The following is a 45554-nucleotide window of genomic DNA, read 5'->3' as shown; positions in this document are numbered from 1 at the left end:
AGCTCAACGTCATGCCTCAACCTCTACTCGTGCGCTGCAGACCTGGCTGAGATGTGCGTTTACGTCTGCACCAGACTGCGTCGTTGGGTCCATTCCGGCAAATTCAATTTTGCAGGCCAGACTACTTAGGATCGGCAAGCGGCTTTCTTTGGTTACTTTCTTTGCCGCCGCAAAGAAAGTAACCCCACCGCCGGGGAGGCGGTTACTGAACAAAAAATCGCGACAAAAGAACCCGAAGCAATCAAAAAACAAAAACTACGAGCACATGAATGAGCACCCCAACCGCGCCCCCAACCAACGTCCCATTAACACGAATAAACTGTAAATCCCGCCCAATATTAAGCTCAACATCCCGCACCAAAGTAGCATCGTCCCACTGCTTGACAGTAGCCGCGATGTGCTTAGCAATGCCCTCCCGCAATTCAGGCGCAAGCGCCTTGAGCGCATCCCGCATATGCTCGTTGATGGAATCACGCAGAACAGGATCCCCGCCAAGCGCCTGAGCAAACCCGCCAGCCACCTCAACAACCTTGGCGTGCAACGCAGAATCCGGCCGCCTGAGATCGGCCTCGAGCCACGCAGTGAATTCGTCCCAAAGCCCGTTCACATATCCGCGCAACTCCGGACGCTCGAGCCATTGCCGCTTATGCGCAGCGATATGCTCCTTGAACGCCGGATCGCTCTTCAGCCGTTCGACGAACCGCTCCACCGCCGCATCGAATGCCTTGCGCCGCTCATGCTCGGGATCGCCGCTGATATCGTGCAGCCACTGATTCGCCCCGCGCACGAGGCCCGCCGCGAACTCCGCGCCGAGTTCCTCGGCATTCAGCCCGACGAAACCCAGCATGCCGACGAGCTTCGGATACTCCTCGCCCGCCACCGCGACGACCCGCGCCGCGAGCATTTCCTGCGTCTCCGGCTTGTCGAGCCAGCCGGCCATCTGCCTCAGACCTTCGTCGAGCAGCAACTGATGACGACGATCCTCAGTCAGCGTCGACAGCACGCCGCCCGCCGCGCCCGCGAGATCGAACTGTTCCGCGCGACGGCGGATCGCATCGTAGAGCACGTCCTTGATGCGCTGATCGTCGACGAAGGACACCAGTTGCCCCACCGCCGTCACCGCCTTTTTGCCGAGCAGATCGGCATTCTTCGGCTCGGCCAGCCATGCCGACAGACGGCTCGCCGGATCGAACGCGTTCACGCGCGCGACCAGCGCATCGGTGCCGAGAAAGCGATCGCGCACGAACACCGCGAGGTTATCCGCGACACGCGCCTTGTTGGCCGGAAGAATCGCCGTGTGCGGAATCGGCACGCCGAGCGGATGGCGAAACAATGCGACGACCGCGAACCAGTCAGCAAGCGCGCCGACCATCGCGGCTTCCGCGAACGATGACACCCACGCCCACACGCCCACGTCGTGCTGGCTCTTGGCGAGCGCGAACAGCGCCGCCGCGGCCACCAGCAACGCGGCGGCAAACCACTTCATTCTTCTGAGCGATGAGGCTTTGTCCTGCGTTTCCATCTTTATCGATCTTATGGTTTCGGAGAGGGCGCCAGCATAGCAGAATGACGCTGCAATGTGATCAAGGTGTCGATGGCGCGCAGCCCGTCTTCCACCGGCACGAAGATATGATCGTGATACGCGGCCGCCAGCACATTGCAGCTGATGTTCGCCTCGCCCAACGCGCGCGCGAACGCGGCAGTCAGGCCAACCGCGTGCAGGTCCGAATGAACCGTCAGCGTGATCCACGCCGCGCGAAACAACGGCGCGATGCCCGTCGCCGGCGCCGCGCCCTCTTCCATCACGACCAGCGTATCGAGATCGGAGATCGGCTTCGACATGATCGTCACGCCGCGTTTTCAGCGGAACGCGTGCGCCCCAGCACCGGGCGCAATGCCGCGCCCGTATGACTGCGCGGATGCGCGGCCAAGGTATCCGGGTCCGCCGCCGCGACGATCGTGCCGCCGTTCACGCCGCCTTCCGGACCGAGATCGAGCACCCAGTCCGCTTCGGCGATCACGTCGAGATCGTGCTCGATAACGATCACGCTATGCCCGCCATCCACCAGTCGATGCAGCACGCGAATCAGCTTCGCGACGTCCGCCATATGCAGGCCGACAGTCGGTTCGTCGAGGACGTATAGCGTATGCGGCGGCTTCTGGCCGCGTCGCGTGACGTCGTCGCGCACCTTCGACAGTTCGGTGACGAGCTTGATACGCTGCGCCTCGCCACCCGATAACGTCAGCGAAGGCTGACCGAGCGTGAGATAACCGAGGCCCACATCGCGCAACAATTGCAGCGGATGCGCGATGCTCGGCATCGTGCCGAAGAATTCGACGGCTTCGTCGATCTCCATCGTCAGCACTTCACCGATGTTCTTGCCGCGCCATGTCACCGCGAGCGTTTCAGGATTGAAGCGCTGACCGTGGCAGACATCGCACGGCACTTTTACGTCCGGCAGAAAGCTCATCGCGATGGTGCGCACGCCCTGACCTTCGCAAGCGGGGCATCGGCCGTCGCCGGTGTTGAACGAGAAGCGCGACGGCGTGTAACCGCGCGCGCGGGCTTCGAGCGTATCGGCGAACAGCTTGCGGATGGTGTCCCACATGCCGATATACGTCGCCGGACACGAACGCGGCGTCTTGCCGATCGGCGTCTGATCGACTTCGAGCACGCGATCGATCGCCTCGTATCCGGTCACGCCCGCGCAGCCCTGCCATGCATGCGTGACATCGAACTTCGGACGCGGCGCTTCACGCGCCAACACGCTGGCACGCGATTTCGTCGCGGGCGCATCGGCTTGCGCGGCCTTGCGCGCGCGTCGCACCGCAGGCGATGACAACACCGAACGGCCCACTGCATCGAGCAGGTTCGTCATCAGCACGTCGCGCGCGAGCGTGGACTTGCCGGAGCCCGACACGCCCGTGATCGCGACGAGACGATTCAGCGGCATGGTCGCCGTCACGTTGCGCAGGTTATGCAGCGTCGCGCCTTCGACCGTGAGCCATTGCTCGGGCACGGCCGCGCGCTTGGCCGTGCCGGTCCGCACTTCACGACGCGGCTGCAACGGGTGCACGATCGGATTCGCGAGGAACTGTCCCGTCAACGACGCCTTATGCGCCGCGAGATCGGTGACGTTGCCTTGCGCGACGACCGTGCCACCGCGCTTGCCCGCACCCGGCCCGATATCGATGATGTGATCCGCGCGGCGAATCGTGTCCTCGTCATGTTCGACGACGACGAGCGTATTGCCCTTGTCGTTCAGCTTGCGCAATGCGCTCAGCAGAATCAGGTTGTCGCGCGGATGCAGACCGATGGTCGGTTCGTCGAGTACATAGCACACGCCTTGCAGATTGCTGCCGAGCTGCGCCGCGAGTCGAATACGCTGCGCTTCACCGCCCGACAACGTAGGTGCCGCGCGATCGAGACTCAGATAGCCGAGCCCGACCTCTTCGAGAAACTGCAGGCGCCCTTCGATTTCGCTGACGACATCGCGCACGATATCCGCATCGCGTCCCTTGAGCTTGAGCTTCGAGATCCACTGACGCGTATCGCCGACGGTCCAGCGTCCGACTTCCGTGATCGGATAATCGCCGAACGTCACCGCGCGCGCGACATCGTTCAGACGCGTGCCTTCGCAATCCGGGCAGGGTTGATCGACGATATCGTCCGGTTCCTGATCCACCGAACCGATGCTTTGTTCGCGTCCGCGGTCGTCTTGCGCAAACAGCGTGTCGTCGAAGGCGGCGCGTTGTTCGCGCGTGAGCTTCACGCCCGTGCCGACGCAGGTATTGCACCAGCCATGTTTGCTGTTGTACGAGAACATGCGCGGATCGAGTTCGGGATAACTCGTACCGCATACCGGGCACGCGCGCTTGGTCGAGAACACGCGCGTTTCTTCCGTGCCGCGCCGATTGCCGCTTTGCCACGAGCCATACAGATCGTCGAGCGGCGCGATCAGATGCATCACACCCTTGCCGAGTTCGAGCGTATCGTCGAGCACGCGGCGCAGTTCGGCTTCGTTTTCAGCGGAGACGATCAGATCGGCCACCGGCAGTTCGATCGTATGTTCGCGGAAGCGATCGAGCTTCGGCCACGGACTGACCGGCAGAAATTCGCCATCCACGCGCAGATGCGTATTGCCACGCGTCTTCGCCCACTTCGCGAGATCCGTATACACGCCCTTACGATTGACGACCAGCGGCGCGAGCAGGCCGACATGCTGACCCTTGAAATCGCGCATGATCTGCGCGGCGATCGATTCCGAGCTTTGCGCCTGCACCGGCGTGCCATCGTGGATGCAATGCTGGATGCCGAGCTTCACGTAAAGCAGTCGAAGGAAGTGCCAGACTTCCGATGTCGTCGCAACGGTCGACTTGCGTCCGCCGCGCGACAGACGCTGTTCAATTGCGACCGTCGGCGGAATGCCGTAAACCGCATCGACTTCGGGACGGCCCGCCGGCTGCACGATGGAACGCGCATACGCGTTGAGCGATTCGAGGTAACGGCGCTGTCCTTCGTGAAAGAGAATATCGAACGCGAGCGTCGACTTGCCCGAACCCGATACGCCCGTCACGACGTTGAACTTGTTGTGCGGAATATCGACATCGAGCGACTTGAGATTGTGCTCGCGTGCATTGACGATACGCACCACGTCCTCGCCTTGCAGCGCCTTGCGCGCGCTCGCCACTTCGGCGGCGAGTTGCAGCGGCACGCCCGCGCGCTTCTCCGCCGCGCCCGGTTGCATCGCTTCTTCGTATTCGACCAGCGCGCGGCCCGTATGCGAATGCTCGCAAGCGGCCACGTCATCCGGCGTACCGACACACACCACTTCGCCGCCCGCATCGCCGCCTTCGGGACCGAGATCGATGATCCAGTCCGCCGCGCGAATCACATCGAGATTGTGTTCGATGACGATCAGCGAATGCCCGCGCTCGAGCAAGCGGCGCAGCGCCTGCATCAGCTTGGCTATATCATCGAAATGCAGGCCCGTGGTCGGCTCGTCGAACATGAAGAGACGGCTTTCGCTTTTCTTCGCCTGCGATGTTTCGGCGAGAAAGCCCGCGAGTTTCAGACGTTGCGCTTCGCCGCCGGAAAGCGTCGGCACCGGCTGGCCGAGCTTCACGTATTCGAGACCGACATCGACGATCGGCTGGAGCACGCGCAATACTTCGGCATCCTTTGCAAATAGATCGACTGCTTCGCTGACGGTCAGTTCGAGCACATCGGCGACGCTCAGTTCGCGCCCGCCGCGTTCGATCTTCACATCGAGAATTTCCGCGCGATAGCGGCGTCCATCGCAATCGGGGCAACGCAGATACACATCGCTCAGGAACTGCATTTCGACGTGCTCGAAGCCCGAGCCGCCGCATGTCGGGCAGCGTCCGTCGCCCGAGTTGAAGCTGAACATGCTCGCGCTATAACCGCGTTGCAGCGCGAGCGGCGCCTTTGCATAGAGCTTGCGGATTTCATCGAACGCGCCGACATAGCTCGCCGGATTCGAACGCGCCGTGCGTCCGATCGGCGATTGATCGACGAACACCACATCGCTCAGATGCTCCGCGCCCTTCAACGCACGAAACGCGCCGGGCGCTTCCGTCGCCTTGCCGAAATGACGCATCAACGCGGGTGCGAGCACGTCCTGAATCAGCGTCGATTTGCCGGAGCCGGATACGCCCGTCACGCAGACGAGACGTTGCAGCGGGATATCCACCGTGACGTCGCGCAGATTGTGATCGCTCGCGCCTTCGAGCGTGAGACGCGGCGTTTTCTTGTCGACCGCGCGGCGATTCCAATTCGATGCATGCGCCACATGCTTGCGGCCGCCGAGATACGCGCCGGTCAGCGTGTCGGTGGATTGAATCGCGTCCGGCGAGCCGTCGTAGACGATCTGGCCACCGCGTTCGCCCGGTCCCGGTCCCATGTCGATGAGACGATCCGCCGCGAGCATCACCGAAGGATCGTGCTCGACGACGACCAGCGTATTGCCCGCATCGCGCAAACGATGCATGGCCTCGACAATGCGATTCAGATCGCGCGGATGCAAGCCGATGCTCGGTTCATCGAGCACGAACAGCGTGTTCACGAGCGACGTGCCGAGCGCCGTCGTCAGGTTGATACGTTGCACCTCACCGCCCGACAGGGTGCGCGATTGCCGGTCGAGCGTGAGATAGCCGAGGCCGACATCGCAGAGATACTTCAGACGCGTGCGGACTTCGGCATGCAGCAGTTTCAGCGCTTCGTCGAGCAAGGTCGAAGGCAGCGTCAGCGAATCGAAGAAGCGACGGATACGTTCGATCGGCATCAGCATCAGATCGTGCACGGTCAGGCCGGGCAGCGCTTCGAGTTGCTCGCGCGACCAGTCGACGCCCATCGGCATGAAGCGATTGGCGGGCGACAGCACCGCATCGGCCTGCTCTTTCGTGCCGAGACGCCACAACAGCGATTCGGTCTTCAGGCGCGCGCCTTCGCAGACAGGACACGTCGTGTAGCTGCGATACTTCGACAGCAGCACGCGAATGTGCATCTTGTATGCTTTGGACTCCAGATAATCGAAGAATCGCTTCACGCCGTACCACTGGTTCTGCCACTTGCCGTCCCAGTCGGGCGATCCTTTGATGACCCAGTCGCGCTCCTTCTGCGTGAGGTCCTTCCAGGGCACGCCGAGGCGAATGCCGGCCTTTGAGCCGTATCGCACGAGGTCGTCCTGATTTTCCTTCCACGCAGGCGTTTGCAGCGTCTTGATCGCGCCTTCCTTGAGCGTCTTTTTATCGTCGGGAATCACGAGGCCGTAATCGACGCCGATCACGCGACCGAAACCGCGACACGTCTCGCACGCGCCATATGCCGAGTTGAACGAGAACAACGCGGGCTGCGGATCGGCATAACGCAGATCGCTTTCCGGGCTATGCAACCCGGTCGAGAAGCGCCAGATTTCCGGCTCGCTTTCTTCCTTCAGCACATAGACGTTGACGCGCCCGGTGCCGCGCAGCAACGCGCTTTCGATCGCTTCCAATGCGCGCGAACGCTCGGTGTTCTGCAAGCGAAACCGGTCGGCGACCACATCCAGCAACTGCCGCGCGCCCGATTCCGTCTCCACATGCCGCTTGGCCTGCACGCGCGTATAACCGCTCGCGGACAGCCATTGCGCGACTTCCTCGTCGCTCGCCGTATCCGGCAATTCGACCGGAAAAGTGATCGCGAGACGCGGATCGTCGGCGCGCGTGCGTTCGAGCAGTTCGGCGTAGATCGTCTCGGGCGTATCGTGACGCACGCGCAGCGCGGTCTTCTTGTCGAACAACTCGGCGGCGCGCGCGTAGAACAGTTTCAGGTGATCGTTGAGCTCGGTCATCGTGCCAACGGTCGAGCGCGAACTGCGCACCGGGTTCGTCTGGTCGATGGCGATGGCGGGCGGCACGCCGTCCACGCGATCCACCTGCGGGCGATCCATCCGGTCGAGAAACTGCCGCGCATAAGCGCTGAAGGTTTCGACATAGCGACGCTGACCTTCCGCGTACAACGTGTCGAACACCAGACTCGATTTCCCCGATCCCGACGGACCGGTGACGACCGTCATCTGGCCGGTGTGCAAGTCGAGATCGAGATTCTTGAGATTGTGCTGCCGGGCGCCGCGAATGCGGATTGCGTTGTTGGATGCCAATTTCTTAACCGATTCAATGAGTTGGACGGCTACCTGAAGCCGTGGGCGAACGCGGACCGGACCGGCCGGCGCGTACTCGCCGCTGCGAACAGTACTGTACACGCATACAGTATTGGCCGCAAAAAGTGTCAGAGGTGTTTCAGAGCATTCAGCTTGCGTTCCAGACAGTTGCGCAAGGTTCTCGCCAGCATCGCTGGTTCAGTTCTCGGACAAGAAGGCGACGAGCGCATCGGCGACGGCGTCAGACGCTTCGCGCTGCGGAAAATGCCCGACGCCGTCGAGCACCATGCGCCGATATCCGCCCGTGAAATAACCCGCCTGCCCGTCCGATGTCGACGGATCGGTGCAGGAATCCGCGCTGCCGTGAATCGTCAGCGTGCGCGTGCCGAGTTTCTCGACTGCGGCGAGTTTTTCGTAGAGCGATGCCAGCGCCGGATCGGACGCCTCGCCTTTGCACCAGCGACGCCGGTATGAATTGAGCGTGATCGGCACCCAGTCGGGATTTTCGAACGCGCGCGCGGTCGCGGCAAACTCCGCTTCGTCGTACCAGCCCGATGGCGCCCACGTATCCCACTGAATGCGCGCGAAGCCTTTCGGATCGGCGGCGACGGCATCGGGACCGGCATCGAGCGACATGAACCATTGGTACCACCAGCGCCGCGACTGCGCGAAATCCGGCACGTCGAAGGCACCCGCCGGCTGATAACCCACCGACAACGCGGCGATGCGGCGCACGCGCTCCGGATAAAGCGCCGCGAGCGTGTAAGCGGCGCGCGCCCCCCAGTCGTGGCCGACGAAATCGAAGCTTTCGATCTTCAGCGCATCGGCGAGATCGATCGCGTCTTGCATCAGCGCGACGGCCGAACCATCGCGCACCGCATCGGCCTTCAGAAAGCGCGTGCCGCCCGCGCCGCGCAATTCCGGCACGACGGTTCGATATCCCGCCGCGTTCAGCCGCGCAGCCACCGCGCTCCAGCCGCGCGCGGCGTCGGGCCAGCCGTGCATCAGGAAGACGACCGGGCCTTCGGCGGGTCCGCTGTCCGCGTAAGCAATCTCAAGCGTCGGCGTGGCGATATGTCGATCGAAATCCAGCATGGCGGCGCTCCGGAGAAAGGGAGCATCAATTCTAGTGCGAGTCGGAAAACGCGGTTTGAGCGCGCTTTTCCGTAGGACGTCGTATGACATTCTGTCGACTTAAGGGAAAGTACCGAGCGCCTTCGCTTGACGGCGATAGGCCGAGTTGGCTATCGTCAGGCAGCGAAAACGATTTCCTGATTTACTGACTGTCTCGCCACCAAAGCCCGACAAAAGCAGGTTAATCGTTGTACGACATCGTTTATATCAGCCATTACAACAACCCGGCAGGAGACAGACATGAAGCATTCGAAACACCCGCCTTCGCTGGCGCGCCGTTCCTTCGTCAAGTTCGCAGGCGTGTCGGCAAGCGCGCCGCTTTTCGGCGGCATGGGCGCATTGAGCTTACTCGGCGGCTGCGGCAGCAGCGACGACTCGCCCGATCCGATCTGGGGACGCTCAGGCGCCGCGACCCAGATCGTCAACGCGCTGCAAGGCGTATCGTCGGCGATGTTTCCGAGCCGCCAGTTCCTCGTCACCGATTACGGCGCGAAGCCCTGCACAGTCATCGCCGCGACGAATCCGTACACCGACCCGAGCAAGTCGCCGCTCTCGGTCGGCGCGGACCAGACGCAAACGCCCGATTCGTTCGATTCGCGGCCCGCGTTTCTCGCCGCGATCGCCGCCTGCAGCGCGGCGGGCGGCGGTCAGGTCGTGGTGCCGGCAGGCAGTTGGTATTGCGCGGGACCGCTCGTGTTGCAGTCGAACGTGAACTTCCATCTGACCGCGAACTGCGAAATTTTCTTTAGCCCGAATCCCGCCGATTACGCGAAAGACGGCCCGATCGATTGCGGCGCGAACGGCAAGCTGTTCTATAGCTGCTGGCAGGCAAACGATTGCCTCAATTACGGCACGCCGATCTACGCGCGCAACGCGACCAATATCGCGATCACCGGCGAAGGCGACACGTCCGTCTTCAACGGTCAGGCGATGACGCCGTTCGCCGGCAGCGGCAACACGGCCACATGCTGGTGGACGTGGAAAGGCAATAGCGGCGTGTATGGCTGCGTGAATTCGTCGACGCCGTCGCAGGCTTCGTCGAATCCGAACAACGTCGATCTGAAAACCGCCGTGCCCGGCATCTCCGACGCGCTTTACACCGAACTCACCAATCCGGCGACGCCGTGGCAGCAGGACCAGAACTATCTGCCCGCGCTGTCAGAAGCAGGCGTCGCGATTGAGAAGCGCATCTTCGGCATCGGCCATTATCTGCGGCCGTGCATGGTGGAATTCATCGGTTGTACGAACGTTCTGATGCAAGGCTATCGCACCATCAATACGCCGTTCTGGCAGCATCATCCGACCGATTGCAAGAATGTCGTGATACGCAGCGTGACGGTGGACAGTATCGGCTCGAACAACGACGGTTTCGATCCCGATGCCTGCAACATGGTGCTGTGCGAGAACGTCACGTTCAACACCGGCGACGATTGCATCGCCATTAAATCCGGCAAGGATCTCGACACGCAATACGGCCCGGCGCAGAACCACGTTATCCAGAATTGCACGATGAACAGCGGGCACAGCGGCATCACGCTCGGCAGCGAAATGGGCGGCGGCGTGCAGAAGATTTACGCGCGCAATCTGCAAATGCTGAATCAGTTCTGGGCGACCAATTCGCTGAACATCGCGATCCGCATCAAGACGAACATGAATCGCGGCGGCTACGTGAAAGACTTCTATGTCGATAACGTCACGCTGCCGAACGGCGTGAGTCTGACGCCGTCCGGTTACGGCAGCAGCCTACTGGCGGGCAGTCCGATCAACGCCACCGTGCCGCTCGGCGTGGTGACGGCGAGCGCGGCGAATCCGTCGGCGTCGCAGGGCGGCATCATCACGTTCGATTGCGATTATCAGCCGGCGAAAGACGCGATCCGCACGCGGCCCGCGCTCGTGCAAAACGTCAACATCACGAATCTGAAGGCGAGCAATGTCACGCTGAACGGCGTGATGGCGTCATGCTTTCAGGCGATCGTCGCGCAAGGGCCCGTCGCGTTCGATTACAACGGTCCCGCGCCTACGCCAGCGGTTCCCGCGATCACCGGCGTCACCATCACCAATTGCGATTTCGGCACGCCGAGCGCCGCCGGTCCCGCGACCGCCACGACGCCCGGGCCGATCTACGCGTACAACGTGCACGACATCAAACTGGTGAATACGTTGATCGCGGGGACGGCGTTGAATCAGACGGTGACGGACGCGCGATAAGCGAAGTTCACGCGCCGATGAGCACGCCGGTTCTAAAGGCTTTTTCGTCGGTCACCCTGCCCATCGGCGCGCCCGCGATCACGAAGCGAATCGCGCGGCGCATATAAAACACGCCGTCGTTTTTCGTCGTGACGGTCACGACTTCGTCGGTCAGCGGATCGACGATATCGAACACGGCATCGCCTGCTTTCAGCGCGGCCCCGATCTTCGCCCGATACACGACGATGCCGCTCACCGGCGCCGTCAACTGCTCGCTGCCCGCGAGCGGCGTCGCGGCTTGCGCGAGCGGCGGCAAGTCGCGCGCGTCGCCTTCGATCACACCGCGCGCGATCAGAAAATCGACGATGGCATCCGCGTCGTGTTGCGCGCTGTCGTAGTCCACGTCACGCTGCCCGCGATGCTCCAGCGTCGCCGCGATATTCGGCGCGGCGAGCGGCAAACCCTCGCCCATCAACGCGCGCAACTGATTCCACAACAACGCGTGCACTTCATCGAACGACTGGCCGCCCGAATCGGTTGCGAGCAGCACGCCGTTCGCGCCGATATAACGCGCGAGCAGTTCCAGCGCGGGCCAGCTCGCGGGACTCGTGTAAAGATGCATCGTCGCTTCGAGCGAGCAATGCAGATCGAGCACGATATCCGCCGCCGATGCCAATCGCAGCAGCGTCAAGCGCAGTGATTCGAACTCGTTTTTCGCGGTCGTTTCGTCGAGCATATCGCACAGCACGGCCCGCAGCAAGCGCGCGTTGTGCGCCGCATCGTCGCGCGATAACTGCGTGCCGGCGCGGTCGATCATCGCGGCGGCGGACGGCATCGGAAAGCCGCGATTGAAGTTGTGTCCGCTGTTCGTCTCGAAGCGCCCGACGAACTGCCCGAGCACATGCTGCGACAAGCCGATCGGATTCGCGACCGGCACCAGCACGATCTCGCCGCGCACGCGCCATTCGGCTTCGAGGGTCGCGAGGCGCTTTTTGAGCGCCCAGGCGGTAAGCATCGCGGGCGTTTCGTCGGCGTGAAGCGAGGCTTGCACGTAGACCTTTTCGCGCGCGGCGTGAGCGTCGCCGAAATGAAAGCTGACAAGTTCGCGCGATATGCCGAGCGTGGTCGTGACGAGCGGATGACGTCGTGTCTGCATGCTGGCTCCTTACTCGCCGTAGACGTCGAAATCGAAATACTTTCGGGCGATTTTCTGATACGTGCCGTCCGCGCGCATGTCCGCGATCGCCTTGTCGATCTTCGCCTTCAACGCCGGATCGTCCTGCCGCAAACCCATGCCGACGCCGTGATCGCCCATCGACAGCGGTTCGCCGACGAACGCAAAACCCTTGCCGCGCGGCGTCTTCAGAAAGCCCTGTTCCGCCTCGACCGAGCCGAGCAGCGCGGCGTCGAGCCGGTCTGACGCGAGATCGTCGAATACGCCTTCCTGACTTTGATACGGCACGACCTCGACGCCCGCCGGTTGCCAGTTTTTCATCGCGTAGGTTTCGAACTGGCTGCCGCTCTGCACGCCGACGCGCTTGCCACGCAAGCCTTGCGCCGTGGCCGCGAGCGGCGCGCCGTTCTTCGCGATCAGCCGCGAGCGGAACTGGAACAGCTTGGTCGAAAACGCGATCTGCTTCATGCGCTTTTCGGTGATCGCCATCGACGACATGATCCCGTCGATCTTGCGCGCCTGCAGCGCCGGAATCATCCCGGAGAATTCGAGTTCGACCCACTGGCAGCTCATCGCGATGCGGCGGCAGATTTCATCGCCGAGATCGACGTCGAAGCCCGCGACGTGGCCATCGGGCGCTTTCACGTCCATCGGCGGATAGCCGGGATCGATGCCCAGTCGCAAGGTGTCGTTCGCATGAGTGGGCAACGCGACGGCGAGCGCCGCCGACAGCAGGAAAGCGTGAAGTTTGGACATGAGCGCGTGCGAGATCATTTTCGGGATTCGGAGCGTCGATGGTATGCGGGCAAAACGCTTCAAAAAAGGGGCAGTTTGCTTATCATGATCACTTTTCGAGATCACCCTCGATCTCGATCGGAGCGACCGTGGACCTGACTCTCACGCAATTGCGGATGTTCGTGGCCGTCGCCGAAGCTGGCAGCCTGCGCGCCGCCGCGCGACGGCTCGATGTCGCGCAAAGCGGCATCACCCAGCAACTGCGCAAGCTGGAAGCGCTGGCGGGCGGCCCGTTGTTCGAACGCGACGTGCGCGGCGCGCGGCTGACGCCCGTCGGCGAACGGCTGCGCGTGCGCGCGGATCTGATTCTCGGAGAATGCCGCAAGACGGAGGACGAGTTGCAGCAATTGCGCGGCGAGTTGACCGGGAACGTCACGCTCGGCCTCGCGGCGGAAGCGACGCTGCGGCTGTTTCCGGCTTTGCTCGAAAGCTATCGGGAGCGATGTCCGCGCATCGCCGTGCATCTGACGAGTGCGACGTCGCGCGTGCTGACATCGTGGGTGCGCGACGGCAGCCTCGATTTCGCGCTTGCGCTGACCGCACCCGATGTCGATATCCACGACATGCAGGCCACGCGCCTGTTCGATTCGGAAGTCGCCGTGATCGCACGGCGCGGGCATCCGCTCGCGCGATCGCGCAAGCTGGCGAGTATCGCGACCGCACAGTGGGTCAGCACGCGGCAGCCGGGAAGCGGCGCGAGCGGGAATCGCCTGTTCGCGTTATTCGCCGATGCGCGGCTCGATCCACCGCGCATCGCCGCCACGACCGAAGCCGTGTTCGACACGCTCCATTGCGTCGCGGCAAGCGATTATCTGGCGCTTGAACCGGCCAGCGTCGCCGCGCATCCGTTCTTCCGCGATCACGTGACGATCGCCGAGCGCGCGGCCGGCACGCCGGTGTGCCTGCTGCGACGCGGCGGCGTGCCGCTCACGCCCGCCGCCGCCGAACTCGCGGCGATGGCCGTATCGTATGCGCGGATGCTGCCGGTTCAGCGCGATGCGTGACGCGTGGCCGTCGAACGCTTCGGCGCGGCCGATGCCGCACGCGCCCGGCGCGTCGCCCATCCCTTCTTCGCCGCCGCCGATCGATCCGCGGCCGAGCGACGGCTCGCGGCGGCATGCGTCTGCCGCGACAACGCCTTGGGCGATGCAGCCTTAGTGCTTTCGCGCTTCAGCACGCGCGTGGCGACGGCCGAACGCTTCGCCTTCGATTCGGTGCTGGGGCTCTTTTTCGTGCGATGCGCGGCCTTGGTGTCTTGCGCGGCCTTCTTGCGGGTCGCCTCGGTGGCGGCGCCCTTCTTCGGGGCTTTCAGCTTGACGCCCGCGCGACGCGCCTCGGACAGCCCGATCGCGATGGCCTGTTTCGCCGATTTCGCGCCGTGCTTGCCCTCGCGGATGTGATCGACCTGTTCCTTCACGAAAGCACCCGCCTGGGTGCTCGCTGACTTGCCGGCGCGCTTCGCCTTGGAGGCGCGCTCAACGGTTTTCTTTTCGGGCATGTCGGTACTCCTTGTGAAGTTGAACTGCGTCGTCACAGGGAGCATCGCGCGTGCCCGCCGTCGATCAGAACACGCCCGCGATCAACCGATAGCGCACGCGCTGCGTATAGTCGCGATACATCTCGTCGTTCGACAGCAGCCGTTCCTCGCGCACGATGCGCCCGATCTGCAGCGTCCAGTGGAACGCCAGCACGAGCACGTTCTGCAAGCCGAAGTTCGGCAGCAGGAAACCCATGTCGTTGACGAGATAGCCGAAGTACATCGGATGGCGAATCAGCCGATACGGACCGTGCACCACCACGCCGCGATTGGCCGGAAGAATGCCGAAGGAGCGGCGCAGCGACAGCTTCGCGCTGATCTGGATCGCGAGACCGGCGATCTGCAAGGCCGCCGCGAGCCATTCCGGCACCAGATGGATGCCCGGTTCGAGCCGGAACGCGAGGAAGTAGAACGTCGCGCCGGTCGACATCAGCACCGACAGCAGCCGCCAGTCGCGCGCGCGGCACGCGGGAAAACAGCGACACGGAGATCGTCACCATTTCGGAGATGACCATCAGCAGCAGCGTGATGCGCGACGGATTGCGCAGATATTCCGTCAGCGAGTTGTAGAGAAACATGCCGAGCATGGCGACCGTCAGGACGCGCACGATCGCATCGAGATAAATCTGTCCGCGCGTCTCGATGAACCAGCTCACGCCTTCGCGCAGCGTGTGGGGCGCGGCCGCGCCTGACGGGTTGGGTTCCATGTGCGTCACCTTCGGTCGAAATCGTTGGGTTGTCTCTTATTGCACCAGGCGCAGCACGCCCAGATTGCCGGCGATCTGCTGGAAGATCTGGTTGAGCGTCGCGTTGTCCGGCGCGTGGTAATAATTGCCCGCCGTCGCGCAAGCGGCCATCGCTTTCTGCGCCGTCGAACTCGACGAACCGGAGCCGAAGGTGATCGCGTAAATGATGATCCCGTCGTTCTTCATCGCCGTGCAGACGCCCGACTGGAACGTGTTCATGTCCGTCGTGCTGGACACATTGCCGTCGAGCCAGGTGCCGTCAGATTTCACCACCGTCGGCGCCTGCAGCGCGAGGCTGCCCACGCCCGAAAGCTGGTTGAAATAAGGCGGCGGCATCATGCCCGAGGTCGAGCCCGGCGCGTTTTCGCCGTCGGTCAGGATGATCGCCACGCGTTGCAGGCCCTGCGTCGTTTCGGGGCGAGGGGCAGCGTCGTGTCGGTGGCTTTCCAGCCGTTGTTGACACCCGCGACATCCTGCGACCAGTCCGACTTCAGCATCCGCCAGCCCCACAGCAGACCGGTCGGAATCAGCGTCGAACCGTTCGCCTGCATGTTGTTGATCGCGACCTTCAGCTTGTCGGTGTCCTGCGTGAAGAACACGGCCGGCTGGATCGAACACGGACGATTGCCTCCCGCGTCGCTGCCGTTCTGATCCCACGAATACGTGCTGGTGCTCTTGGTCGTCACCTGACCCATGTAGCTCTGCGGCTGCGTCGCGGCCGCGCTCGGGCAGACCGATGCCGACGCGTTGGTCTGATACGTGAGCGGCACGCCGTAGAACGTCTTCGAACCCTGCAAGGTACAGCTCTTGGTGTTGTCGAAGGTCGATACCGTGAAGCCCGACTGCGGCACGTTGTAGTACATCGGCGTGAAGCCCGGCGCGTTCTTCGGCGCGTAGGCTGGATAGACGTAGCCGTTGGCGTCGTGCGGCTCGACCGTGCAACCGCCCCACTGCGTCATCGACATGCCGTTGGTGTTGTACGCGAACTGCTTGCTGAACACCTGCGACATCCAGCTGCCGCTCGAATTGAGCGCGCTGCCGACGTTCACCATCGTCGTGAACGGCACGAGGCCGATATACGAATCGTTGCCGGCGACGCCGAGGATGTTCGTCACCAGCGACGCGGCCGCGGTCTTCAGGCCGTCCATCTTGCTGGTGGAACCGCCGCTCACGGCGGCATCGGCCATCGAGCCGGTGTTGTCGAGGATCAGCGCGAGTTCGAGCGTGCTCTTCGGCACGCGCAACGCCGTGTTGCTCGCCGAGATGGTCTGCGATGTCGGCGTGCCGGAGCCCGAGCCGCCGCTGCCGCCGCCGGAACCCGAGCCGTCGGACGAGTTGTTGCCCCAAATCACCGGCGCGTACAGCGGCACCGAGCCCGACGCCGACAGCTTGATGGTCTGCCCCGTCGCGGGCGAGCCGGTCACTGTCGCGGAAAAATTGGCGTTCGCCATCGTCAGCGCCATGTAGCCGGTCGGCATGTTGGCGTCGTAGTAGGCGCGCGCGTCGGCTTGCCAGGTCGCGAGGTCCGAACCCGTGTTGGTCTTGAAGTGCGAGAGATCCGCGCCCGCCGACAGCGTCGCCACGTCGAGCGCCATCTGCATGCGCGCCTGCGTCTGTGCGAAATCGATCGTGTCGATCGCGGTGCAGAGCGTGCCGATCATCAGGCTCGCCGTCACCGCGAACAGCACGGTCACCGCGCCTTCTTCGCCCGCGAGCAGCGTGCCGGCCGTGCGCGGCGACGACGGTCCGCCGAAGTTGGCGAAAAACGGCACGCGCGAGTGCGCCCGCGCGGGAGCGGCACGGCGTTGCAGATGGAATCCCCGTTTCATGATGTCTTCTTTTTTTAGCTGACCAGATCGAGCGGATAGCCCGTGCGTGATCGCACATACACGCGTTGATAGATCGTCTGCGTGCCCGGCGCGTCGGGCCAGAACGCGGCCGTCATCGCGAACGGATTGAACTTGTAGAACACTTCGACGACGATCGCCGAATCGCCGACGCGGAACGGCCAGCCCGACGGCGTCGGCGCACCGCTCGTCACCTTCGAGACGAACGCGCCGTCGTTCCACGGCACGCTGCGCTGCCAGTGGATGACCGGCGTGCCGCCCGCCAGCGACGGCGAGCTCGGTGGTTGCACGCAGGCTGAAGGCGAGCCGTCGCAGATCGAGGTGATCATCACGCCGCCGCCCGTTTGCAGATCGTTGGGCGAGGCCAGCAGCGTCGCCGCCGAGTACAGCGAGCCGAGATTGCTCGCGTTGCTGGTCGAATTGTTGTCGATCACCTGCGGCAGCTGACCGAGCGAATCCGCCAGCGTGAGCGCGGTATGTTCCAGCACGCTCACCGCGCGCAGATAACAGTAGGTTTCGGCGAAGCCCGTCAGCACCAGCAGCATCAGCGGCACGATGATGACGAACTCGATCGCCGCGCTGCCGCGATCGGAACGCAGCAGGCGCCTGACAAGACCCGGGCGGCGCGGCTTCGCGCGACGCGATGCGAATGAGCAGGCGAGTTTCATTTTTCGTTCTGCACAAGATAGTTGCGCTGGAACACCAGCTGGTTGATGCCGAACAGCTTCGGAATGCCCGAGAACGGCGGCATCGTCACAGTGATGTTGTACGAGACCACGTCGCCGAATCCGCCCATGCCCTTGGTGCTGGTGTTGGAGCTGACGTTGCTGTAGGTGCCGTAGGTCAGCGTGCTGATCGCCACCGTCGCGCCGATGTTGGTCCAGCCGCCGAGAATGTCGTTGACGATCTGCTGCGCCTGATCCGCGCGCGTGCCCGAAGACGGATTGGTGGTCGTCAGCCCGGCGCGCGACGCGGCCTGCGCGGCGAGCTGGACGGTGGCGTCGACCATCATGTCGAGCGCCATCTCCACCGTGCCCAGCACGAGGATGAACACCAGCGGCGCGAGGATCGCGAACTCGATGACCGTGCTGCCGCCGTCATCGCGCAGAAGCGAACGCTTGCGCCGGCTTGCGGGCGCGTGGCGGACGGCGCTCATCTGAGGCTCACCGAGGTCGTCGATGCAGGCGTCGCCGCCGATGCCGCCGAACCCACGCGCTGACGCTGCAGGTCGTAGTAGCGCAGATTGTCCTGAACCGACGTCTTCGGCAGATCGCGGCCGAGGATTTCGGTGGCGGCATCGTCGTTGCCGAGCATGCCGTAGGCGAGCGCCAGATCCTGACGCGCCTGCGGCGGCGCGGCCGGGAAGCGCGTCACGTCGAGCAGCACGTTCGCGCCGTCGCGCGGCTTGCCCGCCAGAATCAGCGAGAGGCCGAGGTTGATCGACAGCGACGTGTCGCCGGGATTGCGCTTGAGGCCGTCACGCAACACGGCTTGCGCCTGATCGTGATCGCCCTTCATGTCGAGCGCCGCGCCCAGGCCCGCCGCCGCGAGCGGATCGTCCGGGCTTTCGGCGAGCAGACGCTTGTACGTGGTCACGGCATCGTCGAAGCGGCGCTGGTGGATCGCGACGCGCGCGAGGCCGATCATCGGCGCGGGCGCGGCCTTGTCGATCTCGTTGGCCTTGCCGTAGTAGACGCCGGCGCGCGTGTAGTCGCCGACCGAATACAGTGTGTTGCCGAGACCCGTCAGGCCTTCGACCGAACGCGGATTCGCTTGGAGAATCTTCTGATACAGCGTGGTCGCCATATCCATGTTGCCCGACTCGAGCGCCGACTCGGCGATGCGCAGTTCGCTCATCGAGGTGGGCTTGGCGTTGCTCATCACCGGGCGCACGTTGGAGGCCTGCGATTGCACGGTCGTCGTGCAGCCGCTGGCGGTCAGCGCGATGACGACGGCGCCGGCGAGCGCGGGAATGAAGCGATAAAAAGAGGCGAGAGTCTTCATTTCGATTTGTCGATAAAGTCCAGCAACTGGATCACGGCAGGTCCTGCGGCGATCGCGATGATCGCGGGAAGAATGAACAGCATCATCGGGACGACCATCTTTGGCGCGAGCTTCGCGGCCTTCTCTTCCAGCGAGACGATGTGTTGCAGACGCTCCGTGCGCGACAGCGTGCGCAGCGCCTGCGTGATCGGCGTGCCGTAGCGAATCGACTGCGTGAGCGTCGAGATGAGTGCGCGGATCGACGGCAGGTCGATACGTTCGGCGAGTCCGTTCAGCGCGCGCGTGCTGTCGCCCGAGAGCTTCAGTTCGTCGGCGGTGAACGAGAATTCGTCGGACAGCGGCGGGCAGATCGTCGCGAGTTCGTCCGCCACGCGGCAGATCGACACACCGAGACTGTTGCCCGCGTTGGTGCAGATCACCAGCAGGTCGAGCGCGTCGGGCAGACAGCCCGCCATCGCGGTGCGGCGGCGCGTCGCCAGCATGCCGATGATGAATTCCGGAATGATCATGCCGACGATGAACACCAGCAGCATCGCCACGCCGCGCACCGCCGGATACGTGCCGATGAACGGCAGATCGGAGCCGACGATCACGGTCAAAATCGCGCCGATCAGCCCGACGCAGAACTTCGCCGCGAGCAGGATCGATACCGCGTGGTTGCTGCGATAGCCGCTGCGCACCAGTTCCTGTTGCAGCTTCAGCCGATACTTCGCGTCGAACAGCGGCAGCTTGTCGCCGATGCGCGCGAACCGGCGCAGCGTGCGCTCGCGGAAGCTGAGCGTCTCGTCGTCGTCGGTTGTCGTCAGATCGATTCGCTGCTGCGAGGTCGCGGCCATCCGCACGCGCTCCGCGATGCGTCCGCGCAGGCCGCCGTGCTTGGTCATCCACCAGATCGCGAGCCCGGCGAACAGCGCGAGCAGCAGCACGAGATTGGTGAGCGTCTGAATCTGGTCCGGTCTGAATCTGGTCCTGGTTCATCGCGAGGTATCCAGCTTCGAAATCTTGTTGATCACCATGAGCCCGATCGCGATCGAGATCACGCCGAAGGTCATCAGCTTCTGGCCGGCTTCGGTGTTGAACAGGACCATCAGGTAATCGTGATTCAGGAAGTACATGCTGCCGACGATACAAATCGGCACCGCCGTCAGAATCTTGGTCGTGATGCGCGCCTCGCCGGTCAGCGCCTTGGTCTTCGAGCGGATTTCACGGCGCGTCCGCACGATGTTCGACAGGTTCTCGAGCGTCTCGCCGAGCTGGCCGCCGGTTTCGCGTTGCAGCAGCAGACACACGCAGAAGAACGAAAAGTCCGCGATCTCGATACGGCGCACCGCCACCGCGAGGACTTCCTCCAGATCCAGACCGACCTGCAGCGAATCGCTCATCAGCTTGAATTCGGACTTGAGCGGCTCGGGACATTCGTCGGCGGCCGTGCTCAGCACATGCGTGACCGGCACGCCCGCGCGCACCGCCCGCACGATCAAATCGATCAGGTCGGGAAAGCCGTCCAGAAAGCGTCGGCGAAAGCGGTTGACCAGAAAATTGTAGGCCTTCACCAGCGTGAAGATCGGCAATCCCATCACGATCAGCGGCTTGCTGAACTGCGGCAAGGGCATGATGTCCACCATGCCGATGGCGAGAAACTCGCCCAGAATCGCCGCCGCCACCACGATGCGCAGACCGTTCGCGCCGGCGACCGTGCGCAGGCGCGAAATCTTCGGGCCGAAGTAGCGCGTGAAGATGCTGTCGCGCTTGTTCACCTTGAAGAGATCGGTGTCGAACTTGCCCGCGCCCTTGTCCTGCAAGACGCGCAACTCGAACGACTCGCGCATGCGCGTACGGATGCGCGCGTGCGGCTGGTTCTTGCGCATGTCCTGCACGGTGAGCACCATCACGCCGCCGAGAATGGCGACGCCGAACGCGCAGATCGTGATGAGATTGATGAGCGTCATGGCTGCATCGCCTCGAGCAACGCGTCTTCGAGACCGTAGTACTGCGCGCGCGCCGAGAAGGCCGGACGCACCGCAGCGGACTCGTAAGTGCCCTTCACTTCCTCGCTGTACGCGGTCGCGTCGTAGCGGAACGTGAACAGATCCTGCGTGATGATCACGTCGCCTTCCATGCCGACCAGTTCGGTGACGCGCGTGACGCGGCGCATGCCGTCGCGCATCCGTTCGATCTGCACGATCATGTGCACGGCGGAAGCGATCTGGCGGCGGATCGACAGCAGCGGCAGATTGCCGTTGGCCATCGTCACCATCGATTCGAGACGCGTGATGCCGTCGCGCGGCATGTTCGCGTGGATCGTGGTCATCGAGCCGTCGTGGCCGGTGTTCATCGCCTGCAACACGTCGAAGGCTTCGGGACCGCGCGTTTCGCCGAGGATGATGCGATCGGGACGCATACGCAGCGCGTTGCGCACGAGATCGCGCTGCGTCACCGCGCCGAGACCTTCGGCGTTTTCCGGACGCGTTTCCAGACTCACGACGTGCGGCTGCACCAGTTGCAGTTCGGCCGCGTCTTCGATCGTCACCGTGCGTTCGCCGTGGCCGATAAAGTGCGACAGCGCGTTGAGCAGCGTCGTCTTACCGGAACCCGTACCGCCCGACACGATCACGTTCAGACGGCAGGTGCTCGCGAGCTTGAGCACGGTCGCCATCGCGTTGGACATGTTGCCCTGCTGCGCCATGCGATGCAGCGTGATGTTGCGCTTGGAAAACTTACGAATCGAGATCGACGCGCCGTGAATCGCGAGCGGCGGCAGCACGACGTTGACCCGGCTGCCGTCGGCGAGACGCGCATCGACCATCGGGCTGCTTTCGTCGACGCGACGTCCGACGCCCGCGGCGATCCGCTGCGCGACGTTGGTCACGTGCGTGTTGTCGCGGAACTTGCAGTTGGTGAGTTCGAGCCGGCCGTGACGTTCCACGTAAACCTGATCGGGACCGTTCACCAGAATATCGGTGATGGTTTCATCGACGAGCAGCGGTTCGATCGGACCGAGACCAACATGTCGTTCAGCAGTTCGCCGACGATCTGCGACTGCTCGGACATCGTCACGTTGAGGCCCTGGCGCTCGGCTATTTCCGTCACCAGTTGCTCGATGCCCGGCTTCATCTGCTCGCGCGACTTGCCCACCACTGCCGATGCGTTCATCGACGCGAACACGCCGGTGCGGATCATGCGGAACAGGTCGGAGCGCACCAGCGAGTCGTTGGCGTCGGCCGTGACCTGCACGCGCGCCGGCAGCGGCGCGGGCGTCGAGGGTTCGACCGGCGCGGCCGCGGCCGACGTCGTGTTCTGGCTCTGACGCACCACCGGCTCGCTTGCCGGGGACGTCGCGCGGGCAGCCTGTTTCTGGCCGAACATCAGCCTCTCCTCAAGCGGAATTTACTGAGCAGCGAACGCTCCGGCTGGGCTTGCTGACCCGTCAGATCGTTGGCGATGCGCGAAATCGACTGCGTGAAGCCGTTCTGCGCCTTCTCCGTCGGTGCTTCGCCGAGGTTTTCGGCGGTCGCGAGCGCCTTCTGCTCGAACTGGATTTCGTGCAGGATCGAGCGGCCGACCGCCGACATGAAGTCCGACGGCTGCACCTTGCCGGCGATCGCCGCGTTCGGGTTGTTCAGCAGGATCGAGCTCGGCGGATTGTTGTCGCGATCCTCGATGTGACGCAGCAGACGGATCGTTTCGCGCGTCGAATGCACCGAGCGGTCGGTGACCACGTACACGCGCGCGGCGTGATCGAAGGCTTGCTGCGCGAGCGGATCGCTCGGATCGGCGATATCGACGAACACGTAGTGGAAACTGTCGCCGAGAATCTCCATCACGCGAGCCAGCGCCTCGGGCGAATGATTGCGTTCCGCGCCGTAATCGAGATCGGCGGTCAGCATGAACAGACGCGTGCCCTTGGCGACCAGCGTGCGCTCCACATACTGCGGATCGAGACGGTGCGAGTTCTGCAGCACTTCGGCGAGGCCGTTATTGCTGACCGTGCCGAGCATGCTGTTGGCCGCGCCGCCGGTCAGGTTCAGATCGACGTAGGCGACCCGGCGATGCGTATCGTCCGCGAGGTGGCGCGCCAGATTCAGCGCGACCGTCGTCACGCCCACGCCGCCGCGCGTGCCCGTGAAGGCGATGGTCTTGCCGGTACGCGCGATCGTCACCGGCGCGACCTTGCCGTCGGCGGTGTTGACGGTGCGCTTGAGCAGCTCGACCGTGAGCGGCTTGACGAGGTAATCGTGCACGCCCAGCTTGAGCAGGCTGCGGAACAGGCCGACGTCGTTGCGCTCGCCGATGCCGATCACCTGCACCGACTGCTCGCACACTTCCGCGAGGCGGCCGAGATCGAACAGCGGCATGACGGAGTCGTGCAGGTCGACCAGCAGGAATTGCGGCGCGCGGTCGATTTTCGACACATAGGCGATCGCCTCGTCGATATTGCCGACCGCGATGTGCGCGTGCGGCATCGCCTGTTCCAGAACGAAGGACTTGAGAACCTGTTCGGTCTGGCGATCGGCGACGAAGGCGATGAAGTCCGCGGCCCGGACTCCGGATTTGCCCTTGATAAGCGTGAAGTCTGTTGTGCTCATGGCGTTCGGTATCGGGGTGGCGGGCTTACTTGCTGTTGCGCGAAGTCGCGGCGTCCAGCGGAATCAGCTGGCCGGTCTCGTATCGATGCACGGCGCTCGCGGCGACCGCGGCATCGGCGGGGCCGAGCGTGCGCGGCGTCACGAGGTCTTCCGGCTGCGCGACCTGCGCGGCCAGATTCGTGTACGTGGCGCAACCCCACTGCATCGACGGGCGGCGCACGCCGGCATCGAGCAGCAGCGAGTCGCGCGTCAGGCGTTCGCAGTCGGGCGGCACGGCGGACTTGCCGTCGTAGCCGACGATGCGCGCGTCGGACATGCTGACCGGCGGCTTCAGGAAACAGCCGGCGAGCGGCAATCCGAGGGCGCAGGCGGCGAGAAGCGGAATAAGGCGTGCGTGGTTCATGGCATCAGGCTCAATAAACGTATCCGGCCGCGCCGACGAAACGGGGGCTGCCCGGCGACGCCGCGGCGCCGCCCAGAATGCGGTCGAAGTAATACTCGACGTCGCTGGAAGGCGACACCAGCGATTCGATCGGCGAACGCAGCTTGGCCGGATCGGTCGGCTCGACGATGTACGGCGTCACCATGATCACGAGCTCGGTCTTGTTGTTCTGGTAGTTGCTCGACGAGAACAGCTTGCCGAGAATCGGCAGCGAGCCGATGCCAGGAACCTGCGACACGACGTCCTGCGTATTGCTCTGGAGCAAACCGCCGATCGCGAAGCTCTGACCGCTCGCGAGTTCGACGGTCGTATCGGCGCGGCGCACCGACAGGCCCGGCACGGTCACGCCGCCGGTCGTCACGCTGGCCGTGGTATCGATCTGGCTGACTTCCGGGCGCACTTTCAGGCTGATGCGGTGATCGGTCAGCACGGTCGGCGTGAAATCGAGCTTGACGCCGAACTGCTTGAATTCGACGGTGATCGCGCCGTTGGTCTGCGAAACCGGAATCGGAAATTCGCCGCCCGCGAGGAAGCTCGCCGTCTGGCCCGAAAGCGCGACGAGATTCGGCTCGGCGAGCACGGTCAAAAGGCCTTCCTGATTGAGCGCATCGACCAGCACGCGAATGTCGGCGTTGTTCGTCTTGAAGCCGCCGAACAGCGAATACGCGTTGTTGGTCGGCATGTTGACCGGATAGCTGACCGCGCCCGAGGCGCTGGTGAGCGGCTGGTTGTAGTTATAGATACTGCGGCCGCTGAAAATACCGCTATACCAGTTGCCCGCCGCGCTGCCGATCGCCTGCCAGTTGATGCCCCACTGCTGCGTCACGTTGCGATCCACTTCGGTGATGCGCACGCGCAGCTGCACTTGCAGCGGACGATCGATCGTCATCCGGTTCACCAGCACTTCCTTCTCGGCGAGCATCCATCGGCATGACGGCCTGCACGACGGTATCCGCGTCCAGCGGCGTCGGCGCCTGACCCGTGAGGATCAGCGAGCCCTGCGTGCCTTGCACGTCGACGTTCATGTTCGGGAAGCGCGCCTTCAGCATCGCGCGCAGGCCCAGCATGTCGCGCGCGACCACGATGGTCTTCTGGAAGATCGGCTTGTTGTTGGCGCCCAGCGCGTACAGCGTGGTCGAGCCGGCCTTCTTGCCGAGCACGAACACCGCGCGCGGCGACGGCACCTACACGTCGGCGACGGCCGGATCGGCGACGAACACCGAGGCCGCATCTTCGGGCAGATGCAGCATCGAGCCCTTGCCGGCGTCGAGCGTGAGCGCGCCCTGGCTGGAATCGGTCGTGACGCCGGCATTGTTCGCCGAGCCGGACTTCGGCGTGGCGACGATGCCCGCGCCGGTACGCGGCGGCGGAACGTCGACCACCGGCGGCGCATCGGCGGCGACGGCGAAATTCGCGCCGCCGAGACCCGCGCACACGATTGCGAGCACGGCCGCCGCAAGCGGCAGGGTCGGCTTCAATCTCGAAAAGAACTGCGTATTCATGACATTCGTTTCCTGGAGCGCCGGATCACCGCCGGCTTGGCATTAGCGCTGAGCGGGGACCGTCGGCAGCGGCGGCGCGTTGTCGGGCGCGGCGCCGGCCTGGGCGATGCTTTGACCGTCGTTCTTGTCTGAGCCGCGATAGATCTGCACGGTGTGCGGGATCGGCGGCGCGGACGGACCGGTCGACACGACCTGCGGCGCATGCACGCGCGGCAGCGCGCGCACGGCCCGCGAGATGTCGCCCGCCCAGATCGGCGGACACTCGGTCGTGGTGGCGCTCGCTCCCGATGCGACATCCGGCGTGCGGCTGGCCGTCGCGAAGGAACGCAGCGCCAGCGACAGGCTGCCCAGACGCGCGGCCACGGCCACGACTTCGCCCATGCGCGGCGTGACTTCGAGCGTCACGGTGCGGGCGCGGATGCCGTTGTCGGGTGCATCGCTATTGGCTTTCGGGCGCTTGATTTCCGAGCCGACGGCCAGCACGCGAACGTGCTCGACCACCGTTTCGCTCGACACCGCCAGGTCCGGCGAGTTGGTGCGCTGCTCCATCTGTTGCGTGAGCAGCAGGTCGACGTAATCGCCCGGCTGAATCAGACCGGCGTTGCCCGATACATCGTCGACGACGACCGACACCGCGCGCATTTCGGGCTTGAGTGTCGCGGCGAGGAAGCCCGGCGCGCTCGGCAGAATGACGTCGTCGGCGGAGAGCATTTCGCCGGAATCGACCGGATGACGCAGCAGCGCGCCCTTCAGATCGGGCGCGTTCGGTGCGCCGGAAACGATTGCGGTCGGCGGCACGTCGGTCGCGGGAATCGCTTTCCAGGTGATGTCGTCATCGCGCAGCAACAGGCCTTGCGGCAACGCGGCCGCGCTGACCAGCACCTTTTCGGTGGTGACCACGGGCACGGCCGCCGGCTTCGATGCGCTGGCAACCACCACGCGCACGATCAGGGCAATGAGCAAAGCGCCGACGAGCAGAACGGCGAACTTGATGATGTTGGACATGACAGCGCCGTCCTAATGCGTCGAGAACAGAGGCAACAACAGTGGCAACGCGGCCGGCAGCACGATCACAAGACCGCCGCCGAGCGCGAGCGCCACACCGTACGGCACGCCGCGCGCGCCGGAGAACATTGCCAGCGCGCGCATGGGCGACGACTTTTGGTCGGCGTTCATGTTGCGCGTGACGAGGTTGACCAGGGACACGACGGTCCCGATCACCGAAATCAGCGTGAGGGCGGACAGCGACAAACCGAGACCCGACCACAGGAAAATCACCGCCGCGAGCTTCGCATCGCCCCCGCCGAGCATCTTCGCGGCGAAAAGCGCGGCGCAGACCGCGAACACGACACAGGCGATCATCAGGTGAGAGATGATCTGATCGAGCGACATCTTGTTGATCAAGGCGTCGACGAAGAACAGCGCACCGATCGCCACCACGATTCCGGTCGGCAGGCGACGTGCACGAACGTCGATGACCGCGAGCACGAGAAGCGCGCACAGCACGACGAGACGGATGGCAAGAGATGCGAACTGCACGATGGACCGGTATCGAAAGAGTGAGGGAAGGAAAAGAGATCCGCGCAATGCACTCAGGCACTCGACGCGGACCTCGCGAAAATCATTACGCCTTGTTCTGAGCGGCGGTGACCTTCGAGTTGATGCCCGTGAACCAGCCTTGGATGCTGGTGCTGAACGTGGCAGCCATTGCGCCCAGCGCGACAGCGATGATGCCGGCGAGGATCGCGTATTCCATGGCGCTGACGCCACGTTCGTCACGAACGAAAGCTTTGATGAACTTGGTCATTTCTGTTCCCCTAAAACGAATGAGAGAGGTAGGTGTGTGTGTTTTGCGCCCAACGAACGTTTCACCGGGCACGGACACATCCTAGCGATTAGCAACAGAAATAACTTTGCCATTTAGAGGCAGAAAACGGCCTCAATTCGGCGTTTTAAAGGAGGGGTTTTTCGCCGCAGTCGGCAGCGGAGTGAAAAACTTTAGGGAGAGAGATTTTGCTTTTTGCGTGCCACGCGCAATTTGCGGGCAGCTTTTGGCCGTTTTCCGCGCCTCGAAGAGGCATTTGGAGAACGTTTGCGGCGGTTTATAGACCTGCAACCGGAGAGAACGGCCGTTTCGGCGTGGTTTTTTATCCACTCGGCCCGATACCACGTTTGCTAAACCGTTTTTGATGCACGCATGAAACATCGCGCACCGTTTGGAGGACTCAAGCTTACCTTTAGCAATAGCCGTTTGTCACGTACTTTGCGACGCTTGCAAAGACTTTGTTTAGGAAGTGTCGCTTTTGCCTTGCCATGCAAGTTTCGCTTGACGGAATTGCGCGGTACGGGAATTCATGTATCAAGTTGATCGCTTTTGTTTGACTTCGGTATTGCCGGTGCGAGAGACGTCGGGCAAATCGATATCGCCTTGGGTCGAATCGGGCGCGCGTAATTCACCTCGCGCTTCTTCAGCGAGTTTCTCGTAGCGTTTGCGGAATACCGCCAACTCCTTTTCATCGAGCTCTTCGAGATCCAGCAAGGCGTTATGCGCGCGGTCCATTGCGCGGATCAGTTCGTCGAGCTTGATCTGCATGGCGGCGGTATCGCGGTTCTGCGTGTTCTGAATAAGAAAGACCATCAGGAACGTGACGATGGTCGTCGACGTGTTGATAACGAGTTGCCATGTATCGCTGAAGTGAAAGAGCGGCCCCGACACGGCCCACGCGATCACCAGCACGACGGCGATCACGAACGTCGATGCATGACCCGCGACTTGCGCAAGCGCATTCGAAAACTTGAGGAACCACGACCGTTTCATCGCATGTCTCCTTGAGTGGGCAACGATCAGGAAAGTGTCTGTTTAGAATAGCGTCATGAGTGCAAAAGCCATTCCCATCGATTTTCATGCCGCGTCCGAACGCGTCGCGCGTGCGCTGATCGGCGCGATCGTCACCGTCGATGGCGTGGGCGGACGCATCGTCGAAACCGAAGCCTACGATCGAGAAGATCCCGCGTCGCATAGTTACTCGGGACCGACGCCGCGCAATGCCGCGATGTTCGGGCCGCCCGCGCATGCGTATGTGTATCGCTCGTATGGGATTCACTGGTGCCTGAACTTCGTGTGCCGTGAAGCGGGCCACGGCGCGGGCGTCTTGATACGCGCGATCGAACCGTTGACCGGCATCGATGCGATGCGTCAGCGGCGTGGACTCGAACCGCTCAAGTTATTGTGTTCGGGTCCGGGCCGCGTCGCGCAAGCGCTCGATGTCACGCACAAGAACAATCGCATGTCGCTGCTCGAAGCGCCCTTTCATATCAAGCCGCCCGAACAGGCTTTCGATATCGTGTGCGGACCGCGCATCGGCATTACCAAGGCAATGGATGTGCCCTGGCGTTTCGGGCTTGCCGGATCGAAATTCTTTAGCAAGCCCTTTTCTAAAGCTTAAGGATTATTTAGTCGGCGGGACGCAATTTTTTGACTTCGTCGTCTGTCGGTTGAACGCTTGCGCCATCGACATAACGGAACGATGTCATCACGCCCTTGCCGTCCTTTAGCGCGGTCACGCCGACATACGCGCCCATCGTCGATTGATTATCCTGCTTGCGATAAACGATCGGCCCAAACGGCGTATCGACAGGCAAGCCTTTAAAGGCAGCGGCAAGCTTGTCGGGATCGGTCGTGCCGGCTTTCTTCAAGCCATTGGCAAGCGACATCATCGCACTATAGCCGACCACCGAGCCTAAGCGCGGATAGTCGTGATACTTCGCTTCATACGCGGCGACGAATTGCTTGTTGGCGAGCGTGTCGATCGAATACCACGGATAGCCCGTGACGATCCAACCCGTCGGCGCTTCGGCGCCGAGCGGATCGAGATAATCGGGCTCGCCGGTCAGCAACGACACGACCTTGCGATCCTTGAACAAGCCGCGCGTATTGCCCTCGCGCACGAACTTGCCGAGATCGGAGCTGAACAGCACGTTGAAGATCGCGTCGGGCTTGGCATCGGCGAGTGTCTGCGTGACTGCGCCTGCATCGATGTTGTTGAGCGGCGTCGCCTGTTCGGTGACGAACTCGACATCGGGCTGCGCGGCCTTGAGCAGACGCTTGAACGTCGCCACCGCCGACTGACCGTACTCGTAGTTCGGATAGACCAGCGCCCAGCGCTTCTTCTTGAGCTTCGCGGCTTCGGGCACGAGCATCGCGACCTGCATGTACGTCGACGGACGCAGACGATACGTGTACTTGTTGCCGTCCTGCCAGACGATCTTGTCGGTGAGCGGTTCGGCGGCCAGGAAGAAGATGCGCCGCTGCTTGGCATAGTCCGCGAGCGCGAGACCCGTGTTCGACAGATAGCCGCCGAACAGCAGCTTCACCTGTTCGCACGTCACGAGCTCTTGCGCGACGCGCACGGTATCGCCGGGATTGCCGTTGTCGTCGCGTGACACGACTTCGAGCTTGTTGCCGTTGACGCCGCCCGCCGCGTTGATTTGATCGAGCGCCAGATTCCAGCCGTTGCGATACGGCATGAGAAACGCCGGCACGACCTTGTAGCTGTTGATCTCGCCGATCTTGATGGTGTCCGCATGCGCCGCGAAGCTGACGCTCGCGGCGATAGCGCAAAGGGTCAGGCGCATCGTCGTGCCTGCACGGTGGGTTATGAATCACGCTCCCTGATAGTTGAATGAGTTAAAACTCACACGCCGAGATACGCGCGACGCGCGGCATCATCAGCGACGAAATCGTGCATAGCGCCTGCGTGGCGCACTTATCCTTTCTCCAGCACATAGACGCGATCGCTCACCAGTCCGGCAAAATGCAGATTCTGCTCGGACAAAAGGATCGACAAGCCTTCGCGCTTCAGTTCCAGAATCATATCGGCCATCTGCTCGACGATCACGGGCGCAACGCCTTCCGACGGTTCGTCGAGCAGCACGACGCGCGGATTGCCCATCAGCGTGCGCGATACCGTCAGCATCTGCTGCTCGCCGCCGCTCATGCGCGACCCGCGACGTTCTCGCGCATTTCGCCGAGATTCGGGAACACACGAAACAGCTTGTTCGGCGTCCATGATGGCGCGCCATCGCGCGGCGGCTGACGGCCCGTGTCGAGATTTTCCATCACCGTGAGATCGCCGAACACGCGACGATCCTCGGGCACATAACCCAGCCCCGCGCGCGCGATGCGATGCGTCGGCCACGCGTCGATACGCTCGCCCATGAACGCGATATCGCCCGACTTGCGCGGCATCATGTTCATGATGGCCTTCATCGTCGTGGACTTGCCCGCGCCGTTGCGACCCATCAGCGCGACCACTTCGCCGCGCCCTACTTCGAAGCTCACATCGAACAGGATCTGCGCGCGGCCATAGTACGCGTTGAGCCTTTCGACTTTCAGCAGCGGCGTCATGATGCGTCTCCGTCGTTCAGCATCGCGCGCGGCGCGAACGATGCGCCCGTGCCGAGATAGACCTCGCGCACGCGTGCATCGTTGCGGATGGTGTTCGCGTCGCCTTGCGCGATCAGACGTCCGCGCGCGAGCACGATCAGGCGGTCCGCGTATTCGAACACCACGTCCATGCTGTGCTCCGTAAACAACACGCCGATGTTGCGCTGTTTCGCGAGCCGCGCGGTCAGCGCCATGAGTTCGTTGCGCTCTTGCGGCGCCATGCCCGCGGTGGGTTCGTCCATCAACAGCAGCTTCGGCGCATTGGCGAGCGCGATGGCGAGTTCCACGCGCTTGACATCGCCATACGCGAGCACCGCGCAACTGCGCTTCGCGTGCGATGCTATGCCGACGAGATCGAGCAAGGCGAGCGCATCGTCGGCACGCCATGACGCGACGCGGCCGAAGAGACTGAACACGCGCCGTTCGTGCGAGAGCAGCGCCATCTGCACGTTTTCGAGGACCGTCATCGAATTGAAGGTCGCGGCGATTTGAAACGTTCGGCCGACGCCGAGCCGCCATATGTCGCGCGGACGCTTGCCCGCCAGTTCGTGTCCGTCGAAACGGATCGAGCCTGAAGTCGGCGTCAGTTGTCCGTTGATCATGTTGAAGCAGGTCGATTTTCCCGCGCCGTTCGGGCCGATCAGCGCGAGCAACTGCCCTGCTTCGAGATCGAACGATACGCCGTCGACCGCCTTCACGCCGTCGAAGGACTTCGACAGGGATTCGATACGCAGGAGACTCATTCGGCCTCCGCGAAACGGCTACGCACGAAGCCCACGATGCCTTGCGGAAACGCGATCACGAGCAGCAAAATGGCCGCGCCGAGCAGCGCCTGCCAGTAATCGGTCTGACGCGCGACGGTATCTTGCAGCCACGTAAAAACGGCCGCGCCGGCCAGCGGTCCGACGAGCGTCTGAATGCCGCCGAGCAGCACCATCACGAGACCGTCGACGGAACGCGCCACGCTGATCACATCGGGCGAGATATTGCCTTTCGAGAACGCGTACAAAGATCCGGCGAGCCCGCATATGAGCGCGGCGACGACGAACGCAACCCATTGCACGCGCGCCACGTCGATACCGATGGCTTCGGCGCGCAAGGGCGAATCGCGGCCCGCGCGCATCGCGAGGCCGAGCGGCGCGAACAGCATGCGCCGCAACAGCAGCACGCCGACGATGCCCATCGCCAGCGTCACGTAGTAATACGCGACCGGCGACGACAGCCACGGCGCAGGCCATAGACCGAGGATGCCGTTGCTGCCGCCCGTCACCGCATCCCACTGATAGATGACGGACCAGACGATCTGCGCGAACGCGAGCGTGAGCATCGCGAGATAGACGCCCGATAGCCGCACGCAGAACCAGCCGAACACCAGCGCGCCCACACCCGCGATCAGCGGACCGAGCACGAGCGCGGCTTCCATCGGCAAGGCGAAGACCTTCAGAAACAAGGCCGCGCCGTAAGCGCCGAGCCCGAAATACGCGGCGTGCCCGAACGAATGCATGCCGCCCGGTCCCATGATGAAATGCAGGCTCGCGGCGAACAGCGCGGCGATCATGATCTCGACCATCAGCACGGGCATGTAGGGAAACGCATCGGCGAACAACGGCGCGAGCGCGAGCAGCAACACGACGATGCTCGCGGCGAGCTTGCCGCGTCGCGTGAAGGGACGCAAAGGTGTATCGGCGGGCGCGGCTGAACGGGCGATCGCTTGCGGCCTGCCGAACAGGTCCCACGGACGCAACACGAGCACCACGGCCACCACGACGAATTCGGCGACCAGCGTGAACTTCGACAACGAGAAGTCGATGCCGAACATCGATACATGTCCGATGCCGATACACAGCGCCTTGATCTCGGCGATCAGCAAGGCGGCGACGAACGCGCCCGGAATCGAGCCCATGCCGCCGACCACAACAACCACGAACGCGTTGCCGATGGTATCGAGATCGAGCGACAGATTCGCGGACATGCGCGGCATCTGCAACGCGCCGCCCAAACCCGCGAGAAACGCGCCGACGAAGAAGACGCCGGTAAAGAGCCACGCCTGATTTACGCCGAGCGCGCCGAGCATGTCGCGGTCGATGCTCGCGGCGCGCACGAGCGTGCCCCATCGCGTGCGCGTCAACGCATACCAGAGCGACGCGAGCACCAGCGGACCGATTGCGATCAACGCAAGATCGTAGGTCGGCAACGCGTGACCGAGCCATTGCACCGCGCCCGCGAGATGCGGCGCACGCGGACCGAATCGGTCTTCCGGTCCCCAGATGTAGAGCGCGGCATCGCGGAAAATCAGCACGAGCGCGAATGTTGCCAGCAGATGAAACAACTCGGGCGCGCGATAGATGCGCCTCAGCACGCCCACTTCGATCACCGCGCCCAACACGCCGATCACCGCCGCCGCACCGACGATCGACGCCCAAAAGCCCGCGACGCTTCCACCGAAGCGGCTCGTCAGGCTGGTCGCGACATACATGCCGAGCATATAGAGCGAGCCGTGCGCGAAATTCACGATGCGCGTGACGCCGAAGATCAGCGACAGGCCGGAGGCGACCAGAAAGAGCGCGCAGGCATCGGCGAGACCGTTGACGAGCTGGACGAGAAGGTTGGCGAACATCGGCTAAAGCGCGGTGCGGGTGCGAAAGAGCCGACATTATCGGTTAAATGCGCTTGCCGTCCCGATGCGTCTAAAAAAGCCCTAAGGAAAACGCGTCTTGACGCATCTGATGACTCGTATATCCTGTTCGCAGGGCGATTGTCAGAAACGACGTCCCCATCCGCAGTCCAATCTCGCCAAACGAGTGCAATCGTGAGAGTCCAAGGCCCTCTGGTCAAGCGGAGCGCACGCTCCAGCACCAATCGCCGCGGCATGCATCCCGACCAAAGCCGCGTAACGTCGAATTTCATCATCCTGTCACGCCGCAGCGTGCGTCGTCGCAATGTTGCCGCGCGCGCGTTCATCGCCGTGCATTGCGTCGGTGCGGCTTCGCTGCTGCCGTAGCGCCTCCTCCCGTTTCGTTTATTCCCCTGACTGACACGTCCGTGCGCTCGCGCGCGTGACGACGTTCGTCCTCATTTTCGCGCCTTCGCATTGCTTGCGAAGGCCGTGGGCGCGTTCGCCCTTTCGAAACCCAGGAAACGAGAGACACACATGGAACGCATCGACGAATTCCTGCGAAAACATCACATCACCGAAATCGAGGCCATCATTCCCGATATGGCCGGCACCGCCCGCGGCAAGATCATTCCGCGCAGTAAGTTCGAATCGGGCGAAGCGATGCGTTTGTCGCAAGCCGTGATGATGCAGACCGTCACCGGCGATTACCCCGACGACGGCACCTTCAGCGGCATCACCGATCCCGACATGATCTGCGTGCCCGATGCGAGCACGATCCGCCTGATTCCCTGGGCCACCGATCCGACCGCGCAAGTGATCCACGATTGCGTGCATTTCGACGGCACGCCGGTCGCGATTTCTCCGCGCCGCGTGTTGCGCGACGTGCTGCAAAAATTCGCTGCAAAAGGCTGGCGTCCCGTCGTCGCGCCCGAGCTCGAGTTCTTTCTCGTCGATGTCAATCGCGATCCCGATCTGCCTCTGCAGCCGCCGGTCGGGCGCACGGGCCGCGCGGAAACGGGACGTCAGGCGTATTCGATCGATGCCGTGAACGAGTTCGATACGCTCTTCGAAGACATTTATGAATACTGCGAGATGCAGGAGCTCGAAGTCGATACGCTGATTCACGAAGTCGGCGCGGCGCAGATGGAAATCAACTTTCTGCATGGCGATCCGCTCAATCTCGCCGATCGCGTGTTCCTCTTCAAGCGCACCGTGCGCGAAGCCGCACTGCGTCACAAGATGTACGCGACCTTCATGGCCAAGCCGATGGAGAACGAACCCGGTTCGGCCATGCATGTGCATCAAAGCGTGGTCGATGCCGAGTCCGGCCGCAATCTCTTCAGCGACCGCGATGGACAAGCAAGCGGCCTCTTCTACAGCTATATCGCCGGATTGCAGAAATACACGCCCGCGCTGATGCCGATCTTCGCGCCGTACATCAACTCGTATCGTCGATTGACGCGCTTCATGGCCGCGCCGATCAACGTGCAATGGGGTTACGACAATCGCACGGTCGGCTTTCGCGTGCCGCATGCATCGCCTGCCGCGCGACGGATCGAAAATCGCATTCCCGGCGTGGATTGCAATCCGTATCTCGCGATTGCCGCGACGCTCGCCGCAGGCTATCTCGGCATGACGCAACATCTCGAACCGAGCGCGCCGCTCGCAAGCGATGGCTATCGTCTGCCGTTTCAGTTGCCGCGCAATCTCGAAGAAGGCCTGACGTTGATGGGCGCGTGCGAACCGCTCGCCGAGATGTTCGGCGAGCAATTCGTGCGCGCGTATCTGACGCTCAAGGAGACCGAATACGAAGCGTTCTTCCGCGTGATCAGTTCGTGGGAACGCAAGCATTTGCTGCTGCACGTTTAACGCTATCAGAGACGACGACATGAATGACCGATTCGATTCGACATCGCATTACCGCGCGCTCGACGCCGCGCATCATATTCATCCGTTCTCGGACATGGGCACGCTCAATCGCGCGGGAAGCCGCGTCATCGTGAAGGCCGAAGGCGTGCATCTGTGGGACTCGGACGGCGCGCGCCTGATTGACGGCATGGCGGGACTCTGGTGCGTGAACGTCGGTTACGGACGACGCGAACTCGCCGATGCCGCTTACGCGCAACTGTGCGAATTGCCCTACTACAAGGCGTTTTTCAAGACCACGCATCCACCGGTGATCGAGTTATCGGCCTTGCTGGCGGAGATCGCGTCGCCGTTCGAACGCTTCGTCTATTGCAATAGCGGATCGGAGGCGAACGATATGGCGCTGCGCATCGTGCATCGCTATTGGGCTTTGCAAGGGCAATCGTCGAAGCGATATGTGATCGCGCGGAACAACGCCTATCATGGCTCCACGATCGCTGGCGCGACGCTCGGCGGCATGAGCTATATGCACGAGCAGATGCCATCGAAAATGGAACATGTTGCGCATATCGATCAGCCGTATTGGTTCGGCGAGGGCGGCACGCTGAGCGAAGAAACGTTCGGGCTCGAACGCGCGCGTCAGCTCGAAACGAAGATCCTCGAACTCGGCGCGGAGAATGTCGCGGCTTTTATCGGCGAGCCGTTTCAAGGCGCGGGCGGCGTGATCTTTCCGTCCGCGAACTATTGGGCGGAGATCGAACGCATCTGTCGCAAGCACGATGTCCTGTTGATCGCCGATGAAGTGATCGGCGGTTTCGGTCGAACGGGCGAATGGTTCGCGCATCGACACTTCGGCTTCGAACCGGATCTCATCACGATGGCCAAGGGCCTTACGAGCGGCTATGTGCCGATGGGCGCGGTCGGTCTTAATCAGCGTATCGCGGATGCGATCGTCGAAGGCGGTGAGTTCAATCACGGCTTCACGTATTCGGGGCATCCGGTGGCGGCGGCGGTCGCGGTGGCCAATCTGAAATTGATGCGCGATGAAGGCATCGTCGAACGCGTCAAACGCGATATCGGGCCGTATTTTCAGCGGCGTTTGCGCGAGGCGTTGAGCGATCATGCGATTGTCGGCGAAGTCGTCGGCGCAGGACTCGTCGCGGGCATTTAACTCGCGGAAGATCGCACGACACGCAAGCGCTTCGCAAATGCGGACGACGTCGGCACGTTATGCCGCGACTTCTGCTTCGACGATGGCCTCGTCATGCGCGCAAGCCACGATCGCATGTTGCTGTCGCCGCCGCTGATCATCACGCATGCGGAAATCGACGAGATCGTGGAGAAGGCACGGCGCGCCATCGACAAGACCGCGCACGCTATAAAAAGCCGCTAACGCGTCTTGCTCGCGAAATGCTCCGCCGCCATCAGCCTGAACGCGGTGACGGCGGGATTGTCCTGATCCGCGCGCCAGGCCATGCTCATTTCAGCCTGCACGGATTGGCCGGCAATGCGCCTGAACTCCACATTGTCGTAATGAAATCGTTGCGAGGAAAACGGCAGGATGCTGACGCCCAAGCCTGCGCGCACGAGCGAAAGAATCGTGGGCGTCTGATCGATGTATTGCGTGAATTGCGGCTTCACGTCCGTCGTCGTGAACATGCCCATGATGCGCTCGTAGAAATACTTGCCGTGCGTGGGCGAATGCATGATGAACGCCTGATCGTCCAGTTGCGCGAGTTCGATTTCGTCGAAGCGGCATAACGCATGACCCGCGGGCAGCGCGACGATCATCGGCTCTTTATCGACGAGCAAAAATTCGAGCGGTTGACGCGAAGGCAAAGGCCGCAGGAAACCGAGGTCGATGGCCTTCGCCGCAAACGCCTCGATCTGCGCGACGGACACGAGTTCGAGTAGCACGACGTCGATATCGGGCAACGCGTGCTTCGCGGCCATCAACAGTTCGGGGATGAGTTCGTAGCCCGCCGCGCCGGTAAATCCGAGCCGCACGCGGCCCGTCGTGCCCTTGCTCGCGCGACGTACCGTGCTTTCCGCCTGCTCCGCGATGCTCAGCAGACGCGAGGCATCCGCGAGAAACACGCGCCCTTCGGTCGTGAGCTTGACCGTGCGACCGATGCGCTCGAACAGCTTCACGCCGAGGTTTTCTTCGAGCAGATGAATCTGGCGGTTGAGCGACGGCTGAGTCATGTTCAGCAACGCCGCTGCGCGCCGGAAATTCAGCTCCGTCGCGGCGGCGACGAAGCAACGCACTTGTCCGAGATCGAGCATTCGTAATCGACGTAGGCGGATTAGCCGATCATTATATGTTCGACGCTCGTGCGCGACATGGATCAGGTCGTGAGACTGCCTTCGGGACGCTCGCCTGCCAAAGCCTGCGCAAGACTCGCGAGCACCATCTCGCCCATCGCCGTGCGCGATTCCACCGTCGCGCTCGCGCGATGCGCCTGCAACACGACGCGATTCATCGTGAACAGTTCGGCGGGCACATTGGGTTCATCGACGAATACATCGAGGCCCGCGCCCGCGATCACGCCGCCCTGCAGCGCTTCGACCAGATCGCTTTCGACCACCAGCTTGCCGCGCGCGATATTGATGAGATAGCCGTCGCGGCCCAGCGCATCGAGCACGGCCGCGTTGATGATGCCCTGCGCCTTGTCCGCAGCGGCCGCGAGCACGAGGATGTCGCTCTCTCGCGCGAGCGTCAGCAGATCGGGCGCGAAGCGATACGCCACATCGTCCATGCTGCGCACATCGGTGTAAGCGACGGGACAATCGAATGCCGCCGCGCGCTTGGCGATCGCGCGTCCCACCTTGCCGAGACCGACGATGCCCACGCGCTTGCCGCTGAAACGACGCGACAACGGAATCGCACTCGGACTCGGGAATTCAGGCCACTTTGCATCGCGCACGAAGTCATGGCCCGGCACGATCTCGCGCAACACGGTGATGATGAGATCGATCGTCAGATCGGCGACGTCTTCCGTCAACGCGCCGAACGTCGCCGTCACCGGAATGCCGCGCGAACGCGCGAAGGCGAGATCGACTGCATCGGTGCCGACGCCGTTCACCGCGATCACTTTCAACGCGGGCAAGCGCTCGATCATGTCGTTCGAAATGCCCGTATGCTCGCCCGTGATCACGCCGCGAATCGACGCGCCGTGCTCGCGCAGATAAGCGTCCTTGTCCTCCTGTTCGAACAGGCGATGCATCGTGTAACGCGCGTTCAATGTGTCGTTGATGGCGGGCACGAGAATCGGATTCAGTTGCAGGATATCGGGCTTCGGGTAGTTCATGCGGACGCTCCTTTCTGTTCAAGTCCTACGCTGCACGCAAGCCATTGATGCCGCGCGATGCGGAAGGATCATCGCGTCATTCGCGACGAGCGTCCAATCCCGATTTCATATCAACTGATACACGGATAATCGATTCAATCCGGGAATCAGGTAATAGCAATAAAAGATTGGACGCTTGCGTTGACGCACCGCGACAATGCAGACGTAGAAGGTCGATCATCAAAAGAGCCTCGCAAACCGATACGGAGACAAACAGCGTGAGTAACGTCGACAGCACGGTCGCGTCCGCCCGGATGCACGCCGAAACCGAAAAGCGCACCAGCCATCGCTGGATCGTGATGGGCCTGATCTTCTGCATCTGGGCCATCGCTTGCGCGGATCGCGCGAACTTCGGCATCGCGCTGCCGTATCTGAAGAAGGAATACTGCATCTCGAACACCGAGGCCGGTTTGATCGTCAGCCTGTTTTCGTTCGCTTACGGCTTCGTGCAGATTCCCGTCGGCCTGCTTTACAAGCGCCTTAGCGAAAAAACCACCGGCTGGCTGTTTTCCGTGTTCATGATTCTCATATCGGTCTTTACCGGACTGATGGGCACGACCTCCTCCGTATTTCTGCTGATGGCGTATCGCGTCGGTCTCGGTTTGTCGGAAGGGCCGCTCGGTATCGGCTGCACCAACGTGATCAATCGCTGGTTTCCGGCGCGCGAAAAAGGCTCGGCCACGGGCTTGTGGATTGCGGCATCGAAGCTCGGGCCGTTGATCGTGCCATCGGTGTGCATCATCGTGATTCAGCTTTGGGGATGGCGCGAAATCTTCTATGTGTTCGCGATTCCCGGCATTCTCTTCGCGATTCTGTGGATGTTCCTCGTCACCAACTCGCCGTCCGAAAACCGCTTCTGCTCGCCGGCGGAACAGCGCTATATCGCCGATGAATCGAACGACATGGCGCGTCAAAGCGGACGTCGCGCACAAATGGAGCCGATGCCCTTCATCGACACCTTCAACCGCACGAAGAAAGTGCCCGCGCTCGAAACCGTGGGGCAAGTGTTCCGCTCGTGGAATATCTTCGGCGTGGCGCTCGGCTACGGCTGCATGATCGGCATCAGCAATATTTTTATCTCGTGGATTCCGACTTATCTCGTCACGGTGAAGGGCTTTACGTCGGTGAAAATGGGCTTTCTCGCATCGGCGCCGTTCATCGGCGCGGTGGCGGGCAACATGCTCGGCGGATGGATCTCCGATCGCTTCCTCGGCGGCCGCCGCAAGCCGATGATGATGCTCGGCGCGCTCGGCACCATGATCATGATGTTCGCGCTCATCGATGCGCCCAACAGCGTCGCCTATCTCGGCGCGGCGTTGATGATGGCGGGCCTGATGCTCGGCATCGGCTTCGCGGGCTACTCAGCGTACCCGATGGGTCTCGCCACCAAGGCGACGTATCCGACGGCGTTCGGCATCGTGAATTCGGTTGGGCAGATCGGCGGTGCATGCGCGCCGCTCGCGGTCGGCTTTCTGCTCGACAGCTATAGCTGGACCAGCGTGTTCATCTATATGCTCGGCACGTCGCTGCTGTGTCTCGTGTTGCTGATCAGCGTCGTCGAACCGATCGCACAAACCAGCAAGAAGTAAGCGCTATAAGCCCTGCTCGACCATATCGAGCAGACGCTCCGCAAGCGGCTCGATACGCGCACGCGCGAGCCCTTGCAACGGCCCTTCGATCAACAACAACGCGAAGCCGTGCACCGCGCTCCACGCGAGATATTCCGCACCGGCGCGACGCGCGGCATCGAGCGCCTCCGCCTCCACCAATTCATCCAGCGCACGGCTCAGCAATTCGAACGGATCGAGTCCGCTCGGACCTTTGCCGTAAGCGCCCTCATGCGCGCCCCACTCCGCAGGCGGCGCGGCGAACGCGGTGCGGAACAGGCCGGTTTCCTGTTGCGCGAAACGCAGATAACCCGCGCCGATTGCCCGCAGACCCGCGCGCGCCGTATCCGCGCGACGGCGTTTCTTCGGACGCGCCGCCAACTCATCTTCCATCGCCTGCGCAACCGACGATAACGCCGCCGATCGCACGGCCGTCAGCAATTCGTCACGGCTCGCGAAGTGCCGGTACGCCGCGTTCGGCACCACGCCCGCGCGACGCGTCGCTTCGCGCAGCACCACGGCATCCGGTCCGCCGTCACGCGCCAGTTCGACGCCCGCTTCGATCAACGCGCGTCGCAGATCGCCATGTCTGTAAGTGCTTCGCGGCTTGAGATTCGTCATTTTTATTTTGTCGGGCTTTCCATATGTGGACAGTGTCCATTATCTCTGCTATTTTTGTGGACGGTGTACACAAGTGGAAATAAGCCTTCGCACGAAGCTTTGCCGTTGTATTGTCACGACGACGCTGCATCGTGAGACGGTGTATTGCTAACAGCCGCGCAGTCCAACTCAAGGAGCAGACATGCAAGTTCAGCCCTATCTGTTTTTCGAAGGCCGTTGCGAAGAGGCCATCACGTTTTATCGCGAGCATCTCGGCGCGCAAACGGTGATGATGATGCGCTTCAAGGAAAATCCCGAAGCGGGCAAGGCGCAAGCTTCGGAAGGTTGCGGCATGCCCGCGGGCTCCGAGGACAAGATCATGCACTACGCACTGATGATCGGCGACTCGATGATCATGGCATCCGACGGCATGTGCAGTGGCAAGCCGAATTTCGCGGGCATATCGCTTTCGCTCACGGCCAACGACGAACAACAAGCCGAGAAATATTTCGCCGCGCTGGGCAACGGCGGCCAGGTGCAGATGGCGATGACGCAAACGTTCTTCGCCAAGCGCTTCGGCATGGTTCAGGACAAATTCGGCGTGTCGTGGATGGTGCTCGGCGGCATGGAATCGCAACTGGCATACCGTCTCGCGGGTACGCTGCTTGCGCGCCTCTCCTCCGTAACGTTCCCAAGGAGAGGCCGACATGGAGAGCAACTACGCAGGACGTTCGCAGGAAGATCGCATTGCGCGCGACAAGCGTCAGAAGCAGCCGGCGCAGGAGCAATCGGGCGGCGACATGGCCAAGCCCGGCACCGAAGCCGACAAGGACCACAGCTGCGGCGAATTGTCGGAGCGCGGCAAGCAGGTATGGCGCACGGGTTCGGGCATCGACGGAGGGGGAAAGACCTGACAGGCATGTCGGGTAAAAAACGTGGAACAATGCGGGATGCTATCCGTACTATCCGCATTCACGTTTTGACAGGAGCTTTCTATGAGCGCCCCGCGCAAGAACACCCCTTCCGCTTCGGACATGCCCGCATCCGCTGATCGTCCGAGCCGCGAGGAAGCCGAAGCCGCCGTGCGCGTCCTGCTGCGCTGGGCCGGTGACGATCCCAGGCGTGAAGGTTTGATCGACACGCCCGCGCGCGTCGTTCGCTCCTACGAAGAGTTTTTTCAAGGCTACGAGCAAAATCCGCACGAAATCCTGTCGCGTACGTTTTCCGAAGTGCAGGGTTACGACGAGATGATCGTACTGAAGGACATCCGCTTCGAGAGCTATTGCGAGCATCATATGGTGCCGATTATCGGCCGCGCGCATGTCGCGTATCTGCCGAACAAGCGCGTGGTCGGGATTTCCAAGCTCGCGCGTCTGGTCGATGCCTTCGCCAAGCGTTTGCAGATTCAGGAGAAGATGACCGCGCAAATCGCCGATACGCTCAACGAGGTGTTGCAACCTATTGGCGTCGGCGTGATTCTGGAAGCGGCGCATCAATGCATGTCGACGCGCGGCGTGCATAAGGCGGGCGTATCGATGGTGACGTCGCGCATGCTCGGCTCGTTCCGCGACGATCCCTCGACGCGTCGCGAGTTTCTGTCGATCGTCGGCAATTCGAATGCGTTCAGCGTATCGAATACTTGACGTTTGCTGTAGCGCACAAAGCAAAAGGCCTTCAAATGAAGGCCTTTTGTATTTTTAGCGCGAGATAATCAAGCGTCGAAACTGTGTCCCGACGAATCGTCGCTGCTCGCTTCGCGCACCTTGCCTTGCGACACGTTGCTGCCCGGCGGCACGCTATGCGTGAGCCACACATTGCCGCCGATAACCGAGCCCTGGCCGATCGTCACGCGACCGAGAATCGTCGCGCCTGCGTAAATGACAACATCGTCTTCCACGATCGGATGACGCGCGTTGCCCTTGACCAGCGAACCGTCGCTCGTCGAAGGAAAGGTCTTCGCGCCCAGCGTCACCGCCTGATACACGCGCACGCGCTCGCCGATGATCGCCGTTTCGCCGATCACCACGCCCGTGCCGTGGTCGATAAAAAAGCTCGGCCCGATCGTCGCGCCCGGGTGAATATCGATGCCCGTCAGCGAATGCGCGATCTCGTTGATAAAACGCGCCAGCAGCGGCACGCCGAGCTTCTGCAAGGCATGCGCCAGGCGATGATGCGTCATCGCCAGAATGCCGGGATAGCGATGATGCGTCATCGCCAGAATGCCGGGATAGCACAGCAAAATCTCGGTGATATGTTGCGCGGCGGGATCGCCCGTGAACGCGGCGCGGATATCCGACACCAGCAGCGCGCGAATCTGCGGCAGTTGCGAACCGAACTCGCGTGCAATGTCGAATGCGCGCGCGCTCAGTTCGGCATCGCCGGTTTCGCGATGTTCGGGCAGGAAGCGCATCGCGCGTCGAATCTGCTCGTGCAGCAAACGCAAGGTGCTTTCGAGCGTCTGGCCGACGTAGAAATCGACGCTTTCGTCAGTCAGGTCCGGCGCGCCGTAATGCGTCGGAAAGAGTGCGGCACGCAGGCCATTCACGATCCGCACGATGGCATCGCGCGAAGGCAATTCGCGTATGCCCAGCGGATGGCGCGTGCGATGCAACTCCTCGCGCGACTGGCGCAGATCGGCGACGATGCGGGACAAACCCCATTCGTTCGGCGCGAAATTGCCGGTGTCGTGCGAAAAAGCGAAAGGCGGAGCGGCCTCTAGCGGTGGCTTGTTGTGCATGTCAACCCAGAACGAGAATATTGACCGCCGTGACGTGCCTGGCGGAAACAGGTCTCAAGATTAACCGGTTTTGCGCAAACTTGCCGCCGGCCGCAGCGGGCCGGGATGTCGTCGACGTCGAAGGAGCGCGAAAGCGTGCATGGTCAGATCGTTACGTTGCTCGCGTCGATCCAGCGCACGGCCCAGTCGCGCGCATGCGCGATGGCGTCGTACTCGGTGCGAAAGCGCAACTCGGCGGGAAAGAACCGGTTGGCGACGAGTTCGCCATCGCTCGTTCGCGAGATCACCACATACGGTTGATAGCTGCCATCTCCGGCCCGGGTGGGCGTGCAGTTCAGAAGGTAGCCTCGATGAGAAAAGGCTGCATCGTGTTGCATGAGTCACCCTGTGTCAAAGTGCCCTGCTCGTTTGTATTGCGTTGCGTTTGTCCGGCAGCTTTCACGACGCGCCCTCCTTGTTGCTCGCGTCGCACCTGTTGCGCTTTGCCGCCGGTAGGTTCCAAATAATACTTGTATGAAATCCGCTTGGGGCCGAAAAAAAGGCGAAAAATAGCGGTCGTGGCGTGGTCGCCTTGCGACAAGGCTCGCGGTTCCGTCGCCAAATAACCGGAACGAGTCTTGCGTGAGGTGTACTTCAGTTCGGTACGATCAACGGGAGTACGTGATGAGTGACGCGAATACAAACGATCCGAAAGACAAGCAGAGCGACCACGTCGCCAATAGTCCCATCAAGACGCCGGGCGCGGAAACGGCCCACGTCAAGATGAGCGATGCGCAGAAAGCGGCCGCCGGCGGCGAGGTGCACGCGGGGGCCAACGCGCGCTCGGACCTGTCGAGGACATCCGCCGATACGACCATCGGTCCGGACGGCATGCGTGAAATGCGTCCGCGCGGCGCGGACGTGCTGAACGACGGCACGATGGACGATATCGTCGACGCCGACGGCAAGAATATCCAGGCGCAGCGCTACGACGAGATGATGCGCGAAGAGCCCGACGCGGTAATCAATTCGAACTCCACGACGGTCAATTACGTCGATACGCCCGACGACGGGCTCGGCGGCTTCGACAGCCGTCCGGGACGCAACGGCGTATTGCTGATGCTCGAACGCGGCTGGCGCATGATCGATCGCGGCATGGTCGCGCCAGCCGTGCCCGAAGTCGAGGACAAACTGCGCTTCGAAGGCCGCGATGCGCACGGTCATACCTTGCGCGGGCGCAAGCATTACGCGCTGAATCACATGCGGCCATCGCGACTGTTCGTGCTCGAGCGTTCGTAAGCAATGGGATGGACGCCCCCACCCGATGACGGCATCAATGTGCCAGAGTGGAAGTGTCATCGACCACTCAGACCGGAAGGGGCGTCATCATGCAGATTACGACGATTGGCATCGACCTGGCAAAAAACGTATTTCAGGTTCACGGGGCGAACGAGCGCGGGAAGGCAGTTTTGCGTAAGCAGTCTGGCCTGCAAAATTGAATTTGCCGGAATGGACCCGACGACGCAGTCTGGTGCAGACGTAAACGCACATCTCAGCCAGGTCTGCAGCGCACGAGTAGAGGTTGAGGCATGACGTTGAGCTGAAAACGCGCCCACGCGAGCAGCAAAAAGAATATAGGGCCAAGGCCCAGACGAACGATCGCGCGCAGCAGCCAGCGCAGGTTGTAGCCGGCCGCACACAGCACCGCATGCAGCGCGTCGCCGGTTTGCCCCTTGA

37 protein-coding genes and 7 pseudogenes are annotated in these 45554 nt (G+C 62.6%); 10 read left to right on the top strand and 34 right to left on the bottom strand.

Annotation, left to right across the window (positions count from 1 at the left end; translation table 11 throughout):
- Window positions 1-241 precede the first annotated feature (241 nt).
- The 4 genes and pseudogenes from BVER_RS16625 to BVER_RS16610 form a co-directional block, all read right to left on the bottom strand.
- Window positions 242-1486, bottom strand: coding sequence for a DUF445 domain-containing protein (locus BVER_RS16625; protein WP_232316587.1), 1245 nt, complete (start codon window positions 1484-1486; stop codon window positions 242-244).
- A 47-nt stretch (window positions 1487-1533) separates the two neighbouring features.
- Window positions 1534-1809: pseudogene (locus tag BVER_RS16620) on the bottom strand (ACT domain-containing protein); the annotation flags it as partial.
- Window positions 1810-1847: 38 nt separating this feature from the next.
- Window positions 1848-7661: an excinuclease ABC subunit UvrA gene (gene uvrA, locus BVER_RS16615; protein ID WP_050454250.1), complete on the bottom strand. Its 5814-nt coding sequence runs from the start codon at window positions 7659-7661 to the stop codon at window positions 1848-1850.
- Window positions 7662-7859: 198 nt separating this feature from the next.
- Complete coding sequence (locus tag BVER_RS16610) at window positions 7860-8756, bottom strand: alpha/beta fold hydrolase (protein WP_050454249.1); 897 nt, start codon at window positions 8754-8756, stop codon at window positions 7860-7862.
- Between the two features lie 279 nt (window positions 8757-9035).
- Here BVER_RS16610 and BVER_RS16605 point away from each other — a divergent pair, with 279 nt between their 5' ends.
- A complete protein-coding gene (locus BVER_RS16605) occupies window positions 9036-11003 on the top strand; it encodes a glycoside hydrolase family 28 protein (RefSeq protein ID WP_050454248.1) in 1968 nt (655 codons plus the stop codon).
- 7 nt (window positions 11004-11010) lie between these two features.
- On the opposite strand, the gene BVER_RS16600 is transcribed toward BVER_RS16605, so the two are convergent.
- Window positions 11011-12138 (bottom strand): succinylglutamate desuccinylase/aspartoacylase family protein, encoded by a 1128-nt coding sequence (locus tag BVER_RS16600; protein ID WP_050454247.1) that lies wholly within the window; start codon window positions 12136-12138, stop codon window positions 11011-11013.
- 9 nt (window positions 12139-12147) lie between these two features.
- Window positions 12148-12912, bottom strand: coding sequence for a transporter substrate-binding domain-containing protein (locus BVER_RS16595; protein WP_050454253.1), 765 nt, complete (start codon window positions 12910-12912; stop codon window positions 12148-12150).
- A gap of 128 nt (window positions 12913-13040) precedes the next feature.
- Between BVER_RS16595 and BVER_RS16590 the strand changes: the two genes are divergently transcribed.
- Entirely contained in the window at window positions 13041-13955 is a 915-nt protein-coding gene (locus tag BVER_RS16590) for a LysR family transcriptional regulator (protein WP_050454246.1), read from the top strand.
- Here the strand turns inward: BVER_RS16590 and BVER_RS16585 are convergent.
- The 17 genes and pseudogenes from BVER_RS16585 to BVER_RS16505 all read right to left on the bottom strand — a co-directional run bounded on the left by BVER_RS16585 (window position 13940) and on the right by BVER_RS16505 (window position 28433).
- Window positions 13940-14449: a DUF6496 domain-containing protein gene (locus tag BVER_RS16585; protein ID WP_050454245.1), complete on the bottom strand. Its 510-nt coding sequence runs from the start codon at window positions 14447-14449 to the stop codon at window positions 13940-13942. The genes BVER_RS16590 and BVER_RS16585 overlap by 16 nt on opposite strands.
- A 64-nt stretch (window positions 14450-14513) precedes the next feature.
- A complete protein-coding gene (locus tag BVER_RS33950; protein WP_050454244.1) occupies window positions 14514-14918 on the bottom strand; it encodes a methyltransferase family protein in 405 nt (134 codons plus the stop codon).
- Between the two features lie 313 nt (window positions 14919-15231).
- Window positions 15232-15624 carry a vWA domain-containing protein gene (locus BVER_RS33945; protein WP_050454243.1) on the bottom strand — a complete coding sequence of 131 codons (393 nt, stop codon included), beginning with the start codon at window positions 15622-15624 and terminating at the stop codon, window positions 15232-15234.
- Entirely contained in the window at window positions 15609-17063 is a 1455-nt protein-coding gene (locus BVER_RS16570) for a TadE/TadG family type IV pilus assembly protein (protein ID WP_050454242.1), read from the bottom strand. The genes BVER_RS33945 and BVER_RS16570 overlap by 16 nt, the downstream gene beginning before the upstream one ends.
- Before the next feature lie 14 nt (window positions 17064-17077).
- Complete coding sequence (locus BVER_RS16565) at window positions 17078-17749, bottom strand: TadE/TadG family type IV pilus assembly protein (protein WP_050454241.1); 672 nt, start codon at window positions 17747-17749, stop codon at window positions 17078-17080.
- The gene (locus tag BVER_RS16560) at window positions 17746-18237 is read right to left on the bottom strand and encodes a TadE/TadG family type IV pilus assembly protein (protein WP_050454240.1); all 492 of its coding nucleotides are present in this window, start codon (window positions 18235-18237) and stop codon (window positions 17746-17748) included. Before BVER_RS16560 ends, BVER_RS16565 begins: the two co-directional genes overlap by 4 nt.
- Window positions 18234-19085, bottom strand: coding sequence for a tetratricopeptide repeat protein (locus BVER_RS16555; protein WP_050454239.1), 852 nt, complete (start codon window positions 19083-19085; stop codon window positions 18234-18236). The genes BVER_RS16560 and BVER_RS16555 overlap by 4 nt, the downstream gene beginning before the upstream one ends.
- The gene (locus BVER_RS16550) at window positions 19082-20011 is read right to left on the bottom strand and encodes a type II secretion system F family protein (RefSeq protein ID WP_232316586.1); all 930 of its coding nucleotides are present in this window, start codon (window positions 20009-20011) and stop codon (window positions 19082-19084) included. The genes BVER_RS16555 and BVER_RS16550 overlap by 4 nt, the downstream gene beginning before the upstream one ends.
- A gap of 48 nt (window positions 20012-20059) precedes the next feature.
- Window positions 20060-21034 carry a type II secretion system F family protein gene (locus tag BVER_RS16545; RefSeq protein ID WP_050454237.1) on the bottom strand — a complete coding sequence of 325 codons (975 nt, stop codon included), beginning with the start codon at window positions 21032-21034 and terminating at the stop codon, window positions 20060-20062.
- Window positions 21031-22451: pseudogene (locus BVER_RS16540) on the bottom strand (TadA family conjugal transfer-associated ATPase). Before BVER_RS16540 ends, BVER_RS16545 begins: the two are co-directional and overlap by 4 nt.
- Window positions 22451-23671: a CpaE/TadZ family protein gene (locus BVER_RS16535; RefSeq protein ID WP_050454236.1), complete on the bottom strand. Its 1221-nt coding sequence runs from the start codon at window positions 23669-23671 to the stop codon at window positions 22451-22453. Before BVER_RS16535 ends, BVER_RS16540 begins: the two are co-directional and overlap by 1 nt.
- A 25-nt stretch (window positions 23672-23696) precedes the next feature.
- On the bottom strand, window positions 23697-24074 hold the full coding sequence (locus BVER_RS16530) for a CpaD family pilus assembly lipoprotein (RefSeq protein WP_050454235.1): 378 nt from the start codon (window positions 24072-24074) through the stop codon (window positions 23697-23699).
- A 10-nt stretch (window positions 24075-24084) separates the two neighbouring features.
- A pseudogene (locus tag BVER_RS16525) lies at window positions 24085-25615 on the bottom strand (type II and III secretion system protein family protein).
- 42 nt (window positions 25616-25657) lie between these two features.
- Complete coding sequence (gene cpaB, locus BVER_RS16520; protein ID WP_050454233.1) at window positions 25658-26620, bottom strand: Flp pilus assembly protein CpaB; 963 nt, start codon at window positions 26618-26620, stop codon at window positions 25658-25660.
- 12 nt (window positions 26621-26632) lie between these two features.
- Complete coding sequence (locus BVER_RS16515; RefSeq protein ID WP_050454232.1) at window positions 26633-27154, bottom strand: A24 family peptidase; 522 nt, start codon at window positions 27152-27154, stop codon at window positions 26633-26635.
- Window positions 27155-27239: 85 nt separating this feature from the next.
- Window positions 27240-27422, bottom strand: a complete 183-nt coding sequence (locus BVER_RS16510; protein ID WP_050454231.1) for a Flp family type IVb pilin — start codon at window positions 27420-27422, stop codon at window positions 27240-27242.
- A gap of 552 nt (window positions 27423-27974) precedes the next feature.
- A complete protein-coding gene (locus BVER_RS16505) occupies window positions 27975-28433 on the bottom strand; it encodes a low affinity iron permease family protein (protein ID WP_050454230.1) in 459 nt (152 codons plus the stop codon).
- A 55-nt stretch (window positions 28434-28488) separates the two neighbouring features.
- Here BVER_RS16505 and BVER_RS16500 point away from each other — a divergent pair, with 55 nt between their 5' ends.
- Complete coding sequence (locus BVER_RS16500; protein ID WP_050454229.1) at window positions 28489-29061, top strand: DNA-3-methyladenine glycosylase; 573 nt, start codon at window positions 28489-28491, stop codon at window positions 29059-29061.
- A gap of 7 nt (window positions 29062-29068) precedes the next feature.
- Here BVER_RS16500 and BVER_RS16495 read toward each other — a convergent pair whose 3' ends face one another.
- From BVER_RS16495 to BVER_RS16480, 4 genes and pseudogenes are all read right to left on the bottom strand, one after another.
- Complete coding sequence (locus tag BVER_RS16495; RefSeq protein WP_157056086.1) at window positions 29069-30250, bottom strand: ABC transporter substrate-binding protein; 1182 nt, start codon at window positions 30248-30250, stop codon at window positions 29069-29071.
- Window positions 30251-30309: 59 nt separating this feature from the next.
- Window positions 30310-31025 (bottom strand): annotated as a pseudogene (locus BVER_RS16490) (ABC transporter ATP-binding protein).
- A complete protein-coding gene (locus BVER_RS16485) occupies window positions 31019-31804 on the bottom strand; it encodes an ABC transporter ATP-binding protein (protein WP_050454227.1) in 786 nt (261 codons plus the stop codon). The pseudogene BVER_RS16490 and the gene BVER_RS16485 overlap by 7 nt, the downstream one beginning before the upstream one ends.
- Window positions 31801-33678: an ABC transporter permease gene (locus BVER_RS16480; protein WP_050454226.1), complete on the bottom strand. Its 1878-nt coding sequence runs from the start codon at window positions 33676-33678 to the stop codon at window positions 31801-31803. Before BVER_RS16480 ends, BVER_RS16485 begins: the two co-directional genes overlap by 4 nt.
- 252 nt (window positions 33679-33930) lie before the next feature.
- Here BVER_RS16480 and BVER_RS31605 point away from each other — a divergent pair, with 252 nt between their 5' ends.
- The 3 genes and pseudogenes from BVER_RS31605 (at window position 33931) to BVER_RS16465 (ending at window position 36937) form a co-directional block, all read left to right on the top strand.
- Window positions 33931-34062: a hypothetical protein gene (locus BVER_RS31605; RefSeq protein WP_370444259.1), complete on the top strand. Its 132-nt coding sequence runs from the start codon at window positions 33931-33933 to the stop codon at window positions 34060-34062.
- A 150-nt stretch (window positions 34063-34212) separates the two neighbouring features.
- Window positions 34213-35547 carry a glutamine synthetase family protein gene (locus BVER_RS16470; RefSeq protein WP_050454224.1) on the top strand — a complete coding sequence of 445 codons (1335 nt, stop codon included), beginning with the start codon at window positions 34213-34215 and terminating at the stop codon, window positions 35545-35547.
- Window positions 35548-35566: 19 nt separating this feature from the next.
- A pseudogene (locus tag BVER_RS16465) lies at window positions 35567-36937 on the top strand (aspartate aminotransferase family protein).
- Here the strand turns inward: BVER_RS16465 and BVER_RS16460 are convergent.
- Together BVER_RS16460 and BVER_RS16455 are read right to left on the bottom strand one after the other, a co-directional pair.
- Window positions 36934-37830: a LysR substrate-binding domain-containing protein gene (locus BVER_RS16460; protein ID WP_050454223.1), complete on the bottom strand. Its 897-nt coding sequence runs from the start codon at window positions 37828-37830 to the stop codon at window positions 36934-36936. The pseudogene BVER_RS16465 and the gene BVER_RS16460 overlap by 4 nt on opposite strands.
- A gap of 62 nt (window positions 37831-37892) precedes the next feature.
- A complete protein-coding gene (locus BVER_RS16455) occupies window positions 37893-38855 on the bottom strand; it encodes a 2-hydroxyacid dehydrogenase (RefSeq protein ID WP_050454222.1) in 963 nt (320 codons plus the stop codon).
- A 293-nt stretch (window positions 38856-39148) separates the two neighbouring features.
- Between BVER_RS16455 and BVER_RS16450 the strand changes: the two genes are divergently transcribed.
- On the top strand, window positions 39149-40483 hold the full coding sequence (locus BVER_RS16450) for an MFS transporter (RefSeq protein ID WP_157056087.1): 1335 nt from the start codon (window positions 39149-39151) through the stop codon (window positions 40481-40483).
- Window positions 40484-40486: 3 nt separating this feature from the next.
- On the opposite strand, the gene BVER_RS16445 is transcribed toward BVER_RS16450, so the two are convergent.
- Window positions 40487-41122: a TetR/AcrR family transcriptional regulator gene (locus BVER_RS16445; protein WP_050454220.1), complete on the bottom strand. Its 636-nt coding sequence runs from the start codon at window positions 41120-41122 to the stop codon at window positions 40487-40489.
- Window positions 41123-41303: 181 nt separating this feature from the next.
- Between BVER_RS16445 and BVER_RS30245 the strand changes: the two are divergent.
- Together BVER_RS30245 and folE are read left to right on the top strand one after the other, a co-directional pair.
- Window positions 41304-41720: pseudogene (locus BVER_RS30245) on the top strand (VOC family protein); the annotation flags it as partial.
- Window positions 41721-42096: 376 nt separating this feature from the next.
- Complete coding sequence (folE, locus tag BVER_RS16430) at window positions 42097-42744, top strand: GTP cyclohydrolase I FolE (RefSeq protein WP_050454217.1); 648 nt, start codon at window positions 42097-42099, stop codon at window positions 42742-42744.
- A 68-nt stretch (window positions 42745-42812) separates the two neighbouring features.
- Here the strand turns inward: folE and BVER_RS16425 are convergent, their stop codons facing one another.
- The 3 genes from BVER_RS16425 to BVER_RS32600 all read right to left on the bottom strand — a co-directional run bounded on the left by BVER_RS16425 (window position 42813) and on the right by BVER_RS32600 (window position 44418).
- Window positions 42813-43838, bottom strand: coding sequence for a serine O-acetyltransferase (locus BVER_RS16425; RefSeq protein ID WP_083452215.1), 1026 nt, complete (start codon window positions 43836-43838; stop codon window positions 42813-42815).
- A gap of 143 nt (window positions 43839-43981) precedes the next feature.
- Window positions 43982-44215, bottom strand: coding sequence for a DUF6566 family protein (locus BVER_RS16420; RefSeq protein ID WP_050454216.1), 234 nt, complete (start codon window positions 44213-44215; stop codon window positions 43982-43984).
- On the bottom strand, window positions 44173-44418 hold the full coding sequence (locus BVER_RS32600; RefSeq protein WP_198155275.1) for a hypothetical protein: 246 nt from the start codon (window positions 44416-44418) through the stop codon (window positions 44173-44175). Before BVER_RS32600 ends, BVER_RS16420 begins: the two co-directional genes overlap by 43 nt.
- 83 nt (window positions 44419-44501) lie before the next feature.
- Here BVER_RS32600 and BVER_RS16415 point away from each other — a divergent pair, with 83 nt between their 5' ends.
- The gene (locus BVER_RS16415; RefSeq protein WP_050454215.1) at window positions 44502-45116 is read left to right on the top strand and encodes a DUF3005 domain-containing protein; all 615 of its coding nucleotides are present in this window, start codon (window positions 44502-44504) and stop codon (window positions 45114-45116) included.
- Window positions 45117-45369: 253 nt separating this feature from the next.
- Here BVER_RS16415 and BVER_RS16405 read toward each other — a convergent pair.
- Window positions 45370-45554: pseudogene (locus BVER_RS16405) on the bottom strand (IS5/IS1182 family transposase); the annotation flags it as partial.

Source organism: Candidatus Burkholderia verschuerenii, from assembly GCF_001189365.1.
Taxonomy (GTDB): domain Bacteria; phylum Pseudomonadota; class Gammaproteobacteria; order Burkholderiales; family Burkholderiaceae; genus Caballeronia; species Caballeronia verschuerenii.
Note: the sequence above shows the minus strand (reverse complement) of the source record. Positions and strands in the feature narration are given on the sequence as shown.

Coding starts and splice junctions, on each gene's coding strand:
- BVER_RS16625 (WP_232316587.1), bottom strand. CDS start 1,486: ATGAAGTGGTTTGCCGCCGCGTTGCTGGTGGCCGCGGCGGCGCTGTTC.
- BVER_RS16610 (WP_050454249.1), bottom strand. CDS start 8,756: ATGCTGGATTTCGATCGACATATCGCCACGCCGACGCTTGAGATTGCT.
- BVER_RS16605 (WP_050454248.1), top strand. CDS start 9,036: ATGAAGCATTCGAAACACCCGCCTTCGCTGGCGCGCCGTTCCTTCGTC.
- BVER_RS16600 (WP_050454247.1), bottom strand. CDS start 12,138: ATGCAGACACGACGTCATCCGCTCGTCACGACCACGCTCGGCATATCG.
- BVER_RS16595 (WP_050454253.1), bottom strand. CDS start 12,912: ATGTCCAAACTTCACGCTTTCCTGCTGTCGGCGGCGCTCGCCGTCGCG.
- BVER_RS16585 (WP_050454245.1), bottom strand. CDS start 14,449: ATGCCCGAAAAGAAAACCGTTGAGCGCGCCTCCAAGGCGAAGCGCGCC.
- BVER_RS33950 (WP_050454244.1), bottom strand. CDS start 14,918: ATGTCGACCGGCGCGACGTTCTACTTCCTCGCGTTCCGGCTCGAACCG.
- BVER_RS16570 (WP_050454242.1), bottom strand. CDS start 17,063: ATGAAACGGGGATTCCATCTGCAACGCCGTGCCGCTCCCGCGCGGGCG.
- BVER_RS16565 (WP_050454241.1), bottom strand. CDS start 17,749: ATGAAACTCGCCTGCTCATTCGCATCGCGTCGCGCGAAGCCGCGCCGC.
- BVER_RS16560 (WP_050454240.1), bottom strand. CDS start 18,237: ATGAGCGCCGTCCGCCACGCGCCCGCAAGCCGGCGCAAGCGTTCGCTT.
- BVER_RS16555 (WP_050454239.1), bottom strand. CDS start 19,085: ATGAAGACTCTCGCCTCTTTTTATCGCTTCATTCCCGCGCTCGCCGGC.
- BVER_RS16545 (WP_050454237.1), bottom strand. CDS start 21,034: ATGACGCTCATCAATCTCATCACGATCTGCGCGTTCGGCGTCGCCATT.
- BVER_RS16535 (WP_050454236.1), bottom strand. CDS start 23,671: ATGAGCACAACAGACTTCACGCTTATCAAGGGCAAATCCGGAGTCCGG.
- BVER_RS16530 (WP_050454235.1), bottom strand. CDS start 24,074: ATGAACCACGCACGCCTTATTCCGCTTCTCGCCGCCTGCGCCCTCGGA.
- cpaB (WP_050454233.1), bottom strand. CDS start 26,620: ATGTCCAACATCATCAAGTTCGCCGTTCTGCTCGTCGGCGCTTTGCTC.
- BVER_RS16510 (WP_050454231.1), bottom strand. CDS start 27,422: ATGACCAAGTTCATCAAAGCTTTCGTTCGTGACGAACGTGGCGTCAGC.
- BVER_RS16505 (WP_050454230.1), bottom strand. CDS start 28,433: ATGAAACGGTCGTGGTTCCTCAAGTTTTCGAATGCGCTTGCGCAAGTC.
- BVER_RS16500 (WP_050454229.1), top strand. CDS start 28,489: ATGAGTGCAAAAGCCATTCCCATCGATTTTCATGCCGCGTCCGAACGC.
- BVER_RS16495 (WP_157056086.1), bottom strand. CDS start 30,250: ATGCGCCTGACCCTTTGCGCTATCGCCGCGAGCGTCAGCTTCGCGGCG.
- BVER_RS16485 (WP_050454227.1), bottom strand. CDS start 31,804: ATGAGTCTCCTGCGTATCGAATCCCTGTCGAAGTCCTTCGACGGCGTG.
- BVER_RS16480 (WP_050454226.1), bottom strand. CDS start 33,678: ATGTTCGCCAACCTTCTCGTCCAGCTCGTCAACGGTCTCGCCGATGCC.
- BVER_RS31605 (WP_370444259.1), top strand. CDS start 33,931: ATGCATCCCGACCAAAGCCGCGTAACGTCGAATTTCATCATCCTGTCA.
- BVER_RS16470 (WP_050454224.1), top strand. CDS start 34,213: ATGGAACGCATCGACGAATTCCTGCGAAAACATCACATCACCGAAATC.
- BVER_RS16460 (WP_050454223.1), bottom strand. CDS start 37,830: ATGCTCGATCTCGGACAAGTGCGTTGCTTCGTCGCCGCCGCGACGGAG.
- BVER_RS16455 (WP_050454222.1), bottom strand. CDS start 38,855: ATGAACTACCCGAAGCCCGATATCCTGCAACTGAATCCGATTCTCGTG.
- BVER_RS16450 (WP_157056087.1), top strand. CDS start 39,149: ATGCACGCCGAAACCGAAAAGCGCACCAGCCATCGCTGGATCGTGATG.
- BVER_RS16445 (WP_050454220.1), bottom strand. CDS start 41,122: ATGACGAATCTCAAGCCGCGAAGCACTTACAGACATGGCGATCTGCGA.
- folE (WP_050454217.1), top strand. CDS start 42,097: ATGAGCGCCCCGCGCAAGAACACCCCTTCCGCTTCGGACATGCCCGCA.
- BVER_RS16425 (WP_083452215.1), bottom strand. CDS start 43,838: ATGCACAACAAGCCACCGCTAGAGGCCGCTCCGCCTTTCGCTTTTTCG.
- BVER_RS16420 (WP_050454216.1), bottom strand. CDS start 44,215: ATGCAACACGATGCAGCCTTTTCTCATCGAGGCTACCTTCTGAACTGC.
- BVER_RS16415 (WP_050454215.1), top strand. CDS start 44,502: ATGAGTGACGCGAATACAAACGATCCGAAAGACAAGCAGAGCGACCAC.